Below are 57671 nucleotides of genomic sequence, written 5' to 3' on the forward strand. Positions count from 1 at the left end.
CAAAGCTTCATCAACAGAGTTATCCACCACTTCATAGACGAGGTGGTGGAGGCCACGCTCACCAGTGGAGCCGATATACATACCTGGACGTTTACGGACTGCCTCAAGGCCTTCAAGAACAGTGATATCGGCAGCGCCGTATCCTTGTTCCCCATTGGCGTTGGGTGTCATTTCTTCAGCCACTCAATGGCTCCCCTCGTTGGACCGCGAATCGGCGGGCCTTTTCCTGGACAAATCTAGTGTTTCCCCAGATGGAACATACCGTGTAATTCTACCAATAAATGACCTTCACCAAGGTGAGGGTATATCAATAGATAGCCTCGTAAAATACCCCTTCATCAGCAAAAATGTGACTGTGAGAAGTGCCACCGCGCCATAGGGCTTCTTGTTGGATACTTACTCGTTGAGGCACCTATCAGAATCTCGCAGTGCCCCACCACCATCACGCACAGTAGCGTGCAAAACATCTGCGATTATTTAGCCGTATGTATCGCGCGGACCACGCCCAGGAACCGAAATAGCACCCTTTTTCCACGAGGGCGTCAATGGGCCTCGGATAATGACCTGAGTGACAATCCCAGGGCCCACCACCTCGTCAATTCGACGCTCAATGGTCGGCAATAATAAACGCAATTGCTTGGTCCATGCCGTTGACGTACAGCGAATAATCAAGGTTGAACCTTCAAAGGTTTCTACACCGCAATGCTGCGCCACCGTTGTGCCCACGATATGTGGCCACTGTTGCATCACCATGCCCATGCCGGTTTCTTGCCGCCACCCATTGTGCTCAATTGCTCGTCTCAGTGTTGTCCGCAGTGACTTCACCGGCATGTAGCGAATCCGTGTCGCTGCCCGTCCCACCTGAGATCGCCACATCGTTTCACCTTGAGCACTTGGTGTCACAACAGAGGTCAGATCACCGTCGACATCAGCAGCCCTGCCCAGAGCCCGAAGACCCTCATCGTCACCCACGTCGTCTGATGGAATAAAGATCGCGTGATCTTCACTCAGACCAGCCTGCCTGGCAAGATAATTGCGTCGCTTCCGGGGCAACGGTCGACGCATGAGTCCCCGCGCCTTGGCAACTTCTTGTGCGCGATGTAATGCCGATGCAGCAAAGGTTGCTGCGGCCTCGTCCATCGGATCAGCAGCATCCGGATCAGCAGCGTCACCTATCACGTGACCACCGTACCTGTTTGAGCGTCCCAGGCAACATGAAGGATATGCGCTGACAATTCAGCGGGTACATCGTCTTCTACGGCAGCGGTGATAATAACCTGCTCGGCATCGTTGACAACATTGACTAATGCCTGCCTACGCCCACTATCCAACTCTGCGAAAACGTCGTCGAGGATCAAAATGGGCTCCTCGCCATCGTCGGCAAGCATCGCGTAGGCACCTAGGCGAAGCCCTAAAGCCACAGACCATGATTCACCATGGCTGGCATAGCCTTTCACAGGTAAATGTCCTAGTGTCAACGACAGGTCGTCACGGTGAGCACCAACAAGGTTCACGCCGCGTTGAATTTCGTCGTCATTGCATCGGATAAGCGCTTCTTTCATGCGCTCAGTCTGGGCCTCCACGTCATTGAAGGGCGTATCTGTGCTGCCGAGGATTCGATCGACCGAGGCATCAAATGACAGCGACAATGTGCGGCCCGATTCAGCGACCGCATCATGCGCTTGCCCTGCAGGTTCAGCAAGACGTGTCATTGCACTGTAGCGGGCCGCACTCAGACGCGCAGATAGTTGTGCAAAACGTTCATCCCACACCGCTAAGGTTGATAATTCAGGTGCATGTCCACGTCGCAACGCTCCTTGTGCTGACTTCATCAACGCTGCACGCTGCCGCGCAACCTTATCGAAGTCAGCTCTCACCTGAGCCACAAGTGGGTGAAGTTGTATTGCCACATCATCCATAAAGGCACGCCGAACAGACGGTTCACCTTTGACGAGCTGAAGATCTTCTGGAGCAAAGACGACGGTGCGTACCAAGCCGAGGATATCTCGTGGCTTCGCTGCATTGCGATTTAACCTGGCACGATTGGCGCGGCCGCGCACAATTTCCAGCTCGATAATGTGTTCACGCCCACCGGCAAGGATGGCCTTAGCGCGGATAACCGCACCACCGGGTGGCGCCTCGTCAGGGTCGCTTGGCAGACGCACAAGGGCGGCATCGGCAGCAACACGGTGACTGCCAAATGTTGACAGATATGCCAGGGCTTCAACAAGATTCGTTTTGCCCTGTCCATTACGTCCCAACAGGACGGTACATCCTGGAGGGAACTCAACGACTCCGTGGCGGTATGAACGAAAATCGTCAACCGCGAGGTGCGAGACTCGCACAGGTAGATTCAGACGCCGAAACGAATCGGCATAATGAGGTAGCGGAAGTCGGTCTTTTCAGCATCGTCAACCTTATCTTGGCCGGTCATAATGGCAGGCTTCGTTGGATGCGTGAAGCTAAAACGCACATAGTCGGCGTCGATCACCGACAGACCTTCAATGAGGTACTGCGGGTTAAAGGCGGTGGAAATATCGTCGCCATGCAGCATCGCGTCGATAGATTCCGTTGCCTGAGCGTTGTCACCTTGGCCGGCCTCCAATGCCAACTGTGATTCAGTGAAGCTCAGTCGAACGCTGGTTTTCTTTTCCGCAACCAACGCAACACGTTTGACGGCATCAAGTAATTGGCTGCGTTCAACGACAGCAAAGATATCCGTTGATTCGGGGAAAAGCTTAAGTACAGGCGGGTAGTCACCATCGGTCAGTGTCGAGGTGGTGCGTCGTCCCGCTGCTTCAAAGCCGATGAGCGAGGCGGCGCCTGGTTGGGTGGATTGAGCAAGTCCAATGTCGAGGCTGTTGCCGGCAGTCATTGATTTAGCGACGTCTTGGAGGATGCGCGCCTTGACCATTGCGGCCTCGTTGATCGCATCTACGGTAGGTTTCCATGTAATTTCGCGTACTGCGAGGCGGTAGCGGTCGGTGGCCATTAGTATCATCTGTTCACCATTGACTTCGATACGCACAGCGGTCAGCAGCGGCAGGGTGTCATCTTTGGAGGCAGCAATCGTGACTTGGTGGACGGCTTGCCCAAAAATATGCGCGTCAACGGTGCCAGCAGTGTCGGGTTGTGCTGGGAGTTGTGGATACTCATCAAGCGGCATGACAGCAAGTTGGAAACGTGAAGATCCGCAGGAAAGATTCACTTTTTGACCGTCAAGTTCAACAGTGACAGGTCGGTCAGGCAGTGCTTTTGAAATATCAGCTAGTAGGCGACCTGACACAAGTACTTCACCGGCTTCCTCCACGGAAGCAGGGATACGCGAATTTGCTGACACTTCATAGTCGAAAGATGACAGTGTGAGTTCTTCTTCGGCAGCAATAATGCGCACACCAGCAAGGATGGGTGAGGCTGGACGTACAGGAAGTGCACGTGCGGTCCACGAAACGGCCTCGGCAAGAACGTCGCGCGCGACAGTGAATTTCATTGCGAACCCTTCAACTGCGAATTACAAACTCGCTTAACTTTACCTTTTTTGTCTCGTAGGTGGTACCTAGATACCGGTGGCTTTTATGCCACAGCACTGTTGGAATGACATCTTTAATTCCCTGTAATTTATTCTTTCATCACATTCATAAGGGCTGTGCATACTGTGGATTGGGCACCAAATAGACGTAATTCCGCGCCTCTTACGCTGTTGGTCCATGGGGACAACGGTGTAGAGAAATGGGGAACGCTTGTGAATTACATGGATGTGCTTTACGTCGTCTCCACAGAAAACACTGCGTATCCACCAATATTTGGGATTTTTCCACCGGCGGCGGCATGACCTCTGTGGAAATACGGCTACAGCCTAGGAATTACGCGACTGCTGCTTAATACGGGTTGTGAGTTCAGTGACGTGATTAAATGCCTCCCGACGTTCCGCCATTTGGCTAGCGATCACTCGGTTCGCATGCATGACCGTTGTGTGGTCGAAGCCACCGAATGCTTGGCCGATACGAGGCAGCGACATATCAGTAAGCTCTCGACACAGGTACATGGCGATCTGTCTGGCAGTGGTAATGGTGCGCGACTGGCGGCCTTTCATGCAGAGCTGTTCCAAGGTGATACCAAAGTAGTTGGCACTTTGCCCCATGATCATTGCAGCGGTTATTTCGGTGTCTTGCGGATCTGAAATGAAATCCTTTAACTGTATTTCGGCTAGTTGGAGGTCAATGCGATCTTGCTGAGACAGATTCGCGAAGGCGATGATACGAACCAGCGCGCCTTCGAGTTCACGAATATTAGTGGCGATACGCGACGCGATGTAATTGAGTACCTCGGAGTCAATTTCAAGGTTTTCCGCTGCAGCTTTCTTTTGCAAGATGGCGATACGTGTTTCTAGATCCGGTGGCTGAATATCCACGGGTAATCCAGAGGCAAAACGCGAACGCAAACGGTCCTCAAAACCCGACAGTTTATTTGGTGGAAGATCCGAGGTGAGTACGACCTGTTTCTTCGCATTAAAGAGCGAGTTAAAGGTGTGGAAGAAGGCCTCTTGCGTTTCCTGTTTGCCTTGGATGAATTGAATGTCGTCAATGAGTAGGACGTCGACGTCGCGGTAGCGGCGCTGGAATTCTTCGGCACGTTTTTCGCGGATTGCATTAATGAAGTCATTGGTGAACTCTTCGGAGTTGACATAGAGCACACGACTGTCAGGAGACAAACTCAGAACATAATTGCCAATGGCATGCAGGAGGTGTGTTTTACCTAGCCCTGAATCGCCGTAGATGAATAGGGGGTTGTAGGCCTCGGCAGGATTTTCCGCAACAGCTAGGGCGGCGACATAGGCGAAACGGTTTGATGAACCGCGCACAAAGGTATCGAAGGTGTACTTGGGGTTGAGCCGCATTGCTACTGCGCCATTTGACCCAATGCCGCTTGTGTCGATTATCGAGGCGTCCGTTCCTGCGTCGAATGGGTGAGGTGTGGGCTGTGGTGCAGATACGGGTTCGTCGTGGGTAGGTTCCGCTTTTTCGTCAGCCTCGTCGATATCGCCAACAAGTTCGGGATCGACGGTGACGGCTAGGCGCACAGTTTTAGTCAGGACAGCTGACAGGGCGTGAGCAATCGTTGACGACTCGTCTTCTATTCGTCGTTTGGCACTGTCAGTGGAAACTGCGATGAGAATGGTGCCTTCAATGTCAGCAATGGGTCGAGCGGTTCGCAAAAATGCGCGGGTCGTGGGACGCAAATCTGTTTGCGAACACACTTCATTCCATGCGGCGGACAGTAGATCCGTAGGCATGATGCTCCTTCGACGCCAAGACGTGAGTTCTACCACGCTTATGCGGGTAAAAACACCGTGGATATTCTGAGGGATACTCTAGCCTGTTCCCCATTATTCACAGGCTGGGGAAATACTTGTGGATATAAAATCACAGAATCACAAAAATGTAATTACAACGCCGATTCAAGGTGACAAGCCAAAAACACTGATTTACACAATGCTGTGGAAAAACGCCTCCGTGGTGAAGATGTGAATACGATGATCCACAGCCCTATCCACAGTTGTGTAAAACGAAGGTGATCTAAACCCTTTGGATGTACTGCGCGTTCCATTGACTCAGATGCCGCGGAGCCCTAATCTGGACGTTCGTATGTGCCCGGGCGACCGGGTTGATAGCTCACAAGTGACTCTTCGAGCTGTCATGACCGACCGAATGGTGCAGCCGCGCCATTCCCGCATTTGGAGATAGACCAGTGACCACGAAGCGGACTTACCAGCCCAATAACCGTCGTCGTTCCAAGACGCACGGCTTCCGTCTGCGCATGAGCACCCGCGCCGGCCGCGCCATTTTGGCCGCACGTCGCCGCAAGGGTCGCAAGAGCCTCTCCGTCTGAGTATCAATCACGGTGTTGCCACGAGCACACCGCATGGTTGATCCGGCACTATTTCGCGCAGTTATCCGAGACGGAGCTCGCGCAGGTAACGCCGCAGTCGTCGTGCATTGTCGAACCGACGAGGAGCGTCGCGCGCCCCTCGTCGGTTTCGTCGTGCCTAAACGCGAGATTGCATTAGCAACAAAACGCAACCGTCTTCGGCGTCAGGTGCGCCACCTTGTCGCTGCACGACTGGAGACAATGCCAAGCAATATTGCACTGGTCATACGCATCAATGGCAATGCGGTGGGCCTGTCCTCAGCGGAACTGGGTGTGCGCCTCGACAATGCCATGGGCCGAGCACTGCGAAAATGGCACGATAAAGCGGGAGTGCTGTGATGGCCTCGTCAATTTTCGGACGGATCCTGGCGCTGCCAATACAGGCCTATCAACGCTTTATTTCTCCGATGATTGCCCCCAGATGCCGTTACGCACCAACCTGCTCAGCCTATGCAGTCGAATCGCTCAGCGTCCACGGCCCCATCAAAGGTACGATTTTGGCAGTCTGGCGACTACTGAGATGCAATCCGTGGAGTCACGGTGGCGTTGACTATGTGCCTCAACGTGGCTCGTGGAAGGCACCTGAGTGGATTCCACCTGAGGATTGGGTGGGCCATCTTCACCTCGATCCGCCATTCCCTATGGGGATGGAACGCATCGATGACTGGAATGATGGTACCGAACCGAATGCACCGACCTGCCCGGAGCACTCCGGGATGACCCAGAACGCGCCGAGCGTTCACCAACCCTGAAGGAGACAACACCCATGTGGGAAGCTATCCTCCACCCCTTCGCCGTAGCCATTTCGTGGGTGTGGGTGAAGATCCACGACCTGCTGGTTCTCGTTGGCATGTCCTCTGGTTCCGGCTTTGCGTGGGTTGTGTCTATTGTTTTACTCACCTTGGTGGTGCGCGCGCTGATTCTGCCGCTCTTCCTTAAGCAGGTGAAGTCCTCGCGCGGTATGCAGGCAATGCAGCCGGAGTTGAAGAAACTTCAGGAAAAATACAAAGGCAAGACCGATGCCGCATCGCGCCAAAAAATGGCTGAAGAACAGCAAGCACTGTATAAGAAACACGGGACAAACCCGCTTGCCTCATGTCTTCCGCTGCTGGTTCAAATGCCTATCCTTTTTGCGATGTACCGTGCGATTTTCGCTGTGAAAGACATTGCTCAAGGTACATTCACCTATCGCGGCGAGAGCGCTGACAGCCTCGGACCGATCACCCAGGCTATCGCTGCTGAAATTGACGGCTCGACCTTCCTTGGTGTTCCGCTTTCATACCGCATCACTGATGGCATTGACACCCTTGGCATTGTTGGCTTCGTTGTCATGATTATCATCATGGTGGCCATGCAATTCCTGTCGATGCGTTTGACGATGACGCGCAATATGCCACCACAGTCTGACCCGAATAATCCGATGGTGCGCAGCCAAAAGATGATGATGTACATGATGCCAGCAATGTTCATCTTCACGGGTTTCTTCTTCCAAATGGGTCTGCTGGTGTACATGGTGACCACGACGGCATTTTCTTGGGGTCAGTCCATTTGGACCGTCAAAGTGATGCCTACCCCCGGTTCACCTGCTCATACTGATCTTGTTGCCAAGCGTCAGAGTGCCTACCAAGGTTGGGCACGGGAGTATTTCGCTGACTATGATCGCCAACGTTCCGCGATTGCTTCGGCAGATACCGCGGCCATTGATGCCCTCAATGAGCAGGCATTACGCGAGGTGAAGGCGAAGGCCTCAAAACAGAAGATTGCGTCGAATTTCCCCGAGGAAATGTCTGCGGGCGAAGTACTTACGGTGTATCGGACATTGTCCACGCAGGATTGGGATACGTTGCCTGACGAGGCGTGGATGCGCGCCATTCATCGCGCATCGGCTCGCAGCGTGGAGCGGCGCGCACAGGCCGAGGCACGCGAGCAGAATAAGCGACTTACGCGCGAACAGCGGCGCGCAAAGGCAGAGGAGGCTGCCGCGCGTTCTGCGCGTGCCGAGGCAGCTGCGCGCCCTGCAGAGTTGACCCCCGACGAAATTGAGAAGCGTCGGCAGGCCCGGAAAAAGGCAGCTCGTAACAGCAATAAGAAAAAGCGCCGCTAGTAGACCACACAGACTTTCGGGAGATGACTCCCACTGTTGACCAAGGAGAAATAGATGAGCGATACCTCGTCGCAATTGACCAATCTTGAAGAAGAAGGCGAACTCGCCGCAGACTACCTTGAGGAGCTGCTTGATATTGCCGACCTCGATGGTGATATTGAGATTGACGTCGAGAACGGTCGTGCATCGGTGGAGATTATCTCTGATGATTCTGCTGCACTTGATCGCCTGGTGGGTGACGACGGCGAAGTTCTTGATGCACTTCAAGAATTGACGCGCCTGGCGGTACAAACTGAAACGGGTGAACGTTCGCGTCTGATGCTCGACATTGCCGGATTCAGGGCCGAACGTAAGGCACAGCTTCAGGCATTGACTGAGGAAGCAATTACACGCCTTCGTGCGACCGGTGAGCCACAGCGTCTTGAACCAATGAATCCGTTCGAACGCAAGGTATGCCATGATGTTGTGGCTGCGGCCGGATTGTATTCAGAGTCTGAAGGCGCAGAGCCGCGACGATACGTCGTCATTTTGTCCTCACCTGCCGATGGCAATGAAGACATTGTCGATAGCGACGATTCTGACGAGGCCTGAGCCGTGGCAGCTGAGTTCACTGACGATACCGGCGTGATTGAGCCGGAGATTCCGACCCAGGCGGTGCGCGATCTTTTCGGTGTGGCTTTCGGGCAGGTCGAGGAATTTGCGCGCCTGCTTGAAGACGAAGGTGAATTGCGCGGCCTTATTGGTCCGCGTGAGTTGCCGCGTTTGTGGTCGCGCCACTTGGTGAACTCAGCTGCGATCTTGGGCTTTTTACCTAAGAAGGGCCAGGTACTCGATATTGGTTCGGGTGCTGGTTTCCCAGGTATCGTCGCGGCAATTGCGCGTCCAAATCTGGACTTCCATCTTGCTGAACCGATGCAGCGGCGATGTGAATGGTTATATGACGTCGTTGATCATCTCGGCCTAGACAATGTCACCATCCATCAGGCACGGGCTGAAGAACTGCGCGGCAAAGGCAAAGCCGATGTGGTTACTGCACGTGCGGTGGCGAATATGTCAAAGCTGATTCGTATGACGTCGAAGCTCATTGCGCCGGGTGGTTCACTGGTCGCGCTGAAAGGGCGAAGGGCGCCGATCGAGGTAGAAGAAGCATCAATAGAATTAAAGCGACATCATCTGGGTGCGGCGATACACGAAGTGCCGAGCGTGATGGAAGATGAGGCGACATTCGTTGTCGTCTGCCGCCGCATATAGGCGTGACGCCCTCGTGCGGAGCTGAAGGGCGACTGCGCGACTGGGAATGTCGCGCGGCGGTGTGTTCTTCACACGTCATATTCGATAGTTATTTCGCCTGCGCTGCATGTGCGTTTCGTCAGCTACGTTTCATTGGGCGTTCCGCTTGTGCTTTTTGCTAGGTTAGTACCTGGGAAGGTTTGAGGCATGACTACACACGATCCGATTTCTACGACACCGTTGTCCGACGCTATCGCACGGAATTTCCGCGATCTTCAGATGCTTGATGCCGCTGAATTTGCTGTTCCTGATGCCCCTGTCGTCGTTGCGATTGCGAACCAAAAAGGTGGTGTCGGGAAGACCACGACTACGGTAAATCTTGCTGCTGCCCTTGCGGACGGTGGCCTCAGAGTCCTTGTTATTGATGCCGATGCTCAGGGGAATGCGTCGTCGGCATTGGGCGTTGCACATCCATCTGGTACCCCATCTACCTACGATGTACTGATCGGTCGTGAACGTCTTCGAGATGTACTTCAGGAATGTCCCGACGTTGCTGGGCTTTATGTCTGTCCTGCAACCATTGATCTTTCGGGCGCAGAGATTGAGCTCGTCGATATTGAGCGACGCGAGTTCCTTTTCTCCGTCGCACTGCGCGATTTCCTTGACGAAGACGCTGCCTTCGATGTTGTGTTAGTGGATTGCCCACCGTCGCTAGGACTGGTCACACTTAATGTGTTGGTGGCCGCAGATCAGGTACTCATTCCCGTGCAGACTGAATATTATGCGCTGGAAGGACTGAGTCAACTGTGGAATACTATCGACCGTATTTCCCAGGCACTCAATCCACGTCTCCACGTTGGATCAATGTTGTTGACTATGGCAGACCGACGCACAAAGCTATCCGAAGAAGTTGAAGCAGAAGTCCGTCAACACTTTGGTGCGCTTACACTCGAAACAGTAGTGCCACGTTCCGTTCGCGTGTCGGAAGCACCGTCCTATTCACAGACTGTGATCACATATGATCCGCGTTGCGCTGGTGCGATTGCCTATCGCAAGGCGGCACTCGAGTTTAGCCGACGCTTGGCTGGCTAGGTCGTGCGCCTCCGATGCGTGAAGATTTGGTCGCCTAGATATTGCCAGGACCATTCGTGTGTCGTGCGCCGTCAGCACTCAGGTGCCATTGGCCGTTACTCCGAGTGTTTCACGTGAAACATTCTCATACGTTGGTGGTGACTGCTTCACAATAGAGCCGTCGAGGCTGCAGTCTCGGTACGCAGGCACACTCGGTGAGAGTTGAATTGTGCGCTGTTGTGCCAGTTGAATGTTAAGTGTTTTCGGTGGTTGAAGCCCGACCGATGATTGACGGTTGGACGTTGGGGCCTTTCGGTGGCCGAGTTAAATGCGGCTTCGATGTCCGAATGTTAAAAGCCTTACAGCCAGGCTTGTCATTGATATTTTATTTCGTGTTCAGAAACGATGTTTACTCATTCATGCCAGTCATGTGACCCTGTTTATTGGGCATGCTTGATTGTCACCTTGCGTGAATAGTTGAGGTGACGTTGTCGACGCCTCACGCTGGCCACCTTAGTGTGTGGGCGAGTTGATGCTTTCGGTGTTAAGGATATTTTTGGACGGACGGGAGCGTTGGCGGCGGATGCGGTGTGGGCGTCTTCCACGATATCAGTGAGTATGGTTGCTGCACGCGAGGGAATGGCCTCAGTTGGAAACTTGATACCACTTCCGTCACCGCGGATAGTTGAACCCAAACCGTAATCGTAATTACGTGGCGATGCTTTGCCCACTGTCACGATGCCTTGCGCACTGTCACGATCGCTTCACCATGTTTGGTGCGCGAGGACGTGTTGTGCGCGCGAGGCCTGTGTTGGTGATATAAACCTTCGGCCAGAAGCGTGGCCAGAACCTTCGATTAGAAGCTGGGCACACTCAAACAGAACGTCCACCAAAATCTTGCCGTTGAATATCATCAAGTGTTTTCGTTTGCACAATACGCCCAAGTGCTGAATATGATGTGCGCATGCGGCGGGCACGTTGAATGTGACGAAGATTAAGAAGTGTCCGTTCTCGCTTTATGTCACTGCAATGAGAATCCGAATAGACGATTCTTGCGTTGCCACAGGTAGATCGAACACTGTATAGGCAGCGTTATGTGCCGATGACAGGCGATGACGTCGTAGTGACAAGGCGACTAGGCGCGGAATATACAGCGGCACCTGGTGAGGTGGACACATCGGCAAAAGTTGACAAGTACGCAGCGTGAGTCGCTCGCATCTTGCGATGCTTATGGCATACTCAAGGTGTATCCGCATGTGATCAAGAATTGGCGCAGCAATAAGGCTCGTCACTGAAAGGCATTGTCTTTTTCTTTTGTGGCGACAACTCAGTTCGCACCGATGCTGCGAGCAAGCCGAGTGACTGCAGCGTAACTTCATTGTGAAAGTGGAGGATCTATGTTTCACGTGAAACAATGGATCAGTGCTTCGATGGCTGGAGGGAGTTTGTCATGGGGAACGAGAAATCAACGTCCACAGGTAAGGCACGTAAGAGCGGATTAGGACGAGGCCTCGGCGCACTCATTCCTCAAGTGGATGCTGACGAGGTTGTCGCTGCTACGCGTCCACTGGATGTCTTCTTTCCCGAATCAAAGGGCGGTAGTGCTTTACCGCGTGGAGGATCTGCACGTAGTCTTCTTCAACCGAAACAGAAGGCTACAGGAACACGTCATGCAGTGAAGGCAACAGCGGTGAGGTCGACGCAGGCTCAACATGACGTTGCTACCATATCGGATAATGCTTCCACTAGACCGCCAGCTCAGGCTATCGGCACAGCGGATAATGGCGGCACCGTTCTGACGCAGGATCCTCCTCGATCCACCTCCAAGGGTTCACATACACGTGGCACGACATCGGATAAGCAAGATGTTTCACGTGAAACATCGGCGGCGACCTTCGGAGATGGGACGCTGAACCAGGAGCCCACCGATGTGAAGGAAATGCGCGACAATGCCGCAACATACGCAGAATCATCGGCATCTACTATGCTCGCAGGTACTCAGTACGCAGAACTCCCCATACACCTGATCGTGCCTAATACTCGTCAGCCACGCGTTGTCTTTGATGAAGATGAGCTTGAGGAGCTCGTCGCATCGATTCATGAGGTGGGCATACTTCAGCCGATTGTCGTTCGTCCAATCTCACTCACAGGCGAACCATCAGCGCGTCTGAGGGAACTACTCGAAGAAAAACCTGATGCACGTTTTGAGCTCATCATGGGTGAACGGCGGTTGCGTTCAGCTGAGCGTGCGGGCCTTAATGAAATACCGGCAATTATCCGCCACACCGATGATAATGATCTTCTCCGTGACGCACTATTAGAAAACCTGCATCGAGCACAGCTCAATCCACTTGAGGAGGCGGCAGCGTATCAGCAGCTCATGGCAGATTTCGGCGCAACACAAGAAGAGTTGTCAAAGAAGATCGCGCGCTCTCGTCCTCAGATCGCCAATACCTTACGCCTGTTGAAACTACCACCGAGCGTGCAGAATAAAGTTGCCGCTCAAGTGATTTCAGCAGGGCATGCGCGTGCGCTGCTGTCACTTACTGAGACAAGAGATATGGAAATCCTTGCCGATAGGATTGTCGCTGAAGGCTTGTCGGTACGAACTACCGAGGAGCTTGTCCGCCTCGGAAAAGTGAAAGCCGCAGCAGCGAAGGTTGCTCGTATCCGCCCGCCTTCCAGCCCGTTGGCGACCCAAGTGGCATCTACGCTGGAAAACCTATATGACACACGTGTGACCGTGAGTGAAGGGCGTAATAAAGGGAAAATCGTTATCGAATTTGCGGGAACTGAAGATCTTCAACGCATAGCGGCACTGATTATGGCAAGCGACAAATAATCATAAAGTTTCAACAATGTGATGCGCGCGCGTTGATAATCTCACAAAGCTACTGGTCCCACCCATTTTCATCGGACAATGGAGTGACATCATCACGTGCGGTTAGGATTCACGATGAGCACACACTCCGGCATTCGAGCGGTCTTGTTCGATGTTGGCGGTGTTATTGTTAACGCCCGGCCAGATCCCACTGAGACCGCCGCCTTACTTGGCATTCCCACTGACGATCTCACAGCGATTAGGCTCGTCGACCAGGCAATGTGGGCGCATCGAGATGCGTACGATGCCGGTACAACCGACAAGGAATTCTGGGACCGCGTCGCAGGTGACTGTGGCCTAGAGGAAATAGACGACCACACCTTAGCTGCACTTGTGGCAGCCGACACCGGTCGCCTTGACACCGCAGATCCGCGTGCCATCGCCATCGTTGAAGATTTCTACAACGCCGGTATCGTCTGCTCAGTCCTATCTAATGCTCCCCATGCTATCGCTGACGCGATCAAGGCAGCTCCGTGGTATCGGCAGTACTTTAGCTCCGGCGTTTTTTCTGCTGAAGTGAATGTATGCAAACCACAGCGCGCTATTTTCCGTCACGCTCTGGCAAATGTTGAGGTTGAACCGCAAGCCATTGTTTTTGTTGATGACCGGTGTGAAAACCTCCGTGCTGCGGAACTTCTTGGAATGAAGACCGTTTTATGGGACGGAAGTGACGAGGCGGAATACGAGCTACGCTCTTATCTTCCCTAGGGCGCTTAAGACAAACAGTCGCCTATCCTGCAGAACCATCTATCCCGCACAGTTGCCGCTGGGGCGACACCACGCGCAACGCGATACGTACTGACCTGCTATCAGGTGCGCAGGGTCGTTTCCTACGAACTGCTACCCGCAGGAGACCCTATATGTGAGCTGTCAACCGCGCGAGTTCTTCACGTAGGAACTGCCGGTCACATAGGGTCATGAGGTATCGACTATCGGCCCTTGGCCACAAAATTCACGATAGCGTCACAGGTTTGCCCGAATGAACCAGCGGCATCAGCAGCCTGAGGGAAAAGTGACGTGTCGGTCATACCGGGGGCAACATTGGCATCGATAAACCAGCAGGTCCCCGACTGATCAATGACAAAATCAATCCGCGACAAATCCCGTAAACCCAACACCGTGTGAGCCTGGATAGCAAGGGTACAAATATCGTCGACTTGTTCAGCGGCAAGTCGAGCCGGAACGAAATACTGCGTGGAATCTGTGGTGTAGCGAGCCTCGTAATTGTAGGTGCCATCATCGGTGACAATCTCAACGGGTGGGAGGGCCACAGGGCCGTCGCCAAGATCCAATACCGAAACTGCAACATCACGACCAGAAATAAAACGCTCCACCATTATGTTTTCGCCGTAGGCAAAGGCGTCCACCATCGCACCACGAAGCTGCGTTGCGGTATCCGCCCGGGAAATACCTAGTGCTGAACCACCATCGGTGGGTTTAATAACCACCGGATAGGTAATCGCTTCATTGAGCGCACCTAACACACTGGTGGCGCCGAGCTGCTGGAACAAGACCTGCGGCAGCGCCATCCACCCAGGCGTATCCACACCTGCCGCACCCAAAAGTGCTTTGGCTGTCGGCTTATTCGAGGCAAGTTTGGCCTGGGTTGACGACGAACCCACAAAAGGAATACTTAGAGACTCCAAAAGCGTCTGAAGTGAGCCATCTTCGCCAATAGCGCCATGAACAAGCGGCCAGATGACATCGGGTGCGAATTCGCTAACCGTGGCCAACAGGTTCCGGTCAAGATCGGCCACACGCACCTCGTGTCCATACTGCGTCAACGCATTGGCGACACGTCGACCACTACGTACCGACACGTCGCGTTCATGGGTCAGACCACCTGCGATGATAAGGACTTTCAGAGCCATGATTTCACCTTCCGTATCGGTCGTAGCGCGACAAGAAATGGGTAGGACTAGAGGGTATCGGTTGCAGGGGCAGTAGCAGGACCAGGACGGTGATCCGGTTCAGGCGCACCGGCCTGAGCAATATCGGCGGTACCAAACATTTCCACCAGTTCCATTTCCGCATTGATGACACCTGCGAGGCGACGCACGCCTTCGCGAATATTGTCGGGTGTGGGGTAGCAGAAGGAGAGGCGCATGTGATCGGCGCCGCGACCATCGTAGTAGAAGGCTGTGCCGGACACATAAGCAACCTGAGCGCGCACTGCGCGAGGCAGCATAGATTTCGCGTCTAAACCTTCGGGCAGGGTTACCCAGGTGTAGAAGCCACCTGCTGGCCGCGTCCATTCACACTGAGGCAGATATTCCTCCAATGCGCCCAGCATGGCGTCACGACGTTCCTTATACATTGATCGGAATGCTTTGACCTGGCTATACCAGTCATAATCCGTCAGGTACTGCGAGAGGAACATTTGACCGAACATTGTTGGCGACAAGATTGCTGCTTCCGAGGCGAGGATAAGTTTGTCACGGATGGCATGTGGCGCAAGTGCCCAGCCGATACGCATACCTGGCGCGAACATCTTCGACACCGAGCCAAGATAGACAACACCTTCAGGCGCATAAGAACGCAGCGCAGGCAGAGGGTCAGAATCAAAACCGAGAAGACCATAAGGATTGTCTTCAAGGATGAGGATATGTTCACGCTCGCAGATAGAGGTAATCAACGGGCGACGTTCCTCTGACAAAGTGACCCCTGCAGGGTTTTGGAAATTGGGAATCGTATAGAGGAATTTGATGGACCGCCCCTGTGCGCGTAAACGCCGAATCGTTTCCTCAAGAGCCGAGGGAATAATGCCATCGTGATCCATATCGACGTGCACAACCTCGGCCTGGCGTGCACGGAAACAACCAAGCGCGCCGACATAGGATGGGGACTCAGCAAGTACCACATCACCTGCGTCAATGAAGAGTTCGGCCATGAGGTCAAGGGCCTGCTGGGACCCGGTGGTCACCACAATATCGTCTGGGTCGGCGCCGATAATGTGGTCATAGGTCATAATGTCAGCAAGTTGGGCACGTAGAGGCTCCCATCCTTGACCAGAACCGTACTGCAGGGCCTGAGCACCATGGTTCAGAATCAGGCTCTTTGCCGACTCGGCGAGGCGTTCGAGGGGAAGGTCCTTCAGATTCGGCATGCCGCCAGCCAAGGAGACTACTTCAGGGCGCGATACAACAGAAAAGAGTGCGCGGATCTCAGAGGCCCGCAGGTTGTGAGCTCGCTCGGCGTAGGCATCGAACCATGGATCCAACCTATTGCCTTGCGTTTCACCGACATGGTGCGTCGAATCGCTCACGGCACCGTCCTTCTGTTTCTGCTGCCCACACGGGCAGTGCTCCATTATCTGAAAAGGTCGCGCGACGAGTAGTGCCACACGACTAAAGACATTTTGCCACTTTTTGACCTATATGTGCGACAGGCAACTCCGATCAGCCGCTGAGTTGACGACTTGCGTAATGGACCAGCTGCGGGCACAGTACATTTGTGGATACCTCGACACATAGTGATCGTTCAGTAGGCACCGGAGCCGACGAGCGACATACGCACCGCCATTTTTCTCGTGCACGCGCAGCACTGCTGGGCCTGGCCTTAGGGGACGCACTGGGGATGCCTACTCAGTGCCTCAGCCCAGCGCAAATCCGCGCGACCTACGGGCGGGTGGAAGGCCTCGTCAATGCCGCCGCAGACCAACCTATCGCACCGTCAATGCCTGCGGGTTCGATCACGGACGATACCGAACAGGCACTCCTTTTGGCTATGCAGCTTATCCGCGGCGGCGGACATATTCGTGCTGATGAATTCGCAGCAGATCTGCTCGCGTGGGAGGACGAGATGCGTGCGCGTGGATCGCTTGACTTGCTGGGACCCTCAACAAAACGCGCGCTGGATGAGTTACAAGCTGGTGCGCCTCTCGGGTCCACCGGGACAACAAGCACCACCAATGGTGCGGCCATGCGTGTGACGCCCGTTGGGATTGCATGTTCGACGCAGTCTACCGATGACTTCCGCCGTATGGTTGAGCAGTCCTGCATGGTGACGCACCATACGATTCATGGTTTTCAGTCGGCCGCGCTGGTCGCTGCAGCGGTTTCGCTGGGGATCGACGGATGCGACGTGCGGCAGGCGATACGAGGCGCACTGGAGTATGCGGAGACACTGGGTGATTTTGGCGCGTGGAATCCGCCCGCTAGCGTACTGGCACGTGCCCGCTGCGCCGTTGCCCATGCCAGCGTGCTTACCGAAACACAAGCTACTTTGACCACCATTGAACGTTGGATTATTGACGAGGTTGGTACGTCAGTGGAAGCTAATGAAGCGGTCCCCGCTGCGCTGTCACTGGCCTATATATTTGCCGATCAACCGTACGAGGCGTTGCTGATGGCTGCCAATATTGGTGGAGACACCGATACGATCGCGGCAATCGCCGGTGCGATTTTAGGCGCTTGTTGTGGCCTTGAGGTATTTCCTGCCGAAGATATCGATCGCCTGCTTCGTGTGAATGATATAGATATTGACACTGTTGCGCGGCACCTCCTTGCATTGCGCGGTCAGTACACCACACATGGTGGACAGGTGGTGGCGGATGCTGGTTGGGCGCTGCAGTGCAGTGCAGTGCTGCCTGGTGGCGCGTCTTTGCCGGATGGGGAGACAGTGACCAGCCCGAAATACCTGCCCGGTGCGAAAGCTGTGTCCACTGAGGTCACCCAAGCACGGCCTCGGGTCCTTCACTTGGGGCAAGTGATTGTCGACCTCACGATGCGCGTCCCTCACCTACCTACCCCAGGTGGGGACGTATTCGCAACCGAGAATGCCATCAGCGTCGGCGGAGGATTCAATACGCTGGCAGCGATCCGTCGCATGGGAGTCGAGGCCCACTATCTGGGTGCCATTGGCTGCGGTCCAATGGCAAATGCCGCCCGCGATGCGATGACGAAGATCGGTGTGCTCATTGATGGACCGCAACTGCCCAATATGGACACAGGCTACTGCGTCGCTGTGACGGAAGCCAATGGTGAACGCAGCTTTCTTTCCACACGCGGTGCGGAAACATACCTGCCTGATGGCGCCTACGACGACCTTGAGGTACGCGACGGCGACGTGGTCTACCTTTCAGGCTATTCGCTGTGCCAAGCCGATGGGATGCAGGCATTGCTTGACTTTTTCGCCCGCCACCAATGCGATGGTCCCAAAGGAGGACTGCGCGCAGTATTCGATGTATCGCCGATGGTTGAGGCGATAGAAATGCCCATTATGGAAGCCGTGGCGCGTCTACATCCTTTGTGGTCACTGAATGAACGCGAAGCAGGGATCCTCGCGCGACGCCTCGGTGTTGACGCTGATCAGCACCTTCCCACATTGTCGTCCATGCTGAGTAAGCGTCTCGAGGCGCCGGTACTTCTCAGGGCGGGTGCAGCCGGAGCGTGGCTGAGTAGCCCCGCAAGTGCCTTTAGTGACGCTATTGACGAACTTCACGTACCGACGCCGACCGTTCATGTGGTTGATACCAATGGTGCAGGTGATGCACATGCAGGTGTCCTGTGTGCTGCCCTTGCTGAAGGGATTGCCCTTGCAGAGGCACTCCTACTGGCAAACTGTGCTGGGGCACTCGCGGTCACCCAATTTGGTCCCGCGACATGTCCAGAAAGGAAAGATATCGAGGCGGCGGCGCGTCAATGTGAAGCAATTTGACCTGACGTAACGTGAGGTTTCTAGTGTGAAATCTGTGAACGAGGGCAAGGAGCTGAGCGTCGGAGAGGTTGCCAACCTTTTCGGCTTGACTGTGCGCACATTGCACCACTGGGATGATATCCACCTAGTGTGTCCCAGATGGCGAAGTGCCAGTAACGCCCGCCTATATACACGCCAAGAAATCGAAAGAATACAACACGTGCTGACCTACCGAGCAGCAGGTTTTAGCTTGGATGCTATCAAGGAGTTGCTTGATGACACTCAGCTTGATCGTGCAACACACTTTCGCAGGCAGAGGGAACTCCTCGTTCATCGACAGGAAATACTCGCAAGCATGATTCACGCTTTGGACATGCTCAGTGAAGAGGAGACACGTATGACGCTCGACCATATTGATCAGCGATGGGGCCAAGAATTCGAGGCCGAGGCCAAGCAACGTTGGGGACATACTGAGGATTGGGCCGCCTCGGCACGCGCCAAGGAGGCAATGACCCCGAAGCAATGGCAATCATTGCAGGCCACGACCGACGATCTGGAACGACGTCTCACTCAAGCGGTGAATGACGGTATTGCATCCGATTCAGCGCAGGCGATGGCATTGGCTGAAGAACAACGCCTTGTGCTTAGTACGTGGTTCCCTATGACCCACAGTAAACACTGCCTGGTGGGGCGTGGTTACACTGAAGATCCGCGTTTTCAACAGTATTACGAACGGCGTGCTCAAGGGCTTGCTGTGTGGTTGCGTGCGGCCATTGAGGCTAATGCGCGCGCGCATGGTGTCGACCCTGAGAATGCTCAGTGGGTGTGAAATACCAATATGTACGCTTCGTGTACACATTGAGTCGATATGTACGAATGAGGTATTAAATCGTACATATCAATCGTTATGTGTTTATATCGTCAATGTATTTGTGTATATAGGTATAGTTGCTGTATGTGGATTACGCCTGAGAAGCCTTATCAGGAGCTGCCTGCACTCCCTCCGGCCACCGACGTTGAGAGTCCCGCAGTCCTCAAAGCTGTTATCGCAGCAAGTCGAAGCGTATCGGCTTTAGATGCTGCGTGCCGCCGTCTCCCTGATCCCACAATGCTGATTAATGCGATACCGCTGCTTGAGGCACAAGCATCAAGCGAAATTGAGAACATCGTGACGACAAACGATGAATTATTCCGAGCAGCACACCATGCGCTGGGACAGGCTGCAACACCAGCAGCAAAAGAAGCGCTTCGCTATAGAACAGCCCTACGTGTTGGTTCCGAGTCAATTGAAGAACGTCCATTACGAGTGCGTACAGCTGTGGAAGTATGTTCTACGCTTCTTGGCTACTCGGTAAGTGTTCGCGATAAGGAAGGTACTTACATCGGTAATCCAGCTACCCGCGAGATTATCTACACTCCGCCCACGGGAACTGATGTGCTCAATGAACACCTTATTCATTGGGAGACATTTCTTCACGCGGATCATGGAATCGATCCACTTGTGATGATGGCCTTACAGCACTACCAATTTGAGGCGATACATCCATTTCCTGATGCCAATGGACGAACTGGACGTATCATCAACCTTCTGTTCCTCAAAGAAAAAGGACTGCTGAACTATCCTGTTCTTTATTTATCTGGGTATATTGTGCGCAACAAGCGTGATTACTACCGTCTCTTACGGGCAGTGACCGAAAAAGACGAATGGGAACCGTGGCTACTGTTTATGATTAGGGGCTGCGACCTAATGGCACAGTGGACACTTCACCTCATTGAAAAGATAGTCGCGCTACAAGAATGCATCGAAAACAGGATACGTGAAACTATTCCACGTGCCCCCGCGGCGGAACTTGCACGCCTTCTGTTTACGCAGCCATATATCAGAATCGACGACGTCGTTGCTGCCAACCTCGCACAGCGGGCGACAGCATCAACGTGGTTACGAGCGTTGTCCGACGAGCAAATTGTCGCGACTGAACGGATAGGGCGAAGCAAGATATTTATTAACTACACACTGTTGGAGTCGTTATTCGCCGCACCGCTTGCCAACTAAATATGTACGCTTCGTGTACACATTGAGTTGATATGTACGAATGAGGTATTAAATCGTACATATCAGACAAATAGGGGGAACCTACTGCGGGTATCTCAACAAATATGAATCTGGCTCACGAAACGCAAAAATCACAATCAAATCGTTTGACGTGCGTTTCCTGAGCCAGATTCGTGGGGAGGGCATGCTGAGGGGCTCACATGTGGCGACCCACTGCCCTAAGGCAATACCTCAAGTACCTTAGTGACCCTGAGTGGCGAGCCAACGTTCAGCATCAAGGGCTGCGCGGCATCCGGAGCCTGCGGCCGTAATTGCCTGACGGTAGGTGTGGTCGACCACATCACCACAGGCAAAAACACCGGGCACACCTGTATAAGTGGATGGCTCTTCAACAATGACATAGCCCGCCTGGTCAAGACGAAGCTGGTCAGCCAACAAATTCGTGCGCGGTAAGTGGCCGATCGCCACAAAAACACCATCGCAGGCAAGGTCGCGTTCACTACCGTCAACCGTTGACGTCAGCCGGACTCCTTCAACGGAAGCAGAACCCAGTACCTGAGAGACCACACTATTCCACACAAATTCGATCTTCGGGTCAGCCTCAGCGCGTTCAATCATCGCCCGAGATGCCCGCAACTGGTCACGGCGGTGAACAATGGTCACCTTCGAGGCAAACTTCGTGAGGAAGGTCGCCTCCTCCATCGCCGAATCGCCACCTCCGACAACCACTAAGTGCTTGTCACGGAAGAAGAAACCGTCACAGGTAGCGCAGTACGATACGCCACGACCCGAAAGTATCTCTTCTCCAGGAACGTTGAGTTTACGGTACTCCGAACCCGTCGCTACGATCACCGAACGCGCGTGAAGTATCTGGTCGTCAATGGTGACCGTCTTAACCTCACCCTCAAGGGACAGGGCAGTGGCATCTTCAAAACGCACATCGGCACCGAATTTCTCTGCTTGGGCACGCATCTGTTCCATCAAATCTGGTCCCTGCACACCATCAGGAAAACCCGGGAAATTCTCAACCTCAGTGGTGGTCATAAGCGCACCACCAGCAGCTAAGGCACCTGCAACTACAACAGGTTTCAAACCGGCACGTGCCGTGTAGATGGCGGCAGTGTAACCAGCGGGGCCGGAACCAACGATGACAACATCATGTACAGCAGTCATAAGTAATATTTCACTCCTTTATTCAAGCTTGACCCTATTGGATCGTCGCTTCATATACCTTTGCCCTCAGTAATCCTTCACTGGTCGGCATCGTTGTGAACGATACTGCCACAAGATCCGTTTGAGTGCCTTCTGGGAAGGTAAAGGTCACTTCCGGCCCAAGAGTGAATGTGCCAACTTCTGTACCTTGGCGAGGATCATCTGCATTGCCGATACGCACAAGTGCTTCACCCCCTGTTGTGGATGATTCCATCTGCAGGGTCAGTGATGTGACAGTTGAGACCTGTTCAAGAGTAAAGACCATTGTCACCGTCTGGTCTTCAGCAAAGGAGTTGTAGTCATAAGAACGGGAACGCCAAAACGTGGTGGGGTCCCCGTCGATCAGGAGGCCAGCATCATCAGGGAAGTCACCACTGCCTCGCCACGACAAAATTGACGCACCCGTGACCACGGGGGCAACGACCGGGCTAGTCTCTGGTTCAGATGGCTGCTCAGGGCTTTGCTGCTGCAAGGTATTGCCCAAAGGCTCATGGCTTGGTGACAGCCCATCCAACAATGACCTATTGCCCACGGGTGACAGCGCCGTCATCACAGCCCACACGAGTGCGAGCACCACGACCGCGACGATCGCGATTAACACCGGCTTTGACGGGTCAAAATGCGTAGGTTCGCTGCGGCGTGCCACCTCAATATCAGCGGTGTCCACACCACTTTGCTGCGCGGCAGTATCGGCTGGTGGAAGCGGTACGTCATCAGGCACAGGCCCTGCGATAGGCGCAAAATAAGGCCGTGACGTATCGGTGAGTGCAGGACGTTCTGCAGTTTCGTCATTGAGTGGATCAATGATCGACTCAAAAGTGGGCGCCTCGGCTGTGGTCACAGGCATTCCGGTTGGCGGCGCACTCAGCGCCGAAATGTCCGCCGCAGATACGGTGCCGACTTTAGCCTGTTCTGCCTGCGGCAGTGACGCCTCATCTGCGCGTTGCTCCTGATTACTATCGCTTTCGTTGCTATTCGGGGATAACGCAATTCCAGCAGATTCATGTTCTGCTGCGGCCATGGCGCTCGCAGAGTCGGTATCCGCGCCGCCCTCGCCTACCGCATCAGGCCAGGTAAGTGCGGTGGACACGTCGGCCCCGGAAATCTCGCTGTCCCCATGGGGTAACGCGACGGCAGGTACCACTGGGACGCCAGTAGCGGGAATATGCGAGGGCAGCGTCGTCTCCGGGTCAGCATTCGGATCGCTGATCTTGCCGACAAATAAGGCGATTTCCGAGGCCACCGCCTTCTTTTCCGCAGACGCAAGCGCAGGTGCCTCCATCCATGCGCATAGTGCCTCAGGTAGGCGCAGCCGACGCATCATCGGGACAATAGACATGGCGGTTTCTTCCGGTGCGACGAGGCGTAGCACGAGAAGGAATACAGTGAGGACAACCAGCGAAACAACGGCAACCTTCCCAAAGGCGAGCGTTCCACGGATAAGGGTGGAATCACTCACCGTATCGACACCTAAGAGCCACAGGGCGAACCAGCCGGCGACACATGAAGCAAGGGCACATCCCAAAAGCAGCAGATAGGAGCGAATAATCTCGCGTGGACGCATATGCGGGTTGTGACGCGAAACCATTCGCAAACCGATAAACCCTTGGGTGATGCGACTGGCCGTCTCAGCCATGGCAGCGCCAACAACCCACCACGCAGCACCAGTGAGGAAGTACAGTGTCCACCCGATAATGATTTGAATACCTATCGGTATTAACATCATGCGGAAAACAGGGCGGGCATCCTCATGCGCATAAAAATATCGTTGACTCATCAGGATCATCGCCATCGTTGGCACACCCGGCATTAGTGCGACCAACACCCATGCGTAGGCGCGAATAACCTCAGGATGAGGATTTGGCATCACGACGACCTGCATAGTCGGAACAGACGCAGCAATCAGCATTGCCATCGCTATGGACGTCAACACGGTTGTTGTACGTAACCCCAGATGGAATTGCGTCGCTGCCGTACGTGCATCCCCATCAGCAGCGGCACCCGCAAGGCGCGTAAATACGGCCGTGGCAATCGACACTGATATCAGTGACTGTGGAAGCATCATGATCATAAAGGCAGTGGAATACGCGCTAATGCCCACAATTGGCGCATCATTGAGACGCCCCCACGTGTCAGCCAAGGCCGCCAAATTATTAGTCGACAACACCCCGAACTGACTGACACCAAGGGTTGCAAAGGTCCACGCAGCAACAGATGTTGCCTTCCCGAAAGATGTTCCTCGGAAATGAAAATCAGGTCGGAACTTGATGCCTGCACGTTTCATCGGCCACAGGAGGAACAAGGCTTGAGCAATGACACCAAGCGTTGCAGAGCCGCCGAGGAGCCAGAACTGCGCTGACGTGATCTCTGTGACATCAAAACGATCAGGAGACAAGCCCCAGAGGGCCAGGAAAAGACCAAGACCTGCGATACCGACAACGTTATTGACCACCGGAGCCCACATATAAGGCCCAAATACCCCATGCGCATTGAGAAGTTCGCCAAGCAGCTTATAGACGCCATAGAAGAAAATCTGAGGCAAACACAGAAGCGAAAATGCGATAGCTAGCGAACGAATCTGCGGGTCGTAACCTGCAGCGGTGATCAGCACCAATAGAGGCGCTGCAATAAGGACAATGACAGTGATGAGGAACAGGAAGGTTCCAGCTAATGTCAGCAGACGGTTGACATATACATCACCGGTTTTGCGTTTGAGTGCTGAAACAATCTGCGGCACAAGGAGAGCATCAAAGACACCAGAGGCAAGGATATTAAAAACAAGATTCGGCAGCGTATTGGCTGTTTGAAATGCAGCATTGACGCCACCAGCAGCAGCGCCAATCACCGCCAAAAGCATGGCATTGCGTACGAACCCAAGGATGCGTGAAACCAATGTTCCCGACGCCATGATGGCACTGGCACGCAATAAGGAGGTGCGCGCAGTAGGGATAAGCGACCCGGAGGTCGGTGTTTTTTCACTCATCCATTTCTCCATCTGTTGCCCCAGCTACGCGTCGTTTTCTGCGAAGCGACCGCACGATACCTAACACAAAGAGGATAGCGACCACACCAGCAGTGCCAGCGGTGACGGTGTCTTCCCATGTTGCGCGCAAACGGACATCAACCTTTGAACTCTCATCCAAGACCGTACCATCAGCAGTGCGCACAACATAGGTCACCGAAATATCGCCCGATCCGATCGCTTCAACCGGTACATCAACGGTGATGGCACCCGATTGTGGAATCGTCACCTGCGTTGAGGATGACACGCGTAGACGTGGATCTGAAGGATCCAGAGTCACCGTGACGTTAACGGGCCACGGTGACGTATTGCGTACACGCACCGGAAAATTCGCCTGCTTATTAATCACGTTGACTGTGTCTGACGGTTCAGCTTTCACAGCAGTGCGTAGCGTATCAAGGTCCTTGACGACGGTAGTAGTGCGCGAACTGCGGGTCGCCTCGTCAATACCTGCCGCCAAGGCAGCACTGATTCGGCCAGTGAGTACTACCTGTGCGTCGTCAGCATCTACCAAAGCATCACGGACTGGGAGGGCCGCCGTTTGTGCCTGGTCAAGTGCGACAAGTGACTGGTAATCCTGCTCGCTGAAAACGCCTTCAGCTACAGGTGTGCGCATGACATCAGTTGATTCAAGTGCAGCGAAGTCGGTGAGGGATGTCGGGCTCACCCATCGGGGTGACAGCAATGTCTGAAGGCGTTCAACGAGGTCACGGTCCACAGTTGTTGTGCGCGGTAGTGGCACAAAGACCGAACGCACTGTCAACGCTGAATTGCGTGACAGGAGCGTCGTGAGTGCCGTCAAGGTTTGATGCTGGTCAAAATGTTGGGAGGCCGACGTTGGCGCATATGCCACCAGGTCTACTACCTCACTGAGCGAGGACAGCACGGTGGTGGCGCCCACCGTGTCACGATCGGCACTTACCACTGATTGGCCTGAAGCGGGGTCAATTTGTACTCGAGAAGCTGCGATCACAGAGTCGTCACTTTGTGGACGAGCCTGGCCGGGTGGGGCAATCACCACATGAGAACCTGCTCGACTCAAAAGTCCCAACGACAGTGACGTATTTGGCCACAAGACTTGACTATTGACATCTGGAGCTGAAGCAATGCGGCTTGTGCTGGTAGTGCTTTCCTGTTCATTGAGGTAGTTGACGAAGGCGTTGAGGGGGGTCGCCAGGTCACGCCTTGTCGATTCCACATTGCTCCACAGTTGGGCGGAGGCGTGGGCGCCTACGACACCTGTATCTGCATCATGCAAAGGTAACGCGATGACGTTTTGCGCCGTGGACAATACCTGTATCCATGCGCTTTTCTCGTTGGAGGACAGGGATTCAGCTGACGCGGTTGCGGTATAGGCGTTGACTTGCGCAGTGCTTTGTGTCTCCTGGGTATTACTGGCAGTATCAATACTGCCCAGAGGGTCACTAATGGGATCAACGCGTGGAATAACGGCAGGATCAATGGCGATGGAAACACCAGCAAGGCGCGCTAAACTCATCATCGCTGAACGGGAATGATCGTCTTTAAATACGGTAGCAGGTTCATTTGCTGAGGTGGCAGCCACAGAGGTCAATGACATGGTCCACGGCAAGACGACACTGACTGACGTTTTGGCAACCTCAGAACCAGGGTCCCACAGGAGGAGGCTGCGATCGGCACCGCTGATCCCTTGACTGCTGACAGTCAGAGAAAGGCCACGTGCACCCCATTGGTTCGTATTCGTCAGGCGCAGTGTATCTGTGGGAATGGTGAAGGTGAATTCGCGGCTGGCATCTGCTTCGATGGTGTCAATCGTTGTCTGCCACGCTGTGACGCCAGCGTCGGCGGTGCCTTCGAGGTAGGCGTCGATATCAGCCAGTGCAGTCATCGCATAGGACTGGACGGCTACGGTGACCTGCGCCGACGTGAGGCGCGTTGTGGTGGTATTGGTGATTGTCGCAGTAAGGCTCACCTGCGTTTCTGTGGTGATCACGCTGGGATTTTGTCCTGTGATGCGCACAGCAATACCGTTGTCGAATTGGCCTTCGTTTGTCGCCAAGAGTGCTGGGGATACATCTTCGGTGGCGGCAGATGTCGTGGACGCAATTGCCGAGGCGGTGGCGCCGGTGACGGGTGAAGGAAGGGTCGAGGCGGTGGCAGCCAATGCCGATAGCGGCGCCGCGGACACAATGAGTACCAGCAGCAGCATAACAATGCGCGCCTGCCAGCGAGGTGCTGCGGGAAGGTGAGTGCATCGACGACAATACATGGTTAGTCCCGATAAAGAAGATCGAGAGCGATACCGACGATGCGCCGCTCATTGGGATATGCCAGGAGCCGTGATACGTCTTTCAGTGGAAGCCATGCGGCCTCTTCGGCTTCATGGTCAGGGTCGCCATCGACTGAGATTGTGCCGCCGTTATAGGCCATCAGGTAGTGATGGACGACTTTGTGAACGCGCCGGTCAGGGCTGGAAAACCAGTAGTCGATGGAGGCGAGGTGGCGAATAATCCGCCCTTGAATACCGGTTTCTTCACGGACTTCACGTAATGCAGCAGCTTCTGCTGTTTCGCCGACCTCTAAGTGGCCTTTCGGGAGACACCATTCCATGCGCCCTGTCCTATTACGTCGTGCAATCAGCGCAGCATAAGGAATACCGTCACGCACATCAACAACAATGCCACCAGCAGAGGTTTCTGAGGACACGGGTAGTGATGAGGTATGCGAATGGTAAGCCCGCGACGAGGTATGACGACGCGGGGGTCGAGGAACCCCTAGGCGACGGTCACGTTGGCGGGCAGACATGCCCCTAGTCTAGTTCGCGGCCGCCCACTTGCACGGATCATGGGACATTCAGGTGTGATTGCCTGCAACAATGCGCACGAAAATACCGCTGTGTTGATCTCAATAAGTGGTTCCTTCAGCCACACGGTTGGAGGCAAAGCAGGTAAACGTGGCACCCTAGTGAGACGATGACTACTGTGGAAACCTCAACAGGCGGCACCAACGCTGCAGACAACCGAAGCATCGCCACCTTGATGGCGAATGCGGCATCCACCTTTGCGCTTTTGCCACCAGATATCCTTAGGTTGGGTGAAATATTTGATGCTGCCGGTGAAGAAATTGCTCTAGTCGGTGGACCGGTGCGTGATGCCTTCCTTGGGGTAGTGCCACACGATTTTGACTTCGCGACCAGTGCACGGCCTGATCGTACCGAGGCGTTACTTGCCAAATGGGGTGAGACGACCTGGGATATCGGCAAAGAATTCGGCACCATCGGTTCACGTCTTGGCGATCTCATTGTTGAAGTGACCACGTACCGTACTGACGCATATGAGGTTGGAAGCCGCAAACCTGAGGTCCATTACGGTGACACCCTTGAGGGTGATCTCACGCGCCGTGATTTCACCGTTAACGCTATGGCAATGCGTTTACCTGCCATGGTCCTCGTCGATCCACATGACGGCCTCGTCGACCTTGCCGAATCACGTTTGCGTACCCCTGTCACTGCCGAACAGTCCTTTGACGACGATCCGTTGCGCATTATGCGAGCAGCACGTTTTGCTGCCCAGCTGGCTATCGACGTTGATGAAGATGTGATGAACGCGATGGAAGCGATGGCGTCTCGGCTCGAGATTGTGTCGGCCGAACGGATCCGCGCCGAATTAGAGCGCCTCATCACAAGTAACCACCCAAGGCGCGGCCTTGAACTGATGGTTCACACCGGTGTGGCAGATAAGGTCATTCCAGAACTGTCTGCCCTGCGTGACCTCGACGACGAACATCGGCGCCACAAGGACGTTTACGAACATACGTTGACCGTGCTTGAGCAGGCAATGGCGTTGGAAACGGATAAGGAAGGGCCCGTGCCGTGCCCAGATTTTGTGCTGCGTTTCGCTGCCCTCATGCACGACGTCGGTAAACCAGCGACACGGCGTTTTGAAGTGGACGGGTCTGTTTCTTTCCTTCACCACGAAAATGTTGGCGCGAAACTGGTGCGCAAACGCATGAAGGCACTACGGTTCGACAAAGCCACAACCGAAGCGGTGAGTCACCTCGTGGCATTACATATGCGTTTTTACGGGTATGGAACTAGCACATGGACAGATAGTGCTGTGCGCCGTTTCGTCACCGATGCGGGCGATCAACTGGAGCGGCTCTTACGGTTAACGCGTGCTGACTGCACGACACGAAACCGTCGCAAGGCCCTCTTCTTATCAGCAGCCATTGAAGACCTCGAAACACGTATCGTCGAATTGCGTGAAAAGGAAGCGCTTGACGCCATCCGCCCAGACCTTGACGGGGCTGAGGTGATGGAAATCCTGGGATTGAGGCCCTCCAAAGCCGTAAAGATGGCGCTTGACTACCTGCTTGCCTTGCGTATGGAGCATGGTCCGCTGGGACATGACGCGGCGAAAGAGGCGTTGCTGCGATGGTGGGCGTCGGACGAGGTGCGTGCCTTAGCGCAGGAATACCAAGCTCAACAAGCAATGTGGGAAGCGCAGGCGGCAGCTAAACGGTCAAAGAGAAAAGGCACTGCGTCGTCCTGACCCAGCTAAAAGACATTGTCCAACGGGCGCGCCACGATATGACGCGTTAGAGTTTCTAGTAACTACTGGCCGCGGAGTGGATGAGCGCATCCGTTTTCCAGCGGTTACGTCGTCGAAATCGTCACGCCAATACAGAAAAGAGGTGCGGATGATTCGTTTTGACAATGTGTATAAACGTTACGGTCACGGACATGTTGCTGTTGACGGGGTGACTCTTCAGGTTCCACAAGGATCAACGACCGTCCTTCTTGGCTCGTCAGGCTCAGGCAAAAGCACGCTTGTTCGCATGGTGAACCGCATGGTGGTTCCTGATAGTGGGCAGGTTTTTGTTGACGGAATCGATGTCGCAACCGTGGATCCAGTGCGCCTGCGCCGTTCCATCGGTTACGTGCTCCAAGAAGGTGGGTTGTTTCCCCATTGGACCGTAGTTGATAATATTGCGACGATTCCGCGCCTGGACAATATGCCCCCTGCTCAAGCGAGGGAGCGCGCCATGGAATTGATGGAACTTGTTGGCCTCGATACGAATCTGGCCAAACGCTACCCCGCGCAGCTTTCTGGTGGCCAACGCCAGCGTGTTGGGGTGGCGAGAGCCCTGGCAAATGAACCACAGGTTCTTTTGATGGATGAACCTTTCGGTGCCCTTGATCCGTTGGTACGTGCCGACCTCCAACGCGAGCTACGTCAACTTCAACACCAACTACACACCACCATCCTCTTTGTCACACATGACGTGGATGAAGCTTTCCTTCTGGGTGATCAGGTGGCAGTGATGCACCGCGGTTCGATCGCTCAAATGGGTACACCTACCCAACTCCTTGCCACACCCGACAGCCAATTTGTTGCTGACTTTATTGGCGCCACCTCTCACAGGAGACAACTACACACGGTCACGCACGCAGGTAAGGCGATTATCTGTGACGGCGACGGCAGGCCCGTTGGAACGCTGGATAGTCCACACTCATGAACTGGTTGATGCATAATTGGCTCACCATAGGCGCATTACTGAGCGCACACCTTTCACTGGTCGTGCCATCGTTGCTGTTGTCAGCCCTCATTGCAGTGCCCTTGGGCCGCTGGGCAGGTGAGGGTCGCAAAGGCAGCGGAGTGCTACTGCGTGCCCTATCACTCATGTATGCCATCCCGTCACTGCCGCTCCTTGTGACTGTGCCAATCATTATTGGAACGGGGCTGCGTTCACCCGTCAATATGGTGCTGGTGTTGACCATATACGGTGTCTCCATACTTGTAGGACACAGCGCAAAAGCCTTTTCCGCCTTACCTCACACAGTGTTGGAGGCAGCTGACGCCATTGGCATGACGCGCCTGCGCCGCTTCTTCACCGTGGAATTGCCGTTAGCGACACCAACGATCACAGCTGGCATGCGCGTATTGTCTGCCTCAACGGTGTCCTTGGTGACGGTAGGGGCTGTTATTGGCATTCAGTCGCTAGGGACTCTTTTTACCGACGGATTCCAACGGGGTATCACCATTGAAATAATCGCCGGGATTATCAGTACCGCGCTGCTGGCACTATTCCTTGACGTAATGCTGATCGCGGCCACTCACCTGGTGACCCCCTGGCGCCGAACAGAGAAAACGAGTGGCCAATGACGATCATTATCGACGCCATCGTGTGGATCGCCACAGCCTCGAATTGGACAGGAAGCGGCGGGATATGGGTACGACTCGCGCAACACCTCGCGGTAACGGCTGGAGTGGTGATACTCGCTTGCCTGATCGCGCTTCCAACAGGTCTGCTCATTGGGCACAGTCGGCGCGGAACAGTGATCATTCCCCTATGTGCTGGCGCAGCCCGGTCATTGCCCACCTTGGGTTTACTTACCCTATGTGGACTGTGGGTGGGCGTCGGCATTACCGCACCATTTCTTGCCTTACTTGTCCTCGCAATGCCACCGCTACTTGCAGGGGCCTACGCAGGCGTGGCATCGGTTGATCCGAAAGTTGTTGAGGCAGCCAGAGCGATCGGATTATCGCCCTGGCAGATCCTGCAGAAAGTGGAAATACCTCTGGCGATGCCGGTAATTATGGAGGGGATACGCTCAACGATCCTTCAGGTGGTTGCCACCGCCACCCTTGCTGCATACACCGCCGATGCGGGCCTTGGCCGTTTCCTCTTCACAGGACTCAAGACCCGCGACTGGCCGCAGATGTTGGCAGGAGCAATCCTCGTGGTCCTTCTTGCACTGTGTCTTGACGCACTCAGCCAGTATCTGCAGGACCGATACAGCCAGCGTCGACTCATTGCGACACGATAGCCCTAGGAGGGACCCATGCCTCGTCGCGCATTACTCACTACCTCGGTCACGGCCTTGATCGCAATCCCCATGCTTGCTGCCTGCGGTACCGCCGAGACACTCACTGCCGGAGAAGACGTACAGGACACGCTAGGCGCACCAACCATTGTTGTAGGTTCGCAGGACTACTACTCCAATGAAATCCTTGCCGAGGCGTACGCCACCGCTTTAGAAAACGCTGGATATTCGGTGAAGCGTGATCTTCGCATAGGTCAACGCGAGGTGTATATCAGCGAAATCAGTGCTGGAAAAATTGACCTACTACCCGAATACAGCGGGAATTTACTCCAGTACTTCGACGCCAATGCCACGCAACGAAGTGCCGAGGATGTATATGACGCCCTCACACGCGCCCTGCCTGAGGGGATGCGCGTATTAGCGCAAGCTGAGGCCAGTGACCAGGATTCCTACGTTGTGACAAAGGCCCTTGCCCAAGCGCATGGGCTGGAGACCATCGACGATCTTCGCCATCTTGATTCAGTGACACTTGGAGGTAACGCCGAACTGGAACAGCGCCCTTACGGGCCAGCTGGCTTACTTGCCACCTACGGTGTTGCAGTGAATTTCACACCCATTGAAGATTCCGGTGGTGCCCTCACTGTCAAAGCGTTGCGGGGCGGACAAATCCAATTGGCCAATATTTACTCAGCTGATCCTGTTCTGGCAGCTGGCGACCTTGTTGTTCTCAAAGACACGAAGAACCTTTTCTTGGCATCCCACGTTGTCCCTTTGGTTTCCGACAAGGTGGATGCTGGTGCTGCTGAAGTCATTAATCGGGTGTCAGCAGCGTTATCTGCCCAAGACCTTATTGACATGAATCAGCAATCTGTCAGTGAAGGGCTTCCGGCTGCTGCCGTCGCGCGCCAATGGCTTGAACGCGAAGGTGTGCTGTAAGGACAGGCGTGCCGTGAGGGAGGGATGCGCCCATCGTGGGCACCCATGACAGCCATGGGACTAGAGGCCTATGCTTAAAGGGTTGATAAAGTGCGCCCGCCCAGGCGCCGAAGAGCCAGCAGGCGTGCGCTGTCCCCAGCGCGCACCGGGAAGCGAATATCCATGACAGTCTTCACCCCCGCAATCGCCAGTGCCGACATCGGCGTCTACGGCCTTGGAGTCATGGGCGCCAACCTCGCCCGCAACCTCGCCCGCAATGGATACCGCACCGCCGTCTACAACCGGACACTGGCACGCACCGAGAAACTTATGGCCCTACACGGCACAGGCGATGAAGGTACCTTCGTGCCCGCTGACGACCTCGCTGATTTTGTGGCATCCCTGGCAAAGCCTCGTGTTGCCATCATCATGGTGCAGGCAGGCAGCGCCACCGACGCCGCTATGGAACAACTTGCCGCACTGATGGAAGAGGGCGACATCCTTGTTGACTGCGGCAACTCCTTATTCACCGACACTATTCGTCGCGAAAAATGGGCACGCGAACGCGGCCTTCACTTTGTCGGTGCCGGCGTTTCTGGTGGCGAAGAAGGCGCGCTATGGGGTCCATCCATCATGCCGGGCGGTACCGAAGAGTCATACCGGCGCCTCGGGCCCATGTTTGAAAAAATATCGGCACACCACGATGGCCAGCCCTGCTGCACACATGTGGGCGCTGACGGGGCCGGACACTTCGTCAAAATGGTGCACAACGGTATCGAATACGCGGATATGCAGGTCATTGCCGAGGCCTACGACCTTTTGCGCAACGGCCTGGGTGCTACACCAGCTGAGATAGCCGACATCTTTACCACGTGGAATGCGGGAGAACTTAACTCCTACCTCATTGAGATCACAGCTGAAGTTCTCCGGCAGGTAGACGCTGAGACAGGCATCCCCCTGGTTGACCTCATTGTGGATCGAGCCAGCCAAAAAGGCACCGGCAAATGGACAGTCCAAACCGCTCTTGACCTAGCAGTACCAGTAACTGGTATCGGCGAAGCCACCTTCGCGCGCGGTGCATCAGACTCCATGGTTCAACGTGAGGCAGCACGTACACTTGCAGGTGGCGACGTCGCATTACGTGTCGCTGATACTGAACGGGATGCCTTCGTTGAAGATGTCCGCCAAGCGCTTTTCGCCTCGAAGATTGTGGCTTACTCCCAGGGTTTCGACCTGATTACCGCTGGTGCCGTCGAATACGGGTGGCGTATCGACAAGGGGGCGCTCGCGGCCATTTGGCGACAGGGCTGCATTATCCGCGCCGCATTCCTGGACGACATCACCCGCGCCTATGCCGACGACGCTGAGCTTGCATTGTTGCTGGCTGCCGAGCCTTTCGCCTCTCGTATCCGTGACTGCGTACCTGCATTGCGCAGTGTCGTTGCCAAAGCGGCTCTCGCAGGTGTTCCAATCCCCGTATTCGCCTCGTCCCTGTCGTATTTCGACACCATCCGCGCCACCCGCCTACCCGCTGCGCTGATCCAGGGGCAGCGCGACTACTTCGGTTCGCATACCTATGGGCGTATTGACAAAGCTGGAACATTCCACACATTGTGGGCAGTTGCAACGCGCCCAGAAGAACAGTGGGACTGATCTCGGTAAGGCACGGATGCGGTACGTCGAATTGACCACAATTCGGGCGCATTTGGCACAGTCGTCCTAGTCTGGAAGGGAATGTCCCCGGCGAAAGGCCAGTAGACGTGCCCACTAGTGACGGAAATACACCGCGCCGATCGACCCGACGGGTCCCGCGTACCGCATCAGGTACCCCTATTCCCTCCCGCGCTGACCTCAATCGCAATGTACGCGGCTCGGATGCGTCATCTGCGTCGCGCGCATCTGGGCCGCCCACGCGGCGCAGCACCCGACGCGCGTCAGTCCCCTCATGGTCAGATGTGACCGGTACCCCCGAAGCTGAGGCTGCGCAGGCGTCGACAGCGAAAAATAACCCACCGAAGAAAAAAGGGTGGGGTCGGCGTATCGTCAAGGGCCTGATCGTCAGTTTCTTTGCGGTCATGGCCATTGGTGCTGCCGGATTTTTCTACCTCTACGCGCGTGCCGAGGTGCCCAGCCCTGACCAGTTCGCACTAGCACAAACAACGACAGTGTACTACCAGGATGGTACGACCGAAATGGGGACACTGTCGGAAATTAAACGCAATATTATCGATGCCCAAACGTTGCCGGATTATGTCTCTAAAGCAGTGGTGGCTTCGGAAGATCGAAGCTTTTACACCAATAGTGGTATTGATTTGAAAGGTATCGCTAGGGCACTGTTTACCAATATTACGACTGGTACCCGCCAAGGTGGTTCCACACTCACCCAACAGTATGTGGAGCGGTACTACATGGGAGAAACGCTGTCTTATTCAGGAAAACTGAAGGAAGCGATTCTCGCGTTGAAGATTAACCGTGAGCAAACCAAAGACGAAATCCTTGGCAACTACCTCAACACGATTTACTTTGGGCGTGGCACCTACGGTATCGAGGCAGCGTCACAGGCCTACTTTGGGCACAGTGCCGCGGAGCTTACGCTTTCCGAGGCGGCTCTGCTGGCAGGCATTATTCCCGCACCTTCCGCGTGGGATCCTGCCGTGGATCCTGAGCAGGCGCAGGCACGGTGGCAGCGGGTCCTTGATCTGATGGTGGAGGACCAGTGGATCACACAAGCGGATGCCGATGCCGCTGTTTTCCCAGAAACAAAAGACCCAGACACTATGACGTCGCGCACCTTCGCAGGTCCCAATGGATATTTGCTTCAGCAGGTGCGTGCAGAACTTATTGCCACCGGTGCGTTTACTGATGACCAGATTGACTCTGGTGGGTTGAAGATTATTTCTACCATTGACAAAGAAAAACAGGATGCCATCGTGGCCGCAGCCAATACGATGACCAGTGTGTCGGGTTGGGACCCTGCGACAATGTATACCGCGATCACCTCAGTGAACCCGCAAAATGGTGAGATCGTTGCTGAATATGGTGGTGCTGACTATCAGACACGCCAACAAAATGCGGCCACCCAAGATATTGCAGCAGCAGGTTCAACCTTCAAAGTATTTACGCTCCTTGCCCACGCTCGACAAGGTGGCTCTATGTACGACATCGTGGATGGTTCTTCGCCGATGACAGTGCCTGGACTGGCAAAACCCGTGGCCAATATCTACGGCGTGAGCTACGGAAATATCAACCTCATTAAGGCGATGCAAAATTCGGTCAACACCGCATTCGTTGACCTTAACCTTGAGGTCGGACCAGAAGCGACTATGCAGGCGGCTATTGACGCTGGGATACCAGAAGATACCAACGGTTTGGACGCCTCGGCACTCAATACCCTTGGTTTTGCCGCACCACACAACGTGGACTTAGCCGTCGCATATTCGACAGTAGCCAACGGTGGGTCACGCGTCGATGCGCATATCGTCCGCGAAGTTCTTTCTTCGTCGGGCGACAAGGTGTATACGACGCCAGTGGAAACCGTTGAAGCCTTCAGCAGTGAAGAAGTGTCGTCCATTATGCCCGCCCTTGAAGCCGTCACCGCTTCTGGTGGCACCGCCTCACAGGTGGCGTCAGCTCGCCTGGGTGTTGCCACAGCAGGCAAGACCGGCACATCAGAAGAGGCAAAATCAGCTCTATTTGTTGGCTTTACTCCTGACTTGGTGACTGCCGTATCGCAGTATGGTGTCGATGCCAATGGCAGTCCTATGGCGTTGCCCTCCATTGGTGGTCGTGATGGTTTCCATGGTGGTGACTGGCCGACGGATATTTGGGTGAGTTATATGACGTCCATTAAGCACACGCTCACACAAACGTCATTTGACTGGTACGTCGAACCTGAGGTCAGCCAATCGGAGTCAACAACCACCGAAGAACCTGCTCAAACTGAGGAACAACCAACTGAGCAGACAACACCAAGTGAGCAGTCTCAACCCGAGCAGACAACGCCAACAGAAACGACCACCCCCACTCAGCCTACGACGCCAACAGAGCCAGAGACACCTGGTACTCAGCAACCAGGTGATGGCAGTGGTACAGGTACCGATAGCGGTAGTACGGGTGGAACGGGGGGCAATTCCTCTGGTACCAACTCTTCAGGTGCAGGCACCGGAGGCTAGCGTCTCCGTGGACAAATATTGTGGCCCCCGGCTGATGCCGGGGGCCACAATTGAGTCAGTGTGCGATACAGCTGACAAAGGCAGGTGTGTCACTTAGCGGCGACAACACGAACTTTCAACTTGGCAACGACCTCGCTGTGCAGATTCACAGTGACGGTGTGCTCGCCCAGCTCCTTAATGGGAGTGGCGATCACGACGCGACGGCGGTCGATGGTCTGACCCAGGTCAGCTTTGACAGCCTCGGCAATCGCAGCGGTGGACACGGCGCCGAAGAGACGGTTGTTTGCACCCACCTTGCCCGAAACGGTGACAAAGGAGGCCTGCAGAGCGTCGCGCACAGCGCGAGCATCGTCGATGGAGGCAATCTCGCGCTTACGACGAGCAGCGTTCATCTGGTCGATCTGCTTTTGAGCCCCAGGGGTCCAGCGTGCTGCCAGTCCACGAGGCACCAGGTAGTTGCGTGCGTAGCCGTCTTTTACCTCAACGACCTGGCCAGCAGCACCAAGGTGCTCGACATCGTGGGTGAGGATGAGCTTGGTAGCCATATTTTTCCTTCCTTCCCAGTGCCGATCAGCGACCGGAGGATGAGTAGGGAAGCAGAGCCATTTCGCGTGCGTTCTTCACGGCGCGAGCAATACGACGCTGCTCCTGAACGGAGACACCGGTGACGCGGCGAGCACGAATCTTGCCGCGGTCCGAAATGAACTTACGCAGCAGAGCGGTGTCCTTGTAGTCGATGGATTCGATTTTGGCCGACTTCAGTGGGTTGGCCTTCTTCTTGATGGGCTTATTGCGAAGTTGAGGCTTCGCCATGATGTTCTCCTATGATCCGGACGAGCAATAGTCGTCCCAAGCGTGAAATAGTCAAGCGTTTCTACCGACACGGGTAAGGCGACGGGGCGCCTTACCTGATCAGAACGGCGGTTCGTCACCGAAGGAAGAAGCGCCACCCGGTGCGGGGGTGCTCCATGGGTCCTCCATTGAACCGCCTGCAGGTGCACCATAGCCACCTTGACTGTATCCACCCTGCTGCTGGCCGTAGCTGCCACGTTGTGCGGGTGCTTGGCCACCGTAGTTACCGCCACCTTGGCTGTATCCGCCTTGGGCGGGGGCCGAGGCGTTGCGCGTCACTTTCGCTTGTGCGCGACGCAGGGATGGGCCGACCTCGTCAACTTGAAGTTCAACGACGGTGCGACGTTCACCTTCGCGTGTCTCGTAGGACCGCTGGGTGAGCCTGCCTTGGACAATGACGCGCATTCCCTTACGGAGGCTTTCTGCGACATTGTCAGCCATTTCCCGCCAGCAGGAGCAGCGCATGAAGAGGGTTTCTCCGTCACGCCACTCGTTGGCCGCGCGGTCAAATGTGCGGGGGGTGGATGCCACCGTGAAGTCGGCGACCGCGGCCCCTGACTGCGTGAAACGCAACTCGGGATCATTGGTCAGGTTGCCGATGATCGTGATGACGGTTTCTCCGGCCATTGTCGGCTCCTCGGTGTGGGTTTTTCAGATGGAAATGATGCGAAGGCTCGTGCTCAGTGAGCGTCGGGGCGCAGGAGCTTGGTCCGCAGAATGGACTCGTTAATGCCCATCTGACGAGTGATTTCCTGAGCAACATCAGGGGTCGTGGTCATATTGATCACAACGTAGATGCCCTCGGAGTGCTTGGCAATGTCGTAGGCAAGGCGACGCTTGCCCCAAATATCGACGTTATCGACAGAGCCGCCACCAGCAGTAACGAGCTGCAGGAACTTGTCCATCGTGGGGGCGACGGTGCGTTCGTCGATCGTCGGATCGAGGATCACCATCAGTTCGTAGTTACGCACGTTAATACCCACCTCCTGTGGTCTACGCGGTCACGGGCTTTCCGTGACAGGAGGGTCATGCGTGGATACTGGCGTATCCATTGGACTGGCGCACGTAACGGTACGAGGACAGTCCAGCTCTCTACTCTAGTGCGTTGAGCCTACTACTGTCACCTTTCTACTGGCGGCCGGTGACGAGGTTTTGGCCACCTTCGGCCATTTTCTTCCCAATGTTTATTTCCTCACCGACGAGCTACGAGGCTGTGGCGGGGTGACCACCATGTGCGCCACGCATTGGTGAAGGCTCGAGCGCCGATATACACCAACGAATAGGCTAACCACGCTGCTGCGACCACGTAATGTGGTGCTGCACCCGCTTGGCGCCACCATTCAACGGCAGCGAGGGCAGGCAGAAGCAGGATGACGTGGACGATACCTACGGCAGCGAGATAGGTATTGTCGCCTGCTCCCAAGAGCACCCCGTCAAGGATAAAGACGACACTAGCCACAGGGATGCCGATACTGCTGGCGATAAGACCCCAGGTGGCGGCCTCGTGCATTGCTGGGTCCGATCCGAAGAGGAGTGGCAACCATGGGGCGGCGAGAGCTAAGACCAGGGCGACCAGGATGCCAAAGTACAGACCCCATTTGGTAAGGGTACGCAGCAGCTGGCGTGTCTGGTCGATTTGGCCCGCACCGAGTGCCTTACCGACCATTGCCTGTGCTGCGATGGCAAGTGCATCGAGGACGAAGGCTGCCAGTGTCCACAAAGTAAGGACAATCTGGTATCCCGCTAGGGGTGTCGTACCTGCTGCGGCGACCGGCCACAGCGTGGCCAGTCCCGCAATGCGTAACATAATGCCGCGTACGACAAGGGGTGCTCCCTGCTTTGCGGCGTGCCCAAGACCACTGCGACTGGGAAGTAACGACACGCCTTGGGTCCGGGAGGCTTTACCCAGGCGCCACGCAAGGTAGGTGGCCATTAATAGTTGAGTCACTGACGTTCCGATACCCGAACCTGCAACACCCCAAGACAGGCCATAAATAAAGAAGGCATTAGCGCACACATTGATCAGTGCACCTGCAGTGGTGACATACAGTGGCGTGCGCGTATCTTGCAGGCCGCGCAGTGTGCCAACGGCAGCCATGACAATAAACATGCCGACAAGGCCAGGAGTACTCGCCCACAGGTAGTGGAGCGCGTAGGGCGTTGCTTCAGTGCTCGCGCCTAGAGCGCGCACGAGGAGCGGCCCACTGAGTGCCACGATGGGCGCGACCATCACGCCGAGTCCAAGTGCGAGCCATATGGCGTCGACTCCGGCGCGTAACGCTTCGTCACTGCGTCCAGCCCCCAGAGCTCTGGCTGACAGTGCGGTAGTGGAGTAGGCCAGGAAGACGAAGAGGACAATGAGGGTATTGAGTATTTGTGATCCCAGTGAGAGGCCCGCAAGTTGAGCGGTGCCTAAGTGTCCAACCATCGCTGAATCGATAAGGGTGAATAGTGGTTCGGCGATGAGCGCACCCAAGGCTGGAATGGCGAGGGACAAGATTTTGTGGGCAAGGTTGTGCTGGGTGCGTGACATGGGCATGAGTGTGGCATATCTGTGGATAGAGGGCGAAAAATGGTCCAAAAACCGCAAAAAATCGCAACCCTCAAGCACAGATAGAAGGTTGATGTAGTGATGTAAATCACTTTTGCTGCAGAATATCCCCAGAAATATCCACAGGTTGTGAAGAAGAGAAAGTATTGAAATGCAGCGGAAAATCTGGCGTTCACACAGTGGAGTTGCGGCGAAAGTGAGGCTATGTCCCAAGGGCCTGTGGACAACACGCCGCGTTATCCACATTCTTTACACAACTATGTTCACATTGAGGTCGTCGCGCGCACGATAAAAAAACGATAACCTTCCTGGGCATGTATCTGCCGCACCAAAAGAAACGACGGTGCGCGTTGAGGGTGTGGCGCTGAAACGGTTGGGTGAATCACGTCATGCGTGGAGTGAATGGGGGACCGATGAGTGCCGATGACTTTGATCGCATACCTCCGCATGATGATGAAGCGGAAATGTCCGTCTTAGGCTCCATGATGCTGTCGCGTGAAGCGATTAACGAAGTTGCCGAAGAAATCTCCGCCGGTGACTACTACCAGCCAAAACACGCCACCATCCACGACACCATTATCGAACTTAATGGACGAGGCGAACCAGCTGATGCGGTCACCGTCGTAGGCGAACTTCAACGCAACGGCGAACTCACACGTATTGGTGGCGCCTCGTATATCCACACCCTCATTGCATCCGTACCCACAGCTGCCAACGCTGTGTACTACGCGCAAATCGTGCGTGAACGCGCTGTGCTGAGGCGCCTCGTCAGCGCAGGCACCCGTATCGTCCAATTAGGCTACGCCGAAGCAGGTGGCGATGTTGACGAAATCGTTGACCGTGCGCAAGCCGAGATTCACGCTGTTTCTGCTAGCCGTAACGCCACCGACTATGTACCTATCGGCGAAGTATCGGAGTCGCTCATCCAAGAGCTTGAAGCCATCGAACAAAACCGAGGCAAACTCCGGGGTGTCCCGACAGGCTTCGTGGAGCTTGATGAACTCACACAGGGGTTGCGTGCAGGCCAAATGATTATTGTGGCCGCGCGACCTGGCATGGGAAAATCTACCCTCGCGCTAGATTTTTGCAGATCCGCTTCGATTCGTCACGGTATTGCCAGCGTAATTTTCTCGTTGGAAATGAACCAGAACGAAATTGCTATGCGTATGCTGGCAGCTGAAGCCAGCATCAGTATGTCAAAGATGCAGCAAGGCAAAATGGAAGATCGTGACTGGAATAAACTGTCAAAAAAACTGGCTGATATCGAAAGCTCGCCACTCTTTATTGACGATTCCGCGAATCTGACGATCACTGAAATTGCCGCCAAATGTCGGCGCCTAAAAGAGCAACACAATCTAGGGCTGGTGGTGATTGACTACCTGCAGTTGATGACATCAGGCAAACAGGTGGAGTCTCGCCAACAAGAAGTATCAGCCCTGTCTCGCAGCTTAAAACTATTGGCAAAAAGTATCGAAGTGCCGGTGGTGGCCGTCGCGCAACTTAACCGTGGCCCTGAATCACGTACCGACAAAAAACCAATGATTGCTGACCTGCGCGAATCAGGATCCTTGGAGCAGGACGCCGACATCATTATTTTGCTGCATCGCCCCGAGTACTACAACAAAGAAGATCGTCCTGGTGAGGCAGACATTATGGTCGCCAAGCACCGCAATGGTGAGACACGCGTGATCCAAGCCCTCTTCCAAGGGCACTTGGCGCGCTTCGCCAATTACACCACCCGCGAAGAACCCATCTGACGTGCGTGTGGCGCCCTGCTGAAATGAGGTGCAGGACGTGTGCGGCGGGGTCGAATATGGATCGTGGCAGTGGGATGCGTGCTGTGTTGGAGTGCCTGCAAAATACAAGTGTGCGTCAACTTGTGCTCACGACAGACGAGGCGGCGGTACCCTCATGCGCGAGGTGCACTATCGTGCAGCGCCCAGCAATTTGCGCCTGCGATGCACCTGCCTCGCGAAATCAATGGTAAGCACCGCCAATGCGCACCAAATAATGCCTGTTGCCAGCCAGCGTGTCGGTTCCATCGTTTCGCGGAAAAACCACACGCCAATGACAAGCTGCATCACCGGGGAAATATATTGAATAAAACCCATCACCCCCAGCGGTAAGCCTTGGGCTGCCTTCGCGTACAAGAAAAGGGGAATCATGGTGATAATCCCCGCACCCATAAGCAACGCTAAATGCGGCTGCCATGATGAGGATGTCGCAGCAAGGACGTGGAACGAGGTGGACTGACTGTAGGCCAAATATGCCAGATATCCCAAAAGGAAGGGCGTGACGACAGCCGTTTCAACAGTCATTCCCTCAATGGGGCCGACACTAGGTGCAACATCCTTCTTCACTAGGGAATATAAAGCGAAAGTCAAAGGTAAGACCAGGGACACCCACGGGAGGCGACCAAGGCCGAGAATAAGGACCACAACCGCCAAGGCACCCAGTGCAACTGCGATCTTTTGCAGGAACGTTAGACGCTCACGTAGTACGACTAATCCCAGCGCCACTGTCATCAGTGGATTAATGAAGTACCCCAAGGCAGCATCAGTCGTGTGACCACTGAGGACCGCGTGGACATACACCGTCCAGTTAATAACGATCAGGAAACCTGCAGCGCTCAGACGCCACAATATTTGGCGATTCGACACAGCCAATATCAGGTCAGACCAGCGTCCGAGCAGTGCGAGCAAAAGGATACAAAACACCATTCCCCATCCCGCGCGATAAACAATGATCTCAATAGGGTCGGCCGGTTCAAGGAGTCGGAAAAACAGGGGGAAAAACCCCCACAATAGATGCGTGATGATGGCCAGGGCTAAGGCAAAAGCGAAGCTCGTTGTCCGAGTTGGCAGAGACGTCGATGGGGAGGGGGTCACCACCTAAGGGTAACGCTTGGTGCGGTAAGGGAATGTGGGTTGCCGCGTTGACGTGATCCAATAGCCAGGTGCGATACGGATCAACCCTATGGTCTGTGTACGCACCTATGTGTACACGTCGGCGGATAACGAGGAAGCCGCTGAGCCGAGCCCACACCATGTGGGCCAACTCAGCGGCTGAGCCATTTACCGGTGGTTATGCGCCCCCATGGTGTAGGAACCAACGTGGCGCACCGCCAGCCGTTTTCAGGCAATGCGGGGGCTTTCAGCCGACGCGGACGATATTTTCTGCCTGCAGGCCCTTCGGGCCAGAAACGACCTCGAATTCGACTTTGTCGTCTTCAAAGAGTGTGCGACGGCCACCCTCTTGAACGATATTTGAGAAATGAGCGAAAACGTCGGCAGATCCGTCATCAGGAGTGATGAAGCCGAAACCTTTTTCGTCGTTGAACCATTTGACGACGCCAGTAGTCATAGTGCATTCCAATCATGTGAGCCTCGAAGGACAGGGGTTGCCGAGGTGCATAATCACAACAGGGGTACCTCGGGCGCGAGCCGATCCCGGGCGGGTATCGACATAGTTACGCAACCTTCCGCAACCACCCGGGGTACCGCATGCACTGCAAAGAAAACTGAGTTACTACGCCACCCACCCTACCGGTAAATGGCGCTTCGAAAGCGTGAGAAAGCCAATACTGTCGGAATTACCCGTATTCGAACCCTGAAAACACCCTGATTTTCCCCGACATTTGTTTCAAATGTTCTGTCGGATTTTCCAGGTGTTCTACTGTGGACCTATCAGGGGTAATGAACCTTGACACCGTAGGTTCACGCCTATAAAGACACACCTCACAACATCACTGAGAACACACATTACCGGGGGAAATCTGCATGGAAAGCACTGCGCATACTGGCTTAGCATTACGCGGCCTCGTCAAGGTTTATGGGAACCTGATGGCCGTCGCTGACCTGTCACTTGATGTCCCCGTTGGATCATTTTATGGATTTGTTGGCCCAAATGGTGCTGGAAAAACTACAACACTGACCATGGCCACCGGTTTATTGCGTCCAGACCGTGGTGCCGCCTTTGTTCATGGTGTTGATGTGTGGAATAACCCCATGGAGGCACGTCGCCTTCTGGGAGTAATGCCTGACGGGATGCGTTTGCTCGACAAACTCTCAGGCGCGGACCTTCTGACTCACGTGGGTATGCTGCGCGGCCTCGACAAGCAAACAGCCCGTAGTCGCACGAAGGAACTCCTTGAAGCGCTTGACCTTGCGGGTGCTGCAGGCAAACTCGTGGGCGACTACAGCGCAGGTATGACCAAGAAAATTGCGTTGGCCACCGCCCTTATCCACGGACCCAAAGTCGTTGTGCTCGACGAACCATTTGAAGCAGTCGACCCTGTGTCCGCAGCGAATATACGCACGATCCTCACAGGTTTCGTCAACAACGGCGGAACGGTAATCCTATCCAGCCACGTCATGGATACGGTGCAGGCGCTGTGCAGTCATGTGGCGGTCATTAATCATGGCCGTGTTGTCGCAGCTGGCACTACGCAGGAAGTTGCTGCAGGCTCCACCCTCGATGAGCGTTTCGCGCAGCTCGTTGGTGGACGCCGCAACGACGAGGGGCTGTCATGGTTCGGCAACTAATCGCGCTCAAAACGAAAATCACCTGGAATACACTCAGCCGCCAGGCATGGGTGATGGTGATGCTGATCCTTGGTTTGCTCTATGCGCTCTCGGTTTTTGTTGGTGCAACCTTAGGTGTGGTGTTTTCTATCCATGAAGGTTTCGGACAGATCACCACAGCTATCCTCACCCTGGTGGGTGCGGTCGTTATCGCCGGTTGGTGGCTGGTACCCGCATTATTTTCCGGCATGGACAATACCCTCGATCCTCAACGTTTTGCCCCTTACGTTGGGCCATCTCGACGTTTTGCATTTGGTACCGTGGTGGCCACCGGCATTGGGGTCGCCGGCATACTCACTACCCTGATCTTTTGTTTGCCTGTCTTGGGATGGATTCTCACCGGTCAGTGGTTGGCAGCCATTGCTGCCGCATGTGCTGTGCCTTTTGCACTGCTCACTGCCTTTGTGTGGGCACGCACTTTTTCTACATGGCTAGGTGTGCGTCTGCGTGCCACCTCAACGCGGCGCGATATGTCGGCAGCGGTGTCATCTATTGTGTTCATCGCAGTCGTAGCCCCAATGGGTGTGTGGCTGCAATGGCTAATGCGCGATTTTAACGCGGAAATGGTTGCTTCAAGTGCGAATATCGTTTCGTGGCTCCCATTTGGCGCCATCTGGGGTGTACCGGCTGCAATCGCTGAAGCAAATTGGCTAGCCGCAGCAGGGCGCCTCGTCATTGCGGTCGCGACACTCCTGCTTGGATTACGGGTGTGGCGCAGTGTGCTCTACCAAGCAATGGGTGGCGTTGCCCAGCATCTTTCTGCCCGCGTTGACGAGGCAATCGCCGCGGGTAGGCGCCTCATCGACCCAGATAAGGATGCTTCAAAGAATCACAATGCGACAGCGGCGAACGCACCAAAGGAACTCAACTACCTACCCCGTGTCCAATGGTGGGAAAAACTTGGTTTGGCACCGGCGACGGCATCAATGGCAGCGCGAACCTCTCGCTACTGGATCCGTGATCCGCGGCTCATGGTGTCGCTGATGTCTCCAGTGATGTTTATGGGGATGGCAGTCTTCTTTGAAAAGATGGAGTATATGCCACCTGGTATGGGTGGTTTCTTCGTGTACTTCACGCCCGTCGTCATGGGCGCCGTCGTGGGGGCGCTCGCACAGTATGACTCCACCGCAGTGTGGATCCCCGTATCGTCGGCACTACCAGGTCGACAGGAACGCCTCGGTCGTTTGATCGGTTCCTTGCCCGTCAATGTCGCACTGTGTGCGATAGGCCTGGCGATCTTCGTAGGCTTCACGGATCGAAGCGTCACCGACTATATCCTGATGCTGTCGCTGGTTCTCACATTGCTGTTGTGCGGTTCGGTGTTGACCTTAGTGATGGGTGCAGTGTGGGTGTATCCCGTACAGCCCCCAGGAACATCGCCCATGTCAACAAAGGGCACCGGTTCGATGATGACCACGATGATCTTGCAGACCGTGCAGATGCTCGGAGCGGTGGTTGTCGGCTTGCCTGCTGTTATCGTATGCAGCCTCGCCATGTGGAATATCGTGCCGGTGTGGTTGGGACCCTTGGTGGCACTGATATGGGTGACTTTGGTGTGCATTGGTGGCATTGTGTGGGCCGGAAAGATTTGGGATCGTCACAGCGTGGATGTGCTCACTAAAATTCGTTCCTGGCCAGGACACTAGCCACCGAGACTAGCAGTGACATGAATGCCGGTACAGCATGAATCTAGCCACCGGCAACGCTGCAGCCACAGGCGGTGGCTGAGACAGCAGGAACAAAGGCAGGCACTGCAAAAACCGAAAGCGCCGCCCTAGCCGCAGGGTGGGGAGGGTCCGCTACGACCGTTCCTGCTCCTGCTGGCTCACCTTCCCCTGGGCGTTTTGTTCATTCTCAGTTGCTGGCGTATCTGTTGTACCTGACGCGCTATTGCGTGTCTCTTCGTCCTTTGACGAGGCGACGCGTCCTGCAAGATAGCCCACACCACCCACGACATAACAGATCATGGCGCCATTAGATAGGTAGCTGGCATAGGGGGTTTCAGGAAGGAACGCGGCAAGGATTGATAGCAGCACGCCCAAAGCAATTGTGGCCAAGGCGGTTGTCGGTTTGGTGAAAAACTTTGGCATTAAGGCTCCTCATGTCGATAGAGACAGCCGAATTGGCGAGGCAAGCGGACGTGAGTCGGGCGGTGCGCGTAGGCTATATTCCACAACAGATACGCAGCAACATTAGCCGCGTACAAACAAAGGATACGTCATGTCACTTCCTAGTCAGCGCCTCGCCGAACTTGGCGTCGAATTGCCACCCGTTGCAGCGCCCGTTGCCGCCTACGTTCCAGCGGTGATTGACCGAGGCGTTGTTCGGACTTCCGGTCAGCTTCCCATGGACAATGGCGAGTTGCTGTGCATCGGTGCAGTGGGTGACGACGGAGCAGATCCTGATGACGCTCGCGATGCAGCACGCCAATGTGCACTGAATGCGCTCGCGGCTGCGGCAGATATTGCTGGTGGCATTGATCGCCTTGCTGGCGTCGTCAAGGTCACGGCTTTCGTCGCCTCGTTGCCAGATTTCTACGCTCAAGCTCAAGTGGTCAACGGCGCATCCGAGTTTTTTGGTGAGGTCTTCGGTACCGCCCATGCGCGTTCAGCTGTTGGTGTGGCAGCGCTGCCGTTGAACGCGTCAGTGGAGATTGAAGTGGAATTCGCGCTGACACAATAGGTCCTCCGTTCCCAACGACACTGCGATGTGCCTGTACGCGTGCAGTAGTGGGCATCAGCCTGTTGTTGCACACTGAGGCACCTGATGTGTGGGGCAACGTGTGCCGTCATCGACCGCCAGGATTTATGCCGAGCACCACGCAACGCACGTGCTTAAAATTGCAACTAATAATCGGGTGTTGCCCACAAGGCCGCACCCTACGACGAACACCGTGCCTTTTGATATCAAAGTGGAGACTGAAATGAGTGACATACCTACAAGCGAACAAACGCCTCGTCAAATGTTCCGCCTCGTCGACGCGCGAGTCGCAGCGCAAAGCACACCGTCAGCTGGTGGAGGCTGTGGATGCGGTGGAAAGGGGCATGGCCAAGCTGCACCGCAGGTGGATGGTATGCCGGAGTTGGCGCGGCCTCGTGGCGGTGGCTGTGGATGCGGTGGTAAGGGGCATGGCCACAGTGCACAGCAGAGGGCAGCTGTACCATCGGGGCGCTCTCCGATCGAAGAACTCGTCGTTCAATCCATTCCTCAGGTTGTGCGTCACGCGGTGTTATTTGCCGCAGTGGACCATCTGCCTGTAGGAGAGAATCTTGTTGTCGTCACTCCTGGCCAGCCTGACCCACTGTTTGACCACCTCCAGCAGAGTGCCGCGCACTATCGGGTTGAAACCTTGCAGGCTGGGCCACAAACCTGGCGTTACCGCATCACGCGCATGTCCTAGTTTGCTGCCGTCACATTCGTCGTAGGGCTGTGCCATAAGTGCGCAGCCCTACTGTCTTTAGTGCACAATCGCATCTGCATTGCCAATACCCGTAGCAGAAGCAGTCATATGGCACTAGCGTTGGACTATGAACTTCTTCGAAGATAGCCAGACGGCAGAGGATGGAACGACGCACGACGTCGTAGAAGCAGATGTGCTCATAGATGCCTCCCTTGAGGCCGTCTGGGCGCTCGTCAGCGAACCCGGGTGGTGGATTAACGACGGGCCGTTGGGGGATCATGAGGTCAGCCTTGGCGACGACGGCCTGTACCGAGTAGCGGACCCGGAAGCGGGTGACTGGCTTGTTGAAAAATCAGATTCTGATCCGATGGATGTTGCCACGTTCCGCTGGTATCCCCTCGCGGGCGATGAATTCCCTGAGGATGCCGCTACGCGTGTCGAAGTGTCACTATCAGAAGAGCACGGCAAGGTCGCTGTTCACGTCGAAGAAAGTGGCTTGTCAGCAGTCAGTGACGACGAAGACGTTGCCTATACGGCGTGGGAGGATGCTTCAGGCATGTGGGACGAAGCGCTGGCTTCGGCACGTCGTTACCTTGAAAACCGCTCCTAACCAGGGAAATCCCCGATAGGCACCCGTGTTACCTCACGCACATAATAGAGGTATGAGCACTAGCGAATATGCACACTATCAGCAACATGGCGACGCTCCTGACGCGAATTCACGTGGCGGGCGCACATTCTATGAATGGATTGAGGTTGGCGGCGAACACCTGATTTCCACCATTACTCAACTGGTTAAAGACGGCAATGTGCGCCGCATTATTTTGCGTGACTCTAGTGGACGCGAATTATTCAGCGTCCCCATGACTGCTGGCGTGGCAGTCAGCGGTCTTGCAGTGCTTGCGGCCCCGACTCTTGCGGCAATCGGCGCGATCACTGCGCTTGTCACCAAGGTGACCTTAGAGGTTGAGCGTATCGATGTTGACCCAAATGGGGCCGGGCCTCAGCAGCAAATGCCCACACAGGGCAGCTGTGCCGAGCAGAATCACCGTGACGAGGCGGGCCCTGACCAGCCGCTCACCGGCGAAGTCATCCGTCCTTAATCCTGTTGCGGATGCAAGTCTAGGTTAACGCTTGTCATTATGGTTGCCGCACACAGCGTCACGCAACGCAAAACCGTCGTGACCAAACCACACGGGTATGTGGGCAGGCACATTGCGTAACGCCTGAGGTACCAGCGCCTCGAAAGAGTAGTGCGACATAAATTGCTCAATCGAAGACAGCGAACGAATGGCGATACCAGCCACCTGCGTGGGATACTCGGAAGCAAATTCCGCGTATATTTCGGGGTCGCGTTGCCCATCGTCACCAACAAGGAACCACCGTATATGCGGGTATTTTCTGGCTAAACGCCGAAGTTCGCGACGTTTATGTTCTTTGCCGGAGCGGAACCACCCAGTGTGAGATGGTCCAAAATCGGTCATAAGAAAACCACCACGAGGATAGTTCATGCGGTGCAGGAAGTCGCGAAGGGTAGGAAGAACATTCCACGGTCCAGTAGACAGGAACATCACCGGCGCTTGTGAGTCAGTGGGGGATGTGCCGTTAGCAACCAAGAAGCGGAGAAACTCGGGCATGCCTGGGACCGCTTCACGCGCTGAAACATGGTCGATTATTGAATGTTTTGCCGCCAAAAGCAGACGGGGAACCATTGACACCAGGACGGTGTCATCAATATCAGATACCACACCAAAGGTTTCCGACTGCCCAATAATACGAATGTCAACACCAACAGCGTGGGTTGCCTTTACCATGCCTTTGCGTGTTCCCGGCAGTGCCTGTTGAAGGTCACTGATATCCGATTGGTCAAGGACCTGAATGAGGGCTCGATGCCAACCGGGAGGTAGTTTATGGCCACTCAGCGTTAAGTCAACATAGCCACCTCGATCGGCGAAAGCGATCTTCGACGCTGCTCCGAGGGTGACCAGGACAGGCTGGCGGGGAACCTGCGCGTCAAAAAACTGCCGCCAACCTCGTTTATTGCGCAGCCATAAACGTTGATCGTCTTTGCGTCCCATTATGACGCGACCAAGAATACGAGCTTCCTCACCATTACCATGACCACCAAATCCAATAAACTCCGGGTGGAAGCCAAGATGGCTCAGGGCGCGTGACAAAGTCGTTGAGCAGACCTCGCCCGCGCGATTGGTGGTGTGTAGCAGCCACGATGGAGTTTCGTCGTCAATCAGACAGCCTGCTCTCACAATTCAACCTTCGTGTTGGGGGATCGGCGCACCTTAGGGCGTGCGTCTCTATTGTGCACTAGTGTGCTTTTCATCGGTACCCACGGTTTTTTCTTGGTCGCTTCATCTGCCGAAATTAAACTTATGACGCAACAATGGAGGCGTGCAGACGCATTTCTGCAGCGTCAACACCGCGACGCAGGCGAGGCAAGCCAATGAGCATCACCGCAACCATGAACCATGCGAAGGCCACCATCACGAGAAAACCACCGTGGGAATCCGTGGTATCAACAGCGGGACCAGCAGCAGCCGAACCTAAAGATACGCCGATATTCATCGCAGTACTCATCCACGCTAAACCCTCGGTGAGCTGCGCGGGTGGAACAACTTTGGTCACGATCATATTGACATTTGTCAGCGTTGGTGCGCAGGCTGCTCCAGCAAGCATCAAAGCAAAGCCAAGAACCCGGATGTCGTGAGCGAAAAGGAATGTGCTCACACCTAAAGTTAAGGCGACAACGCCAACGGCAAATAGCTTCCACAGTGGTTGAAGCCAGGTCCGTGCCCCATAAATGAGTGCCGACACCAGTGAACCGGCAGCCATCAGGGCCAAAAGGACTCCTGACATCGCTGGAACGCCTCGCTCTTCCGTGAAGGCGAGAACGGATACGTCATTAGCTCCAAAAAGTGCGCCCGCACCCACGTATGTGACAATGAGGACGAGGACCACGGGGTCTCGCAGCACGCTGCGTTGCTTTTCGGTGTGGGAGGTGACGGGAAGCAAAACAGGTTCGGTGGAGCGTTGTGACAAAAAGACGAGGCCGCCAAATGCCAGGAAGAGGGCCGACAGTATCAGACCAACTGAAGGATGTATCAGCGCGCCAAGTACCGTGGACAGGATAGGGCCGGTAATGAAAATAACTTCATCAACGGCTGCTTCAAGGGCGTAGGCGGAAGAGAGGTGTTGGGATGTGCGACTGACCGATTTCCACCGTGACCGAACCAGAGCACCAGGCGACCCCCATGTCGCCCCCGCAATGGCGGCCAAGACAAAGAGGAGCCACACGGGGGCTGCAAGACTAGCAGCGACAGTAAAGGCAATAAGGGCAGCGACCGACACTGCCAGCGCAGGTCCCATCACTCGGCGCTGCCCGTACCGATCGACGAGGCGGGCCAACGGGGGTGCAGCAAAGGCAAGGGCAATGATATTAGAGGCGGCTACAGCACCCGCCAATGTGTAATTCCCATAGGTCGCTTTCACAAGCAAAATAATGGAGATCCCCACCATGGACATGGGTAGGCGCAGCACCGCACCTGCCAGTGAAAATTGCCAGGCGCCAGGTAATCTGAGTATCTCCGAATAGCTCTTCAGCACGATTTTCTATCGTAGTGATAGCAACGTCGAAAACCAACGTCGATCATGGGCGCGATTGCTCACGAAATCGGGCAAAATTGTGGGTCTGGGCCCTAAAAGGAACCCAGACCCACACGTTCAGTATCCGCCGCTAAATATTCAGCTCAGGGCGTCAGATACCAACGCCTTTGCGGCCTCTTGCACCTGTGCAAGATGCTCAGCGCCACGGAATGACTCCGCATAGATCTTGTAGACATCCTCAGTTCCAGAAGGTCGTGCCGCAAACCATGCATTGTCGGTGGTGACTTTAAGTCCCCCGATAGGGGCATCGTTCCCGGGTGCTCGCACAAGTTTTGCTGTGATCGCATCACCGGCGAGTTCCGTTGCCGTCACCGCAGCAGGGTCGAGGGCAGCAAGTTTGGCTTTTTCTTCACGCGTGGCGGCAGCGTCGATGCGGGCATAGACAGAAGCGCCATAACGTTCGACCTGATCGGCGTGGAGCTCGGAGGGGCTCTTTCCGGTGACAGCCATTATTTCTGACGCGAGGAGAGCCAGGATAATGCCATCTTTATCGGTAGACCACACGGTGCCGTCCTTGCGGAGGAAGGATGCGCCTGCGGATTCTTCGCCGCCGAAACCTACTGAACCGTCGAGCAGGCCAGGGACAAAGAACTTAAAGCCAACGGGTACCTCGATGAGTGTGCGACCCAGGCCAGCGACAACGCGGTCAATGAGTGAGGAAGAGACAAGTGTCTTGCCTACCGCGGCGTCGGCCGGCCAGTTGGGACGGTGCGTGAATAGGTATTCGATGGCAACGGCAAGGTAATGATTGGGGTTCATGAGCCCGTCAGCAGTGACAATGCCATGACGGTCAGAGTCAGCGTCATTACCGGTGGCGATGTCGTAAGGGGTGGAGCCGTTGGCGTCGGGAGTCATCGCCTCACGTAGTGATGCCATAGCGTAAGGGGAGGAGCAGTCCATGCGGATTTTCCCATCCCAGTCCAGCGTCATAAATGGCCACGCGGGGTCCACGACCGGGTTCACAACTGTCAGGTCCAAACTGTAGCGTTCAGCAATTGCCGCCCAGTAATCGACAGCTGCACCGCCCAGTGGGTCTGCGCCGATACGGATCCCAGCGTTGCGGATGGCATCAATATCGATTACCTGGTCAAGCTGGCTCACGTAGTTTTCGACGTAGTCGTAGGCTTCGATACATGGGTGCTCGAACAGGTCGGTGCCCACAATGCGAGGAATCGCACGCCAGTCATCTTCAAGGATTTCGTTGGCCCGTGCAGCAATCCAACCTGTGGCATCGGAGTCAGCAGGACCGCCATGCGGGGGGTTGTATTTGAAGCCGCCATCACGAGGCGGATTATGCGAAGGGGTGACAACGATGCCGTCAGCAAGGCCCGGGCCGGAAGTGCGCAGGGCCTGTGGCGCGCCGTTGGCGCAGAGGATGGCGACAGAGACAGCCGGGGTGGGTGTGTAGGAACCGCGTGAGTCGATGCGGACGGTGACGCCTGCTGCGGCGAGCACCTCCAGTGCAGAGCGCCACGCTGGTTCAGATAGGGCGTGAGTGTCGCGGCCAATGAAAAGCGGTCCGTCGATACCTTGTGAGGCGCGATATTCGACGATGGCGGCTGTAGTGGCAACGATGTGGGCCTCGTTGAACGCGCTGTCCAAGGAGGAGCCACGGTGACCCGAAGTACCAAACACCACCCGCTGGTTGGGATTGGTCATATCAGGTTCGCGGTCATAGTATGCGGCGGTCACCGTGTTAACGTCGATAAGGTCTTCTGGAAGGGCAACTGTGCCAGCTCGATCATGCATGAGGCCAGTGTCACATGATTCGGGTCACTTTGGGAGGGCTGTTCAGATTCAGGGACGAGGCGTCGGCGCGCTCTGGCCGCGAGGTGTTCCGGTGGGAACCTTGGCATTGAGAGGCATATGTGACCTTTGGGTGCAAAGTGCTGGTGATTTGCCGTTACCATAGTGTTACGCAGGTCACCGGGACCTGTTTTATGTGGCATCGCTGCCGCGTTCTATTGATCTCATGGAGGAACTGTGGGCTGGTTTGACTCAGTCGAACATAACAGGTGGTTATCAACGCAAATGCAGGCGTTGATCCGCGAAGCTGAAGGCGCGATAGCCCCAACAGGATTTGCTCATCTCACCGCCACAGGCGAAGCCGATCCGAGCCGTCCCATTGACCTTGCTGTGACGGCACGTATGCTCTACGTCTTCTCTTTGGGTACGTTGATGGGTCTGCCAGGTTCACGTCGGTACGCCGACCATGCGGTGAAGTGTTTGCGTACCTACTTCACTGATCATGTCAATGGTGGGTTGTGGACCTCGATTCAAGCGCAGCCTGATGCTGACGGACACGGTATCCCATGGGACCAGGCGGGGCGCGGTAAATCCGAATTCCACAACGCATTCCTGATCCTGGGTGCCGCCGCAGCAGCTGTTGCTGACCGCCCAGGGGCGCATGAGCTCCTCATGGATGCCCTGCATGAACAGGAGCGTCACTGGTTAGCCCCCAACGGCCTCGTCAATGACCAATATGACGAAGCGTGGGAGGCTGCATCCCCCATTCATTCCGTCGGCACACTGCTGCATGTTGTGGATGCGTACCTTGCAGCGGCTGAGGCTACTACCGACCCTGTGTGGATTGAACGTGCTGAAGTCATGACAGCATTTGTATACGCACAGGCCCAAGTAAATGACTGGCGTATCCCCGAATACTACGGTCCAGACTGGAGGCCGTGGACGGGTTCTTTAGATGCCATTACAGATGGGCGACGCCGTTATGACGGTACTGTCATTGGACATTCCATGCAGGCGGCACGTTCGGCATTGCATTTGCGGGCAGCGCTGCGCTCCATGGGTCGACCACAACCTGATTACCTGCTCGAAATGGCGCAGGAACTATTCGAGCGTGCACGCGTGGATGGGTGGCGCCGCAGCGGTGGACAACCCGGTTTTGTGACGACGGTGGATGTTGACGGGCGGCCACTGAGTACTGAGCACATGCAGTGGGTCGTGTGCGAAGGCATTTGCGCAACGGTAGCACTGCGTCGTGCGCTCCTTGACGATGGCGCAAAATTGGGTGAGGTCGAGCATTTCGCTCACTGCTACCGCTCATGGTTGGACTACGCCAATGACTATCTCATCACGCAACCAGGACGTTGGCGCCGCTCGCTCAGCGAAGCCAATGAGGTGTTGACCGTTGAAACAGCATCGCGATGGGATGTGTACCATGCGCTGCAAACCATGTTGATGCCACGTGTGCCACTGTGGCCACCGTTTGCTTCGGCAATTTCTCGAGGCCTATTGGATAAACCAGGTGAAGCACCTGCCGATAAGAAGTCCTGGAACTTCTTTAGTCGGGGAAAGTAGTAGCTTCATGCGAAGGTGCCGCTGACAGCGCGGAGTCGTGCCGGACGCTGTCGCAGAGCAGGAATATGACCGTTACCGACTCTCGTTTGTCTATGAGGCGCCCCTATAGGTTAGAATCGTCGGTGCTGGAGGGCTGACCGAGTGGCCGAAGGTGACGGTCTTGAAAACCGTTGTGTCAGCAATGGCACCGGGGGTTCGAATCCCTCGCCCTCCGCGTTCACCCCGCGATTCCGTTGGAATCGCGGGGTTTTTGCGGGATTAGCTAGTTGCGCGAGTGGGGCTGGGAGGCCCTTTTCTTCGATTCGTTGTAGAAGCAACCAATTCCGGTGATGGCAAGTAACGGAGCGACAACAAAATTTGCCCACTGGAGGAACATGTAGGGGATGTACTCGGCATAGCTCACGCCAAGTGTGGTCACCATGAAGACGCCTGTTGTCGTCCACGGAAGCATGGGTTCGATAAATGTCCCGTAGTCTTCGATTGAACGAGACAGGACTTTACGATCAATTCCAGCTTCGTCGTATTTCGGACCAAATGCGGCTCCAATAATGAAGGATGTGGCGTACTGATTTGACGAGAAACCGTTAACGAATGCAGAACTGAGCAGGGACGCGATGATAATGCCTGGCCGGGATTTCATATGTCCAAATGCCTTGTCAACGACACGTCCCATCGCGTTAATGAGGTCGAGTGAGCCAATGTACATGAAGACACACAAGGTGATAATCACTGCGCCAGACATTGAATAAAGACCACCACGTTCGATGATCGCCACCGCCTGTTCACCAAGGTTTTCTGACGAACCTACGGCGGTCATGTCAACCGTGACCCCAGTAATAAGGGATTTAATCATCTGGTCGAAACTCAAGCCTTGAACGAAGATCGCTACCAGTGCGCCTGTCGCCGCTGAATAGAGCAATGTTGGAAGAGGGGATTTGCGCAGGGCAGCACCAGCGAGCATTACCAATAAAGGAATCCACACGAGAGGCGAGAAGCTAAAAGCTGAGGCAAGGTCATTGGCCACAGGTTGTGTGAAGGCTTCAACATCGACACCACTACTTGTGGGTAGCGCCATACCGAAGACAATGGTCAGGATTAGTGCGACGACATAGGCAGGACCGGTGGTATTGACCATTGAACGGACGTGTGCATAAAGCGTGGTTCCGGCGCCCATGGCTGCCATATTCGTAGTGTCAGAAAGCGGCGACATCTTATCGCCAAAATAGGCACCGGAAATGATGGCAGCTGCAAGCAGACCCATATGTGCATCAGTGGCGATACCCACATTGATGAGTACCACGCCGATGGTGCCTGCTGAACCCCACGAGGTCCCTGTGAGCACCGAAAATAATGATGTGAGGAGAAGCGCTACAACATAAATCCACGCAGGATTGACCAGCAGCATTCCATAGTGGACCAGCATAGGAATAGTCCCGGCAGCCGTCCATGAGCCAATGAGGACACCAATTGCGGCGAGCATCCAGATTGCTGGGAGCGCGGTGCGCGTTCGCTCTGCCATTACCCGTGAAATATCCTCAAAGGGGAAGCCGAGCCACAGCAGTAGTGGCCATGTTCCCAAAGCTGCGGCGAGGAATGTGAATTCCAAGGGCCATGATGGCAGGTCGAAGACCATGGGACCGATAATCATGCCCCATATGATGAGCAGGACAAGAAGTAAGACCGGTGCAAGCGCGTGCCAGAAACGGGGCGTTTTCGTTGCGGTCGCAGGTGGCGTTGCTGTGGTAGGCAAAGAGTGGACTTCGGGTGAGCTTGACATGCTAGTTCCTTTCTGTGCGGTGACACGTCACTGTGTGCGGCATGGAGGGGAGATTTTCGAGGTTGAGGAAGGTTCCGTCATAGGGCAACGGTTTGCTGCTACCGGTGATATGGGCTGAGGAGATTGGCCACGGCAGTTCGATATGCCGTGGTGCCTGTGAATCGCAGAGAAGGTATGTGACGGCGGACTGCGTATTTCCATCAGTCTTTGTCACCGCGTAGATGCCATCCGAAAAAACGTCCATCGTTGGACGAGTGTCGTAGATGGCCTGACCGTGGGTTGTCATCCATTGACCGATTTCTTCAAGGCGTTGCCTTTGAATATCGGGGATACGTCCGTCAGCGGTCGGCCCGACATTGAGCAGAAAGTTTCCTCCGTTTCCGACAGTTCGAATGAGGAGGTCAATGAGTTCTCTTGTGCTGAGGTAGTCGTTGGCAGTTTCTGCTTGGTTATACCCGTATGATTTGCCGATGCCGCGACTT

Annotated in this window: 51 protein-coding genes and 1 tRNA gene (2 of these 52 running past the window's edge); 28 read left to right on the forward strand and 24 right to left on the reverse strand. The window is 55.1% G+C overall.

The features are described 5' to 3' along the window. The 5 genes from gyrB to dnaA form a co-directional block, all read right to left on the reverse strand. Window positions 1-171, reverse strand: the start of a protein-coding gene (gene gyrB / locus G438_RS0100585; protein WP_026459710.1) for a DNA topoisomerase (ATP-hydrolyzing) subunit B. Its footprint begins 1848 nt before the window's first position; the window shows 171 of its 2019 coding nt (coding positions 1-171); it begins with the start codon at window positions 169-171; the stop codon falls past the left edge of the window. A gap of 306 nt (window positions 172-477) precedes the next feature. Next, window positions 478-1179: a DciA family protein gene (locus G438_RS0100590; protein ID WP_051259157.1), complete on the reverse strand. Its 702-nt coding sequence runs from the start codon at window positions 1177-1179 to the stop codon at window positions 478-480. Further along, complete coding sequence (gene recF, locus G438_RS0100595; RefSeq protein WP_026459712.1) at window positions 1176-2345, reverse strand: DNA replication/repair protein RecF; 1170 nt, start codon at window positions 2343-2345, stop codon at window positions 1176-1178. The genes G438_RS0100590 and recF overlap by 4 nt, the downstream gene beginning before the upstream one ends. An 8-nt stretch (window positions 2346-2353) precedes the next feature. Beyond that, window positions 2354-3490: a DNA polymerase III subunit beta gene (gene dnaN / locus G438_RS0100600; RefSeq protein WP_026459713.1), complete on the reverse strand. Its 1137-nt coding sequence runs from the start codon at window positions 3488-3490 to the stop codon at window positions 2354-2356. Between the two features lie 366 nt (window positions 3491-3856). Beyond that, entirely contained in the window at window positions 3857-5293 is a 1437-nt protein-coding gene (gene dnaA, locus G438_RS0100605) for a chromosomal replication initiator protein DnaA (protein WP_026459714.1), read from the reverse strand. A 455-nt stretch (window positions 5294-5748) separates the two neighbouring features. Here dnaA and rpmH point away from each other — a divergent pair, with 455 nt between their 5' ends. The 9 genes from rpmH (at window position 5749) to G438_RS0100655 (ending at window position 13922) form a co-directional block, all read left to right on the forward strand. Beyond that, window positions 5749-5889, forward strand: a complete 141-nt coding sequence (rpmH, locus tag G438_RS12130) for a 50S ribosomal protein L34 (protein ID WP_084402890.1) — start codon at window positions 5749-5751, stop codon at window positions 5887-5889. A 12-nt stretch (window positions 5890-5901) separates the two neighbouring features. Continuing rightward, window positions 5902-6267, forward strand: a complete 366-nt coding sequence (gene rnpA / locus G438_RS0100610; protein WP_026459715.1) for a ribonuclease P protein component — start codon at window positions 5902-5904, stop codon at window positions 6265-6267. Then, complete coding sequence (gene yidD / locus G438_RS0100615; RefSeq protein ID WP_034284536.1) at window positions 6267-6680, forward strand: membrane protein insertion efficiency factor YidD; 414 nt, start codon at window positions 6267-6269, stop codon at window positions 6678-6680. The genes rnpA and yidD overlap by 1 nt, the downstream gene beginning before the upstream one ends. A gap of 14 nt (window positions 6681-6694) precedes the next feature. Further along, on the forward strand, window positions 6695-8032 hold the full coding sequence (gene yidC, locus G438_RS0100620) for a membrane protein insertase YidC (RefSeq protein WP_026459717.1): 1338 nt from the start codon (window positions 6695-6697) through the stop codon (window positions 8030-8032). A 54-nt stretch (window positions 8033-8086) separates the two neighbouring features. Beyond that, a complete protein-coding gene (locus G438_RS0100625) occupies window positions 8087-8623 on the forward strand; it encodes a Jag family protein (RefSeq protein ID WP_026459718.1) in 537 nt (178 codons plus the stop codon). 3 nt (window positions 8624-8626) lie between these two features. Continuing rightward, window positions 8627-9283 carry a 16S rRNA (guanine(527)-N(7))-methyltransferase RsmG gene (rsmG, locus tag G438_RS0100630; RefSeq protein WP_034284539.1) on the forward strand — a complete coding sequence of 219 codons (657 nt, stop codon included), beginning with the start codon at window positions 8627-8629 and terminating at the stop codon, window positions 9281-9283. Between the two features lie 186 nt (window positions 9284-9469). Continuing rightward, on the forward strand, window positions 9470-10354 hold the full coding sequence (locus tag G438_RS0100635; RefSeq protein WP_026459720.1) for a ParA family protein: 885 nt from the start codon (window positions 9470-9472) through the stop codon (window positions 10352-10354). Between the two features lie 1429 nt (window positions 10355-11783). Further along, window positions 11784-13175 carry a ParB/RepB/Spo0J family partition protein gene (locus G438_RS0100650; protein WP_026459722.1) on the forward strand — a complete coding sequence of 464 codons (1392 nt, stop codon included), beginning with the start codon at window positions 11784-11786 and terminating at the stop codon, window positions 13173-13175. A gap of 114 nt (window positions 13176-13289) precedes the next feature. After that, on the forward strand, window positions 13290-13922 hold the full coding sequence (locus tag G438_RS0100655) for an HAD-IA family hydrolase (RefSeq protein WP_026459723.1): 633 nt from the start codon (window positions 13290-13292) through the stop codon (window positions 13920-13922). A gap of 221 nt (window positions 13923-14143) precedes the next feature. On the opposite strand, the gene G438_RS0100660 is transcribed toward G438_RS0100655, so the two are convergent. Together G438_RS0100660 and G438_RS10110 are read right to left on the reverse strand one after the other, a co-directional pair. Continuing rightward, on the reverse strand, window positions 14144-15085 hold the full coding sequence (locus tag G438_RS0100660; RefSeq protein WP_026459724.1) for a D-alanine--D-alanine ligase family protein: 942 nt from the start codon (window positions 15083-15085) through the stop codon (window positions 14144-14146). Between the two features lie 47 nt (window positions 15086-15132). Then, window positions 15133-16479, reverse strand: a complete 1347-nt coding sequence (locus G438_RS10110) for an aminotransferase-like domain-containing protein (RefSeq protein ID WP_051259158.1) — start codon at window positions 16477-16479, stop codon at window positions 15133-15135. A 188-nt stretch (window positions 16480-16667) separates the two neighbouring features. Between G438_RS10110 and G438_RS12585 the strand changes: the two genes are divergently transcribed. The 3 genes from G438_RS12585 (at window position 16668) to G438_RS0100680 (ending at window position 20904) form a co-directional block, all read left to right on the forward strand. After that, the gene (locus G438_RS12585; RefSeq protein WP_240470943.1) at window positions 16668-18872 is read left to right on the forward strand and encodes a PfkB family carbohydrate kinase; all 2205 of its coding nucleotides are present in this window, start codon (window positions 16668-16670) and stop codon (window positions 18870-18872) included. A 25-nt stretch (window positions 18873-18897) separates the two neighbouring features. Beyond that, window positions 18898-19680 (forward strand): MerR family transcriptional regulator, encoded by a 783-nt coding sequence (locus tag G438_RS0100675; RefSeq protein ID WP_051259159.1) that lies wholly within the window; start codon window positions 18898-18900, stop codon window positions 19678-19680. Window positions 19681-19806: 126 nt separating this feature from the next. Further along, complete coding sequence (locus G438_RS0100680) at window positions 19807-20904, forward strand: Fic family protein (RefSeq protein ID WP_026459727.1); 1098 nt, start codon at window positions 19807-19809, stop codon at window positions 20902-20904. Window positions 20905-21144: 240 nt separating this feature from the next. Here the strand turns inward: G438_RS0100680 and trxB are convergent, their stop codons facing one another. From trxB to G438_RS0100700, 4 genes are all read right to left on the reverse strand, one after another. Further along, entirely contained in the window at window positions 21145-22077 is a 933-nt protein-coding gene (gene trxB, locus G438_RS10115; RefSeq protein ID WP_034284545.1) for a thioredoxin-disulfide reductase, read from the reverse strand. Between the two features lie 34 nt (window positions 22078-22111). Next, window positions 22112-25099, reverse strand: a complete 2988-nt coding sequence (gene murJ / locus G438_RS12135; RefSeq protein ID WP_084402909.1) for a murein biosynthesis integral membrane protein MurJ — start codon at window positions 25097-25099, stop codon at window positions 22112-22114. After that, the gene (locus tag G438_RS0100695) at window positions 25092-27326 is read right to left on the reverse strand and encodes a DUF6049 family protein (protein ID WP_026459729.1); all 2235 of its coding nucleotides are present in this window, start codon (window positions 27324-27326) and stop codon (window positions 25092-25094) included. Before G438_RS0100695 ends, murJ begins: the two co-directional genes overlap by 8 nt. A 62-nt stretch (window positions 27327-27388) precedes the next feature. Further along, window positions 27389-27922, reverse strand: a complete 534-nt coding sequence (locus G438_RS0100700; protein ID WP_026459730.1) for an NUDIX hydrolase — start codon at window positions 27920-27922, stop codon at window positions 27389-27391. Window positions 27923-28155: 233 nt separating this feature from the next. Between G438_RS0100700 and G438_RS0100705 the strand changes: the two genes are divergently transcribed. The 7 genes from G438_RS0100705 to G438_RS0100735 all read left to right on the forward strand — a co-directional run bounded on the left by G438_RS0100705 (window position 28156) and on the right by G438_RS0100735 (window position 37030). Continuing rightward, a complete protein-coding gene (locus G438_RS0100705) occupies window positions 28156-29667 on the forward strand; it encodes a CCA tRNA nucleotidyltransferase (protein WP_026459731.1) in 1512 nt (503 codons plus the stop codon). A gap of 148 nt (window positions 29668-29815) precedes the next feature. Continuing rightward, the gene (locus tag G438_RS0100710) at window positions 29816-30634 is read left to right on the forward strand and encodes an ABC transporter ATP-binding protein (RefSeq protein ID WP_026459732.1); all 819 of its coding nucleotides are present in this window, start codon (window positions 29816-29818) and stop codon (window positions 30632-30634) included. Beyond that, window positions 30631-31281, forward strand: a complete 651-nt coding sequence (locus G438_RS0100715; RefSeq protein ID WP_026459733.1) for an ABC transporter permease — start codon at window positions 30631-30633, stop codon at window positions 31279-31281. The genes G438_RS0100710 and G438_RS0100715 overlap by 4 nt, the downstream gene beginning before the upstream one ends. Beyond that, window positions 31278-31946 (forward strand): ABC transporter permease, encoded by a 669-nt coding sequence (locus G438_RS0100720; protein ID WP_026459734.1) that lies wholly within the window; start codon window positions 31278-31280, stop codon window positions 31944-31946. The genes G438_RS0100715 and G438_RS0100720 overlap by 4 nt, the downstream gene beginning before the upstream one ends. A 15-nt stretch (window positions 31947-31961) precedes the next feature. Continuing rightward, window positions 31962-32879 (forward strand): ABC transporter substrate-binding protein, encoded by a 918-nt coding sequence (locus tag G438_RS0100725; protein WP_026459735.1) that lies wholly within the window; start codon window positions 31962-31964, stop codon window positions 32877-32879. A gap of 162 nt (window positions 32880-33041) precedes the next feature. Then, window positions 33042-34511 (forward strand): NADP-dependent phosphogluconate dehydrogenase, encoded by a 1470-nt coding sequence (gndA, locus tag G438_RS0100730; protein WP_026459736.1) that lies wholly within the window; start codon window positions 33042-33044, stop codon window positions 34509-34511. A gap of 107 nt (window positions 34512-34618) precedes the next feature. Further along, window positions 34619-37030 carry a transglycosylase domain-containing protein gene (locus G438_RS0100735; RefSeq protein ID WP_240470944.1) on the forward strand — a complete coding sequence of 804 codons (2412 nt, stop codon included), beginning with the start codon at window positions 34619-34621 and terminating at the stop codon, window positions 37028-37030. Between the two features lie 89 nt (window positions 37031-37119). Here the strand turns inward: G438_RS0100735 and rplI are convergent, their stop codons facing one another. The 5 genes from rplI to G438_RS0100760 form a co-directional block, all read right to left on the reverse strand. Continuing rightward, window positions 37120-37575 carry a 50S ribosomal protein L9 gene (gene rplI / locus G438_RS0100740; RefSeq protein ID WP_026459738.1) on the reverse strand — a complete coding sequence of 152 codons (456 nt, stop codon included), beginning with the start codon at window positions 37573-37575 and terminating at the stop codon, window positions 37120-37122. Between the two features lie 25 nt (window positions 37576-37600). Next, a complete protein-coding gene (gene rpsR / locus G438_RS0100745) occupies window positions 37601-37843 on the reverse strand; it encodes a 30S ribosomal protein S18 (RefSeq protein ID WP_026459739.1) in 243 nt (80 codons plus the stop codon). A gap of 99 nt (window positions 37844-37942) precedes the next feature. Beyond that, the gene (locus G438_RS0100750; RefSeq protein ID WP_026459740.1) at window positions 37943-38509 is read right to left on the reverse strand and encodes a single-stranded DNA-binding protein; all 567 of its coding nucleotides are present in this window, start codon (window positions 38507-38509) and stop codon (window positions 37943-37945) included. 53 nt (window positions 38510-38562) lie between these two features. Next, the gene (gene rpsF, locus G438_RS0100755; protein ID WP_026459741.1) at window positions 38563-38853 is read right to left on the reverse strand and encodes a 30S ribosomal protein S6; all 291 of its coding nucleotides are present in this window, start codon (window positions 38851-38853) and stop codon (window positions 38563-38565) included. Window positions 38854-39074: 221 nt separating this feature from the next. Continuing rightward, window positions 39075-40415: an MATE family efflux transporter gene (locus G438_RS0100760; protein WP_240470945.1), complete on the reverse strand. Its 1341-nt coding sequence runs from the start codon at window positions 40413-40415 to the stop codon at window positions 39075-39077. 431 nt (window positions 40416-40846) lie between these two features. Between G438_RS0100760 and dnaB the strand changes: the two genes are divergently transcribed. Next, window positions 40847-42190, forward strand: coding sequence for a replicative DNA helicase (dnaB, locus tag G438_RS0100765; RefSeq protein WP_026459743.1), 1344 nt, complete (start codon window positions 40847-40849; stop codon window positions 42188-42190). Between the two features lie 168 nt (window positions 42191-42358). Here the strand turns inward: dnaB and rarD are convergent, their stop codons facing one another. Together rarD and G438_RS0100775 are read right to left on the reverse strand one after the other, a co-directional pair. Continuing rightward, window positions 42359-43321, reverse strand: coding sequence for an EamA family transporter RarD (gene rarD / locus G438_RS0100770; protein WP_051259213.1), 963 nt, complete (start codon window positions 43319-43321; stop codon window positions 42359-42361). Between the two features lie 265 nt (window positions 43322-43586). Continuing rightward, complete coding sequence (locus G438_RS0100775) at window positions 43587-43796, reverse strand: cold-shock protein (RefSeq protein WP_026459745.1); 210 nt, start codon at window positions 43794-43796, stop codon at window positions 43587-43589. 416 nt (window positions 43797-44212) lie between these two features. Between G438_RS0100775 and G438_RS0100780 the strand changes: the two genes are divergently transcribed. Both G438_RS0100780 and G438_RS0100785 read left to right on the forward strand, forming a co-directional pair. After that, on the forward strand, window positions 44213-44977 hold the full coding sequence (locus tag G438_RS0100780) for an ABC transporter ATP-binding protein (RefSeq protein ID WP_034284550.1): 765 nt from the start codon (window positions 44213-44215) through the stop codon (window positions 44975-44977). Then, window positions 44962-46662 carry a hypothetical protein gene (locus G438_RS0100785; RefSeq protein WP_026459747.1) on the forward strand — a complete coding sequence of 567 codons (1701 nt, stop codon included), beginning with the start codon at window positions 44962-44964 and terminating at the stop codon, window positions 46660-46662. The genes G438_RS0100780 and G438_RS0100785 overlap by 16 nt, the downstream gene beginning before the upstream one ends. Window positions 46663-46815: 153 nt before the next feature. Here the strand turns inward: G438_RS0100785 and G438_RS0100790 are convergent, their stop codons facing one another. Next, a complete protein-coding gene (locus tag G438_RS0100790; RefSeq protein WP_026459748.1) occupies window positions 46816-47106 on the reverse strand; it encodes a hypothetical protein in 291 nt (96 codons plus the stop codon). Window positions 47107-47236: 130 nt separating this feature from the next. Here G438_RS0100790 and G438_RS0100795 point away from each other — a divergent pair, with 130 nt between their 5' ends. From G438_RS0100795 to G438_RS12140, 4 genes are all read left to right on the forward strand, one after another. Continuing rightward, window positions 47237-47698 carry a RidA family protein gene (locus G438_RS0100795; protein WP_026459749.1) on the forward strand — a complete coding sequence of 154 codons (462 nt, stop codon included), beginning with the start codon at window positions 47237-47239 and terminating at the stop codon, window positions 47696-47698. Window positions 47699-47939: 241 nt separating this feature from the next. Beyond that, on the forward strand, window positions 47940-48416 hold the full coding sequence (locus G438_RS0100800; RefSeq protein WP_026459750.1) for a DUF2249 domain-containing protein: 477 nt from the start codon (window positions 47940-47942) through the stop codon (window positions 48414-48416). Window positions 48417-48543: 127 nt separating this feature from the next. Next, the gene (locus tag G438_RS0100805; protein ID WP_026459751.1) at window positions 48544-49026 is read left to right on the forward strand and encodes an SRPBCC family protein; all 483 of its coding nucleotides are present in this window, start codon (window positions 48544-48546) and stop codon (window positions 49024-49026) included. A gap of 52 nt (window positions 49027-49078) precedes the next feature. Beyond that, entirely contained in the window at window positions 49079-49519 is a 441-nt protein-coding gene (locus G438_RS12140) for a DUF4342 domain-containing protein (protein WP_084402911.1), read from the forward strand. A gap of 24 nt (window positions 49520-49543) precedes the next feature. Here the strand turns inward: G438_RS12140 and G438_RS0100815 are convergent, their stop codons facing one another. The 3 genes from G438_RS0100815 to pgm form a co-directional block, all read right to left on the reverse strand. After that, window positions 49544-50680, reverse strand: coding sequence for an App1 family protein (locus tag G438_RS0100815; RefSeq protein ID WP_026459752.1), 1137 nt, complete (start codon window positions 50678-50680; stop codon window positions 49544-49546). Between the two features lie 121 nt (window positions 50681-50801). Further along, entirely contained in the window at window positions 50802-52034 is a 1233-nt protein-coding gene (locus G438_RS0100820; RefSeq protein WP_026459753.1) for an MFS transporter, read from the reverse strand. Between the two features lie 138 nt (window positions 52035-52172). Next, window positions 52173-53843, reverse strand: a complete 1671-nt coding sequence (gene pgm, locus G438_RS0100825; RefSeq protein WP_026459754.1) for a phosphoglucomutase (alpha-D-glucose-1,6-bisphosphate-dependent) — start codon at window positions 53841-53843, stop codon at window positions 52173-52175. Window positions 53844-54077: 234 nt separating this feature from the next. On the opposite strand from pgm, the gene G438_RS0100830 reads away from it, so the two are divergent. Both G438_RS0100830 and G438_RS0100835 read left to right on the forward strand, forming a co-directional pair. Next, entirely contained in the window at window positions 54078-55412 is a 1335-nt protein-coding gene (locus G438_RS0100830; RefSeq protein WP_026459755.1) for an AGE family epimerase/isomerase, read from the forward strand. Between the two features lie 127 nt (window positions 55413-55539). Next, window positions 55540-55626, forward strand: a tRNA-Ser gene (locus G438_RS0100835). 48 nt (window positions 55627-55674) lie between these two features. Here the strand turns inward: G438_RS0100835 and G438_RS10125 are convergent. Further along, the gene (locus tag G438_RS10125; RefSeq protein WP_051259160.1) at window positions 55675-57189 is read right to left on the reverse strand and encodes a Na+/H+ antiporter NhaC family protein; all 1515 of its coding nucleotides are present in this window, start codon (window positions 57187-57189) and stop codon (window positions 55675-55677) included. A gap of 1 nt (window position 57190) precedes the next feature. Next, a protein-coding gene (locus tag G438_RS10130) for an alpha-L-fucosidase (protein WP_051259161.1) crosses the window boundary here: on the reverse strand, window positions 57191-57671 show its end. The gene runs 854 nt beyond the window's last position; 481 of the gene's 1335 nt are visible here — the last part of the coding sequence; its start codon lies off the right edge, out of view — the gene reads right to left on this strand; it ends in the stop codon at window positions 57191-57193.

The sequence above is a fragment of the Schaalia suimastitidis DSM 15538 genome, assembly GCF_000429105.1.
In the GTDB taxonomy this organism is placed as follows: domain Bacteria; phylum Actinomycetota; class Actinomycetes; order Actinomycetales; family Actinomycetaceae; genus Pauljensenia; species Pauljensenia suimastitidis.

Excerpts from the sequence above, each read along its gene's own strand:
- G438_RS0100710 (WP_026459732.1), top strand. The coding sequence starts at position 29,816 with ATGATTCGTTTTGACAATGTGTATAAACGTTACGGTCACGGACATGTT.
- yidD (WP_034284536.1), top strand. The coding sequence starts at position 6,267 with ATGGCCTCGTCAATTTTCGGACGGATCCTGGCGCTGCCAATACAGGCC.
- dnaA (WP_026459714.1), bottom strand. The coding sequence starts at position 5,293 with ATGCCTACGGATCTACTGTCCGCCGCATGGAATGAAGTGTGTTCGCAA.
- G438_RS0100635 (WP_026459720.1), top strand. The coding sequence starts at position 9,470 with ATGACTACACACGATCCGATTTCTACGACACCGTTGTCCGACGCTATC.
- dnaN (WP_026459713.1), bottom strand. The coding sequence starts at position 3,490 with ATGAAATTCACTGTCGCGCGCGACGTTCTTGCCGAGGCCGTTTCGTGG.
- trxB (WP_034284545.1), bottom strand. The coding sequence starts at position 22,077 with ATGACTGCTGTACATGATGTTGTCATCGTTGGTTCCGGCCCCGCTGGT.
- G438_RS0100715 (WP_026459733.1), top strand. The coding sequence starts at position 30,631 with ATGAACTGGTTGATGCATAATTGGCTCACCATAGGCGCATTACTGAGC.
- G438_RS12140 (WP_084402911.1), top strand. The coding sequence starts at position 49,079 with ATGAGCACTAGCGAATATGCACACTATCAGCAACATGGCGACGCTCCT.
- G438_RS0100650 (WP_026459722.1), top strand. The coding sequence starts at position 11,784 with ATGGGGAACGAGAAATCAACGTCCACAGGTAAGGCACGTAAGAGCGGA.
- dnaB (WP_026459743.1), top strand. The coding sequence starts at position 40,847 with ATGAGTGCCGATGACTTTGATCGCATACCTCCGCATGATGATGAAGCG.
- G438_RS0100785 (WP_026459747.1), top strand. The coding sequence starts at position 44,962 with ATGGTTCGGCAACTAATCGCGCTCAAAACGAAAATCACCTGGAATACA.
- G438_RS0100760 (WP_240470945.1), bottom strand. The coding sequence starts at position 40,415 with ATGTCACGCACCCAGCACAACCTTGCCCACAAAATCTTGTCCCTCGCC.
- G438_RS0100805 (WP_026459751.1), top strand. The coding sequence starts at position 48,544 with ATGAACTTCTTCGAAGATAGCCAGACGGCAGAGGATGGAACGACGCAC.
- G438_RS0100720 (WP_026459734.1), top strand. The coding sequence starts at position 31,278 with ATGACGATCATTATCGACGCCATCGTGTGGATCGCCACAGCCTCGAAT.
- pgm (WP_026459754.1), bottom strand. The coding sequence starts at position 53,843 with ATGCATGATCGAGCTGGCACAGTTGCCCTTCCAGAAGACCTTATCGAC.
- G438_RS0100750 (WP_026459740.1), bottom strand. The coding sequence starts at position 38,509 with ATGGCCGGAGAAACCGTCATCACGATCATCGGCAACCTGACCAATGAT.
- rplI (WP_026459738.1), bottom strand. The coding sequence starts at position 37,575 with ATGGCTACCAAGCTCATCCTCACCCACGATGTCGAGCACCTTGGTGCT.
- G438_RS0100625 (WP_026459718.1), top strand. The coding sequence starts at position 8,087 with ATGAGCGATACCTCGTCGCAATTGACCAATCTTGAAGAAGAAGGCGAA.
- G438_RS0100705 (WP_026459731.1), top strand. The coding sequence starts at position 28,156 with ATGGCGAATGCGGCATCCACCTTTGCGCTTTTGCCACCAGATATCCTT.
- G438_RS0100775 (WP_026459745.1), bottom strand. The coding sequence starts at position 43,796 with ATGACTACTGGCGTCGTCAAATGGTTCAACGACGAAAAAGGTTTCGGC.
- G438_RS0100660 (WP_026459724.1), bottom strand. The coding sequence starts at position 15,085 with ATGGCTCTGAAAGTCCTTATCATCGCAGGTGGTCTGACCCATGAACGC.
- G438_RS0100795 (WP_026459749.1), top strand. The coding sequence starts at position 47,237 with ATGTCACTTCCTAGTCAGCGCCTCGCCGAACTTGGCGTCGAATTGCCA.
- murJ (WP_084402909.1), bottom strand. The coding sequence starts at position 25,099 with ATGAGTGAAAAAACACCGACCTCCGGGTCGCTTATCCCTACTGCGCGC.
- G438_RS0100780 (WP_034284550.1), top strand. The coding sequence starts at position 44,213 with ATGGAAAGCACTGCGCATACTGGCTTAGCATTACGCGGCCTCGTCAAG.
- G438_RS0100725 (WP_026459735.1), top strand. The coding sequence starts at position 31,962 with ATGCCTCGTCGCGCATTACTCACTACCTCGGTCACGGCCTTGATCGCA.
- rpsR (WP_026459739.1), bottom strand. The coding sequence starts at position 37,843 with ATGGCGAAGCCTCAACTTCGCAATAAGCCCATCAAGAAGAAGGCCAAC.
- G438_RS0100790 (WP_026459748.1), bottom strand. The coding sequence starts at position 47,106 with ATGCCAAAGTTTTTCACCAAACCGACAACCGCCTTGGCCACAATTGCT.
- gndA (WP_026459736.1), top strand. The coding sequence starts at position 33,042 with ATGACAGTCTTCACCCCCGCAATCGCCAGTGCCGACATCGGCGTCTAC.
- G438_RS0100680 (WP_026459727.1), top strand. The coding sequence starts at position 19,807 with ATGTGGATTACGCCTGAGAAGCCTTATCAGGAGCTGCCTGCACTCCCT.
- yidC (WP_026459717.1), top strand. The coding sequence starts at position 6,695 with ATGTGGGAAGCTATCCTCCACCCCTTCGCCGTAGCCATTTCGTGGGTG.
- G438_RS0100655 (WP_026459723.1), top strand. The coding sequence starts at position 13,290 with ATGAGCACACACTCCGGCATTCGAGCGGTCTTGTTCGATGTTGGCGGT.
- G438_RS10125 (WP_051259160.1), bottom strand. The coding sequence starts at position 57,189 with ATGTCAAGCTCACCCGAAGTCCACTCTTTGCCTACCACAGCAACGCCA.
- G438_RS0100800 (WP_026459750.1), top strand. The coding sequence starts at position 47,940 with ATGAGTGACATACCTACAAGCGAACAAACGCCTCGTCAAATGTTCCGC.
- G438_RS0100700 (WP_026459730.1), bottom strand. The coding sequence starts at position 27,922 with ATGTCTGCCCGCCAACGTGACCGTCGCCTAGGGGTTCCTCGACCCCCG.
- G438_RS0100695 (WP_026459729.1), bottom strand. The coding sequence starts at position 27,326 with ATGCTGCTGCTGGTACTCATTGTGTCCGCGGCGCCGCTATCGGCATTG.